At 42.6% G+C, this 57,671-nt stretch carries 53 protein-coding genes, 6 tRNA genes, 3 rRNA genes and 4 pseudogenes (2 of these 66 running past the window's edge); 31 read left to right on the plus strand and 35 right to left on the minus strand.

Annotated elements, in window-relative coordinates; all coding sequences use genetic code 11:
* Positions 1-518 carry the 3' portion of a tRNA dihydrouridine(20/20a) synthase DusA gene (gene dusA / locus AC4MBN_RS11960; protein WP_419375147.1) on the plus strand. Its footprint begins 505 nt before the window's first position, so 518 of the gene's 1,023 nt are visible here — the last part of the coding sequence; the start codon falls outside the window, past its left edge; the stop codon is at positions 516-518.
* A gap of 49 nt (positions 519-567) precedes the next feature.
* On the opposite strand, the gene AC4MBN_RS11965 is transcribed toward dusA, so the two are convergent.
* Entirely contained in the window at positions 568-1,080 is a 513-nt protein-coding gene (locus AC4MBN_RS11965) for a hypothetical protein (protein WP_004783647.1), read from the minus strand.
* Between the two features lie 223 nt (positions 1,081-1,303).
* Positions 1,304-2,578 (minus strand): bifunctional phosphopantothenoylcysteine decarboxylase/phosphopantothenate--cysteine ligase CoaBC, encoded by a 1,275-nt coding sequence (coaBC, locus tag AC4MBN_RS11970; RefSeq protein ID WP_180017757.1) that lies wholly within the window; start codon positions 2,576-2,578, stop codon positions 1,304-1,306.
* Positions 2,579-2,691: 113 nt separating this feature from the next.
* Between coaBC and radC the strand changes: the two genes are divergently transcribed.
* The 3 genes from radC (at position 2,692) to AC4MBN_RS11985 (ending at position 5,460) form a co-directional block, all read left to right on the plus strand.
* Positions 2,692-3,387 carry a RadC family protein gene (radC, locus tag AC4MBN_RS11975; protein WP_312331443.1) on the plus strand — a complete coding sequence of 232 codons (696 nt, stop codon included), beginning with the start codon at positions 2,692-2,694 and terminating at the stop codon, positions 3,385-3,387.
* 71 nt (positions 3,388-3,458) lie between these two features.
* A complete protein-coding gene (locus AC4MBN_RS11980) occupies positions 3,459-4,370 on the plus strand; it encodes a bestrophin family protein (protein WP_491880268.1) in 912 nt (303 codons plus the stop codon).
* A gap of 67 nt (positions 4,371-4,437) precedes the next feature.
* Complete coding sequence (locus AC4MBN_RS11985; RefSeq protein WP_159123092.1) at positions 4,438-5,460, plus strand: hypothetical protein; 1,023 nt, start codon at positions 4,438-4,440, stop codon at positions 5,458-5,460.
* A gap of 2 nt (positions 5,461-5,462) precedes the next feature.
* Here AC4MBN_RS11985 and AC4MBN_RS11990 read toward each other — a convergent pair whose 3' ends face one another.
* Positions 5,463-6,314 carry a PHP domain-containing protein gene (locus AC4MBN_RS11990; protein ID WP_419365683.1) on the minus strand — a complete coding sequence of 284 codons (852 nt, stop codon included), beginning with the start codon at positions 6,312-6,314 and terminating at the stop codon, positions 5,463-5,465.
* Between the two features lie 44 nt (positions 6,315-6,358).
* Here AC4MBN_RS11990 and AC4MBN_RS11995 point away from each other — a divergent pair, with 44 nt between their 5' ends.
* Genes AC4MBN_RS11995 through mnmC form a run of 4 tightly spaced genes read left to right on the plus strand, consistent with a single transcriptional unit; the run spans position 6,359 to position 9,763 of the window.
* Positions 6,359-6,970 (plus strand): septation protein IspZ, encoded by a 612-nt coding sequence (locus AC4MBN_RS11995; RefSeq protein WP_005233839.1) that lies wholly within the window; start codon positions 6,359-6,361, stop codon positions 6,968-6,970.
* 28 nt (positions 6,971-6,998) lie between these two features.
* Positions 6,999-7,301 carry a YciI family protein gene (locus AC4MBN_RS12000; RefSeq protein WP_419365682.1) on the plus strand — a complete coding sequence of 101 codons (303 nt, stop codon included), beginning with the start codon at positions 6,999-7,001 and terminating at the stop codon, positions 7,299-7,301.
* A gap of 5 nt (positions 7,302-7,306) precedes the next feature.
* Positions 7,307-7,816, plus strand: coding sequence for an SH3 domain-containing protein (locus AC4MBN_RS12005; protein WP_419365681.1), 510 nt, complete (start codon positions 7,307-7,309; stop codon positions 7,814-7,816).
* A 39-nt stretch (positions 7,817-7,855) separates the two neighbouring features.
* Positions 7,856-9,763, plus strand: a complete 1,908-nt coding sequence (mnmC, locus tag AC4MBN_RS12010; RefSeq protein WP_491880269.1) for a bifunctional tRNA (5-methylaminomethyl-2-thiouridine)(34)-methyltransferase MnmC2/FAD-dependent 5-carboxymethylaminomethyl-2-thiouridine(34) oxidoreductase MnmC1 — start codon at positions 7,856-7,858, stop codon at positions 9,761-9,763.
* A 150-nt stretch (positions 9,764-9,913) separates the two neighbouring features.
* Here the strand turns inward: mnmC and AC4MBN_RS12015 are convergent, their stop codons facing one another.
* Positions 9,914-10,228, minus strand: coding sequence for a rhodanese-like domain-containing protein (locus AC4MBN_RS12015; RefSeq protein ID WP_179993326.1), 315 nt, complete (start codon positions 10,226-10,228; stop codon positions 9,914-9,916).
* 91 nt (positions 10,229-10,319) lie between these two features.
* Here AC4MBN_RS12015 and AC4MBN_RS12020 point away from each other — a divergent pair, with 91 nt between their 5' ends.
* Together AC4MBN_RS12020 and AC4MBN_RS12025 are read left to right on the plus strand one after the other, a co-directional pair.
* Positions 10,320-10,808, plus strand: a complete 489-nt coding sequence (locus AC4MBN_RS12020) for a YajQ family cyclic di-GMP-binding protein (RefSeq protein ID WP_004783667.1) — start codon at positions 10,320-10,322, stop codon at positions 10,806-10,808.
* Positions 10,809-10,833: 25 nt separating this feature from the next.
* Positions 10,834-11,337: a DUF4442 domain-containing protein gene (locus AC4MBN_RS12025; RefSeq protein WP_491880270.1), complete on the plus strand. Its 504-nt coding sequence runs from the start codon at positions 10,834-10,836 to the stop codon at positions 11,335-11,337.
* A 58-nt stretch (positions 11,338-11,395) separates the two neighbouring features.
* Here AC4MBN_RS12025 and AC4MBN_RS12030 read toward each other — a convergent pair whose 3' ends face one another.
* The 3 genes from AC4MBN_RS12030 to AC4MBN_RS12040 form a co-directional block, all read right to left on the minus strand.
* Entirely contained in the window at positions 11,396-11,767 is a 372-nt protein-coding gene (locus AC4MBN_RS12030; RefSeq protein ID WP_171523022.1) for an acyl-CoA thioesterase, read from the minus strand.
* A 75-nt stretch (positions 11,768-11,842) separates the two neighbouring features.
* Positions 11,843-12,277, minus strand: a complete 435-nt coding sequence (gene trxC / locus AC4MBN_RS12035; RefSeq protein ID WP_004783672.1) for a thioredoxin TrxC — start codon at positions 12,275-12,277, stop codon at positions 11,843-11,845.
* Positions 12,278-13,174, minus strand: a complete 897-nt coding sequence (locus tag AC4MBN_RS12040) for an alpha/beta hydrolase (protein ID WP_034170861.1) — start codon at positions 13,172-13,174, stop codon at positions 12,278-12,280. It lies immediately after the preceding gene.
* A 125-nt stretch (positions 13,175-13,299) separates the two neighbouring features.
* On the opposite strand from AC4MBN_RS12040, the gene AC4MBN_RS12045 reads away from it, so the two are divergent.
* On the plus strand, positions 13,300-13,635 hold the full coding sequence (locus tag AC4MBN_RS12045; protein ID WP_004783676.1) for a protein tyrosine phosphatase family protein: 336 nt from the start codon (positions 13,300-13,302) through the stop codon (positions 13,633-13,635).
* A 221-nt stretch (positions 13,636-13,856) separates the two neighbouring features.
* Here the strand turns inward: AC4MBN_RS12045 and AC4MBN_RS12050 are convergent, their stop codons facing one another.
* Positions 13,857-15,740: an Ig-like domain-containing protein gene (locus tag AC4MBN_RS12050; protein ID WP_491880271.1), complete on the minus strand. Its 1,884-nt coding sequence runs from the start codon at positions 15,738-15,740 to the stop codon at positions 13,857-13,859.
* A 156-nt stretch (positions 15,741-15,896) separates the two neighbouring features.
* On the opposite strand from AC4MBN_RS12050, the gene AC4MBN_RS12055 reads away from it, so the two are divergent.
* A complete protein-coding gene (locus tag AC4MBN_RS12055) occupies positions 15,897-17,294 on the plus strand; it encodes a dihydrolipoyl dehydrogenase (protein ID WP_491880272.1) in 1,398 nt (465 codons plus the stop codon).
* Between the two features lie 205 nt (positions 17,295-17,499).
* Here AC4MBN_RS12055 and rrf read toward each other — a convergent pair.
* The 8 genes from rrf to AC4MBN_RS12095 all read right to left on the minus strand — a co-directional run bounded on the left by rrf (position 17,500) and on the right by AC4MBN_RS12095 (position 26,135).
* Positions 17,500-17,614, minus strand: a 5S ribosomal RNA gene (rrf, locus tag AC4MBN_RS12060).
* A 202-nt stretch (positions 17,615-17,816) separates the two neighbouring features.
* Positions 17,817-20,708, minus strand: a 23S ribosomal RNA gene (locus AC4MBN_RS12065).
* A 373-nt stretch (positions 20,709-21,081) separates the two neighbouring features.
* Positions 21,082-21,157 (minus strand) — tRNA-Ala (locus AC4MBN_RS12070).
* Between the two features lie 45 nt (positions 21,158-21,202).
* Positions 21,203-21,279, minus strand: a tRNA-Ile gene (locus AC4MBN_RS12075).
* Positions 21,280-21,340: 61 nt separating this feature from the next.
* Positions 21,341-22,878 (minus strand): 16S ribosomal RNA (locus AC4MBN_RS12080).
* The 16S, 23S and 5S rRNA genes sit together here with 2 tRNA genes alongside, the layout of an rRNA operon.
* Before the next feature lie 436 nt (positions 22,879-23,314).
* Entirely contained in the window at positions 23,315-24,394 is a 1,080-nt protein-coding gene (locus tag AC4MBN_RS12085) for a DUF6670 family protein (protein ID WP_491880273.1), read from the minus strand.
* Positions 24,395-24,418: 24 nt separating this feature from the next.
* Entirely contained in the window at positions 24,419-25,240 is an 822-nt protein-coding gene (gene pssA, locus AC4MBN_RS12090; RefSeq protein ID WP_005233819.1) for a CDP-diacylglycerol--serine O-phosphatidyltransferase, read from the minus strand.
* Between the two features lie 37 nt (positions 25,241-25,277).
* Positions 25,278-26,135 carry a 23S rRNA (adenine(2030)-N(6))-methyltransferase RlmJ gene (locus tag AC4MBN_RS12095; RefSeq protein WP_491880274.1) on the minus strand — a complete coding sequence of 286 codons (858 nt, stop codon included), beginning with the start codon at positions 26,133-26,135 and terminating at the stop codon, positions 25,278-25,280.
* Positions 26,136-26,252: 117 nt separating this feature from the next.
* Here AC4MBN_RS12095 and AC4MBN_RS12100 point away from each other — a divergent pair, with 117 nt between their 5' ends.
* Both AC4MBN_RS12100 and AC4MBN_RS12105 read left to right on the plus strand, forming a co-directional pair.
* On the plus strand, positions 26,253-26,855 hold the full coding sequence (locus tag AC4MBN_RS12100) for a 2OG-Fe(II) oxygenase (RefSeq protein ID WP_419364210.1): 603 nt from the start codon (positions 26,253-26,255) through the stop codon (positions 26,853-26,855).
* Between the two features lie 60 nt (positions 26,856-26,915).
* Positions 26,916-27,443: a hypothetical protein gene (locus AC4MBN_RS12105; RefSeq protein WP_419364209.1), complete on the plus strand. Its 528-nt coding sequence runs from the start codon at positions 26,916-26,918 to the stop codon at positions 27,441-27,443.
* 60 nt (positions 27,444-27,503) lie between these two features.
* Here the strand turns inward: AC4MBN_RS12105 and AC4MBN_RS12110 are convergent, their stop codons facing one another.
* The 6 genes from AC4MBN_RS12110 to AC4MBN_RS12135 form a co-directional block, all read right to left on the minus strand.
* Complete coding sequence (locus tag AC4MBN_RS12110) at positions 27,504-27,770, minus strand: DUF2789 family protein (protein ID WP_491880275.1); 267 nt, start codon at positions 27,768-27,770, stop codon at positions 27,504-27,506.
* 116 nt (positions 27,771-27,886) lie between these two features.
* A complete protein-coding gene (locus tag AC4MBN_RS12115; RefSeq protein WP_491880276.1) occupies positions 27,887-28,150 on the minus strand; it encodes a DUF2789 family protein in 264 nt (87 codons plus the stop codon).
* A gap of 63 nt (positions 28,151-28,213) precedes the next feature.
* Positions 28,214-28,492 carry a DUF2789 family protein gene (locus AC4MBN_RS12120; RefSeq protein ID WP_419374469.1) on the minus strand — a complete coding sequence of 93 codons (279 nt, stop codon included), beginning with the start codon at positions 28,490-28,492 and terminating at the stop codon, positions 28,214-28,216.
* A gap of 159 nt (positions 28,493-28,651) precedes the next feature.
* Positions 28,652-29,638, minus strand: a complete 987-nt coding sequence (locus tag AC4MBN_RS12125) for a malate dehydrogenase (RefSeq protein WP_491880277.1) — start codon at positions 29,636-29,638, stop codon at positions 28,652-28,654.
* 172 nt (positions 29,639-29,810) lie between these two features.
* On the minus strand, positions 29,811-30,449 hold the full coding sequence (locus tag AC4MBN_RS12130; RefSeq protein ID WP_491880960.1) for a ribonuclease T2 family protein: 639 nt from the start codon (positions 30,447-30,449) through the stop codon (positions 29,811-29,813).
* A gap of 34 nt (positions 30,450-30,483) precedes the next feature.
* A complete protein-coding gene (locus AC4MBN_RS12135) occupies positions 30,484-32,418 on the minus strand; it encodes a lytic transglycosylase domain-containing protein (RefSeq protein WP_419374577.1) in 1,935 nt (644 codons plus the stop codon).
* Positions 32,419-32,752: 334 nt separating this feature from the next.
* Here AC4MBN_RS12135 and miaB point away from each other — a divergent pair, with 334 nt between their 5' ends.
* From miaB to AC4MBN_RS12160, 5 genes and pseudogenes are all read left to right on the plus strand, one after another.
* A complete protein-coding gene (gene miaB / locus AC4MBN_RS12140; protein WP_419364202.1) occupies positions 32,753-34,210 on the plus strand; it encodes a tRNA (N6-isopentenyl adenosine(37)-C2)-methylthiotransferase MiaB in 1,458 nt (485 codons plus the stop codon).
* Between the two features lie 38 nt (positions 34,211-34,248).
* Entirely contained in the window at positions 34,249-35,325 is a 1,077-nt protein-coding gene (locus AC4MBN_RS12145; protein ID WP_004786823.1) for a PhoH family protein, read from the plus strand.
* Between the two features lie 34 nt (positions 35,326-35,359).
* Positions 35,360-35,842: an rRNA maturation RNase YbeY gene (ybeY, locus tag AC4MBN_RS12150; RefSeq protein WP_419374470.1), complete on the plus strand. Its 483-nt coding sequence runs from the start codon at positions 35,360-35,362 to the stop codon at positions 35,840-35,842.
* 92 nt (positions 35,843-35,934) lie between these two features.
* Positions 35,935-36,232: pseudogene (locus AC4MBN_RS12155) on the plus strand (antibiotic biosynthesis monooxygenase family protein).
* Between the two features lie 158 nt (positions 36,233-36,390).
* The gene (locus AC4MBN_RS12160; protein ID WP_491880278.1) at positions 36,391-36,792 is read left to right on the plus strand and encodes a hypothetical protein; all 402 of its coding nucleotides are present in this window, start codon (positions 36,391-36,393) and stop codon (positions 36,790-36,792) included.
* Here AC4MBN_RS12160 and AC4MBN_RS12165 read toward each other — a convergent pair.
* The gene (locus AC4MBN_RS12165; protein ID WP_171065445.1) at positions 36,789-37,646 is read right to left on the minus strand and encodes an energy transducer TonB; all 858 of its coding nucleotides are present in this window, start codon (positions 37,644-37,646) and stop codon (positions 36,789-36,791) included. The genes AC4MBN_RS12160 and AC4MBN_RS12165 overlap by 4 nt on opposite strands.
* Before the next feature lie 262 nt (positions 37,647-37,908).
* Here AC4MBN_RS12165 and AC4MBN_RS12170 point away from each other — a divergent pair, with 262 nt between their 5' ends.
* From AC4MBN_RS12170 to AC4MBN_RS12180, 3 genes are all read left to right on the plus strand, one after another.
* A complete protein-coding gene (locus AC4MBN_RS12170; RefSeq protein WP_312210164.1) occupies positions 37,909-38,595 on the plus strand; it encodes a hypothetical protein in 687 nt (228 codons plus the stop codon).
* A gap of 207 nt (positions 38,596-38,802) precedes the next feature.
* Entirely contained in the window at positions 38,803-39,462 is a 660-nt protein-coding gene (locus tag AC4MBN_RS12175; RefSeq protein ID WP_373686180.1) for a DUF3108 domain-containing protein, read from the plus strand.
* A 90-nt stretch (positions 39,463-39,552) separates the two neighbouring features.
* Positions 39,553-40,128 (plus strand): xanthine phosphoribosyltransferase, encoded by a 576-nt coding sequence (locus AC4MBN_RS12180; RefSeq protein WP_005233791.1) that lies wholly within the window; start codon positions 39,553-39,555, stop codon positions 40,126-40,128.
* Positions 40,129-40,410: 282 nt separating this feature from the next.
* On the opposite strand, the pseudogene AC4MBN_RS12185 reads toward AC4MBN_RS12180, so the two are convergent.
* The 3 genes and pseudogenes from AC4MBN_RS12185 to AC4MBN_RS12195 all read right to left on the minus strand — a co-directional run bounded on the left by AC4MBN_RS12185 (position 40,411) and on the right by AC4MBN_RS12195 (position 42,744).
* Positions 40,411-41,084: pseudogene (locus tag AC4MBN_RS12185) on the minus strand (hypothetical protein).
* Between the two features lie 86 nt (positions 41,085-41,170).
* Positions 41,171-42,373, minus strand: a pseudogene (locus AC4MBN_RS12190) (CsgG/HfaB family protein).
* Positions 42,367-42,744 carry a hypothetical protein gene (locus AC4MBN_RS12195; RefSeq protein ID WP_491880279.1) on the minus strand — a complete coding sequence of 126 codons (378 nt, stop codon included), beginning with the start codon at positions 42,742-42,744 and terminating at the stop codon, positions 42,367-42,369. The pseudogene AC4MBN_RS12190 and the gene AC4MBN_RS12195 overlap by 7 nt, the downstream one beginning before the upstream one ends.
* A gap of 838 nt (positions 42,745-43,582) precedes the next feature.
* Between AC4MBN_RS12195 and AC4MBN_RS12200 the strand changes: the two genes are divergently transcribed.
* The gene (locus AC4MBN_RS12200; RefSeq protein ID WP_179992782.1) at positions 43,583-44,026 is read left to right on the plus strand and encodes a hypothetical protein; all 444 of its coding nucleotides are present in this window, start codon (positions 43,583-43,585) and stop codon (positions 44,024-44,026) included.
* A gap of 50 nt (positions 44,027-44,076) precedes the next feature.
* On the opposite strand, the gene wrbA is transcribed toward AC4MBN_RS12200, so the two are convergent.
* Positions 44,077-44,673: an NAD(P)H:quinone oxidoreductase gene (gene wrbA, locus AC4MBN_RS12205; protein ID WP_419364190.1), complete on the minus strand. Its 597-nt coding sequence runs from the start codon at positions 44,671-44,673 to the stop codon at positions 44,077-44,079.
* 113 nt (positions 44,674-44,786) lie between these two features.
* Here wrbA and AC4MBN_RS12210 point away from each other — a divergent pair, with 113 nt between their 5' ends.
* Positions 44,787-46,034 (plus strand): YihY family inner membrane protein, encoded by a 1,248-nt coding sequence (locus AC4MBN_RS12210; RefSeq protein ID WP_180104114.1) that lies wholly within the window; start codon positions 44,787-44,789, stop codon positions 46,032-46,034.
* A gap of 131 nt (positions 46,035-46,165) precedes the next feature.
* On the opposite strand, the pseudogene AC4MBN_RS12215 reads toward AC4MBN_RS12210, so the two are convergent.
* From AC4MBN_RS12215 to AC4MBN_RS12225, 3 genes and pseudogenes are all read right to left on the minus strand, one after another.
* A pseudogene (locus AC4MBN_RS12215) lies at positions 46,166-47,103 on the minus strand (DMT family transporter).
* 258 nt (positions 47,104-47,361) lie between these two features.
* The gene (locus AC4MBN_RS12220) at positions 47,362-48,003 is read right to left on the minus strand and encodes a fumarylacetoacetate hydrolase family protein (RefSeq protein WP_491880280.1); all 642 of its coding nucleotides are present in this window, start codon (positions 48,001-48,003) and stop codon (positions 47,362-47,364) included.
* 26 nt (positions 48,004-48,029) lie between these two features.
* Positions 48,030-48,527, minus strand: coding sequence for a YcxB family protein (locus AC4MBN_RS12225; RefSeq protein WP_419364187.1), 498 nt, complete (start codon positions 48,525-48,527; stop codon positions 48,030-48,032).
* Between the two features lie 160 nt (positions 48,528-48,687).
* Between AC4MBN_RS12225 and AC4MBN_RS12230 the strand changes: the two genes are divergently transcribed.
* Positions 48,688-49,989: an SRPBCC family protein gene (locus AC4MBN_RS12230; protein ID WP_491880281.1), complete on the plus strand. Its 1,302-nt coding sequence runs from the start codon at positions 48,688-48,690 to the stop codon at positions 49,987-49,989.
* 100 nt (positions 49,990-50,089) lie between these two features.
* Here AC4MBN_RS12230 and AC4MBN_RS12235 read toward each other — a convergent pair.
* From AC4MBN_RS12235 to AC4MBN_RS12255, 5 genes are all read right to left on the minus strand, one after another.
* Positions 50,090-50,166, minus strand: a tRNA-Arg gene (locus AC4MBN_RS12235).
* A gap of 232 nt (positions 50,167-50,398) precedes the next feature.
* Positions 50,399-51,004, minus strand: coding sequence for a dihydrofolate reductase family protein (locus AC4MBN_RS12240; RefSeq protein ID WP_491880282.1), 606 nt, complete (start codon positions 51,002-51,004; stop codon positions 50,399-50,401).
* Positions 51,005-51,120: 116 nt separating this feature from the next.
* Positions 51,121-51,197, minus strand: a tRNA-Arg gene (locus tag AC4MBN_RS12245).
* Between the two features lie 48 nt (positions 51,198-51,245).
* Positions 51,246-51,322: transfer RNA gene (locus tag AC4MBN_RS12250), tRNA-Arg, on the minus strand.
* 13 nt (positions 51,323-51,335) lie between these two features.
* A tRNA-Ser gene (locus tag AC4MBN_RS12255) sits at positions 51,336-51,425 on the minus strand.
* Positions 51,426-51,685: 260 nt separating this feature from the next.
* On the opposite strand from AC4MBN_RS12255, the gene rnr reads away from it, so the two are divergent.
* From rnr to AC4MBN_RS12285, 6 genes are all read left to right on the plus strand, one after another.
* Complete coding sequence (gene rnr / locus AC4MBN_RS12260) at positions 51,686-54,133, plus strand: ribonuclease R (protein WP_491880283.1); 2,448 nt, start codon at positions 51,686-51,688, stop codon at positions 54,131-54,133.
* Between the two features lie 80 nt (positions 54,134-54,213).
* Positions 54,214-54,801 (plus strand): hypothetical protein, encoded by a 588-nt coding sequence (locus AC4MBN_RS12265; RefSeq protein WP_004896106.1) that lies wholly within the window; start codon positions 54,214-54,216, stop codon positions 54,799-54,801.
* Between the two features lie 74 nt (positions 54,802-54,875).
* Positions 54,876-56,915 carry a M3 family metallopeptidase gene (locus tag AC4MBN_RS12270; protein ID WP_491880284.1) on the plus strand — a complete coding sequence of 680 codons (2,040 nt, stop codon included), beginning with the start codon at positions 54,876-54,878 and terminating at the stop codon, positions 56,913-56,915.
* 40 nt (positions 56,916-56,955) lie between these two features.
* On the plus strand, positions 56,956-57,168 hold the full coding sequence (locus AC4MBN_RS12275) for a YheV family putative zinc ribbon protein (protein ID WP_171064841.1): 213 nt from the start codon (positions 56,956-56,958) through the stop codon (positions 57,166-57,168).
* Positions 57,169-57,182: 14 nt separating this feature from the next.
* Positions 57,183-57,602, plus strand: a complete 420-nt coding sequence (locus AC4MBN_RS12280; protein WP_491880285.1) for a hypothetical protein — start codon at positions 57,183-57,185, stop codon at positions 57,600-57,602.
* Between the two features lie 60 nt (positions 57,603-57,662).
* Positions 57,663-57,671 carry the beginning of a DMT family transporter gene (locus AC4MBN_RS12285; protein ID WP_341120256.1) on the plus strand. 867 nt of this gene lie beyond the right edge of the window, so 9 of the gene's 876 nt are visible here — the first part of the coding sequence; its start codon is at positions 57,663-57,665; the stop codon falls past the right edge of the window.

Here is a 57,671-nt window from a genome sequence, read left to right on the forward strand (position 1 = left end):
ACTTTATTGTGCATGCCCGAATTGCTTTACTCCAAGGTCTTTCACCTAAAGAAAACCGTGAAATTCCGCCACTACGCTATGAAGATGTTTACCGTCTGAAGCAGGACCGTCCGGAACTGACCATTGAAATTAATGGTGGAATTAAAACTTATGCAGAAACGCTTGAACATCTCAAGCATGTCGATGGCGTGATGATTGGCCGCGAAGCCTATCACAACCCGTACCTTTTAGCTGAGCTGGGTCAACTATGGAATCTCGAAGCACCAGACCGTTTTGAGATCATGCAACAAATGCTGCCTTATATTGCCCAACGTATGGCTGAAGGTGCACCATTGTCGATTATTACCCGTCATATTTTAGGTTTATTTCAGAACTTGCCAGGTGCACGTAAATGGCGCCAGGCTTTAAGTGGCGGCAATGCCAAAACGCTAAAAGATGTAGAAACAGCATTATTGAATATTCAGGAAGCCATGCAGCGCACTGAAGATTATCTGCGTGAACATCAAGTTCAGCCTTAAAATCAAAAAGCACCGAGATCCGGTGCTTTTTAATGACCTAAAATAAAAATTAGTGGGTATAGGCTGTAATATTTCCCACCGGAATCGGTTCTTCATCATAGGAAGCCGCTTGCAGGACAGGTTCTGTAACTGGACGGACATCTGGCCCTAACTCAATACTGGTAGGCTCATTCACAGGTTCCAGATCATCAAGTGATGAGGCCAACTGTTCCAGTTCACGATCCAGTTGCTGACGATATTTTTCAATCTCGATTTCATCGATAAAGGCAAAAGCATCGTCTTCAATAGCCCAGCTATAACCACCATTCACCTTTGAAATTTTGACGTTAATGGGATATTCATTGCCCTGATAATTCAGATGTGAAACCGCTTCAAACTCATTGCCTTTGCGATGGCGGATTTTTACATTTACCACAGTCAGACGATAATGCTGATAATTCGGATTGGCATTAAATTCTTGCTGCATTTGTCCTTGAATATTTCTGGCCAGTTCATCAATTGATACAAAATAGCTGCATCCAGCCAGACAGGCGATCATCAATATCATTATGATTTTTTTCATCCCGCCCCCTTGTGTTCTCTCACTGCTTTACAGATGTGTAAAACTTTTCATCTTTGGATTATTCTGTGATCCATTTTATACTTTTTTTAAATAAATGAATAAATAAATCCTTAGTCTATAAAGTCGTTTTTATTTTTATGTCATACCGATTTTTTAACTTAATAGTAAAAAACTGGTAATAAAAAGCCCTGAACCAGTCAGGGCTTTAATCGTCATTTAAAACTTAAAAATCATCTTCTGCAGCAGGATCATGGTGCAAGGCATCATGGATCGCTTCAACCAACTGCTGGGCAATTTCCTGTTTAGAGGCCTTGTCCAGATCACGCTTATCCAGATGATAGTGTTCGGCAAAGAATACCGTCATGGCATTTTCATCGGATGCAAAGCCAATATCCGCACGCGAAACATCATTGCAGGCAATCATATCCAGTTTTTTAGCCACCAGTTTGCCCGCTGCATATTCTTCAATATTACGGGTTTCTGCAGCAAAGCCTACCATAAATGGACGTTTTTCCTGCTGTGCAATGGTTGCCACAATATCCGGATTTTTTATTAAAGCGACATTCAGCTCATCGCCTGCTTTCTTGATTTTATGCTCGGCTACCTGTGCGACACGATAATCAGCTACTGCAGCGGTCGCAATGAAGATGTCACAGCCCTGCTCCAGCATCTGCATACTTTCATTCAGCATTTGCACTGCCGAAGAAACATTTTTACGTTTAACGCCATTTGGTGTATCTAGGCTCACTGGACCAGCAATCAGGGTGACATTCGCTCCAGCCGCATAACAGGCTGCTGCCAATGCAAAACCCATTTTCCCGGTACTGTGGTTGGAAATATAACGTACCGGGTCAATCGCTTCACGAGTCGGACCAGCTGTAATCGTGACTTGCTTGCCCGCCAGCATGCCAAATTTTTCTGCAATCGCGCGCTGAGCTTTATGGAAATACTCTGTGACCTGACGTGCCAGATCTTCCGGTTCCGGCATACGGCCCAAGCCTACATCACCACAAGCTTGTGAACCGGCATCCGGCATAATCACATGCACGCCATCATCAATCAAAGTCGCAAGATTACGCTGTGTCGCTTTGGCAGCCCACATCTGCTGGTTCATAGCTGGTGCTACCCAGACCGGTGCATTGGTTGCCAGATACAAAGTGCTGAGCAAATCATCTGCAAGACCTGCAGCAAATTTTGCCAGCGTGTCGCAACTGGCTGGCGCTACCAATAACAGATCAGCCCAACGTGCCAGCTCGATATGCCCCATGCCTGCTTCTGCTTCAGGATCCAGCAACTCGGTATGTACCGGATTGCCTGACAAAGCTTGAAAGGTCAAAGGAGTAATGAAAGCCTGTGCGCCTTGAGTCATGACAACCCGCACATTAAACCCGGCATCTTTCAGACGACGAACCAGAATGGCACTTTTATAGGCAGCAATACCGCCAGTGACTGCTAAAATGATATTTTTATGAGGAATTACACTTAGATCAAAGCTCACGAACAGCTTACCTTTCTGTTGCAGTGGGGCTCACAATAGCATTAAATAATTGCATTCCCAAGAGATCAGCTTCAGGGAAAACTCATAATTCATAATAAATAAGTCTAATAACTATGCAATTTTCAATCAAAAACTGGCCTGAGCTGGAACGGCCGCGGGAACGTTTAATTCAATATGGAGCAGAAAGTTTATCTGATGCAGAACTACTCGCCATTTTTCTCCGATCAGGTTCACAACAGCACTCGGCCGTAGAATTAGCCCGGCTACTGATTCAACATTTTGGCCATTTAACTGCTTTACTCGATGCACCTTTACAGGAAGTCAGCCAGTTTCATGGCATGGGTATTAGCAAATATACCCAACTGATGGCGGTTAAAGAATTAGGACGGCGTTATATTGCCGAGCATCTTAAGCAGGATGCCTTAGAATTAAGTAATTCAAAACGGCTGCGAGATTATTTACGTTTCGAATTACTGGGTGAAAATCAGGAAGTGTTCGCGGTCCTGTGTCTGGATGCCAGTTTAAGGAAAATTGCATTTAAAAAGCTGTTTTATGGCTCTGTGAATGCATGTGATATTTCAATTAATCAGTTGCTCAGATATGCCATTACCCAACAGGCAACTTCAATTGTGATTGCGCATAATCACCCCTTGGGCCAAGCCACTCCTTCTAAAGCTGACCTGTATCTGACCCGCCAGATTCAGCAGGCATGTCGACTGGTCGATATCCGTTTAATTGATCATTGCATCATTGCTCTGGAAGGCAGTTTTTCCTTTGCTGAGCAGCAACTCATCAAACCTGAAGTCTAAGGGGGAATAGCACTTGACAAAGCAGCTACAACTCAAGAAGATCATGAAAAAAATTGTGATGATTCCAATAAATGATCGTACGTGACCAGCTGAACGTTTTTAAATTATTATTTTCCTGGCGAGGAACGATTTTACCTAAGGTTTTACCTCCTTTAGGCGTGGTCATGCTGATTTCAGCCATTATTGGTGGTTTTTCACGTGTAGGTTACTTTCATTTTCCAGAACTCCCTCTCGTTGGCTTTACCCTCATCGGCGTAGTACTGTCTATCTTTCTCGGATTTAAAAATACTGCCTGTTACGACCGTTGGTGGGAAGCACGTAAACTCTGGGGTATTCTGATTGCCAATGCACGTCATTTTGACCGGGACTGCCGGATGTTGTCTCAAGGCCGTCGTGAACGTGTGATTCAGCACGTCATCGTTTTCGCAAATGTCCTGCGTGACCGTCTACGCCATCAGACAGCCAATCCAACTGAACTGGTGGAAACCAGTGGGATGAGCCAGCAGGCAATTACCCAGCTCTATCAACAGGCCAATGCACCGCAATATACCTTGAGCCTGATTCAATGGGAGCTGATGCAGGCTCTCAAAGAAGGTGAAATCTCTGACATCATTTATATGCAGATGAATAATCATGTCGCAGAACTCAGTATTGTGCAGACAGGTTGTGACCGGATTGCGACAACTCCCTTACCTTTTGCTTATTCGGTTCTGCTGAACCGTACTGTTTATTTCTTCTGTTTTATTCTGCCGTTTAGCCTTGGTGCCACATTAGGTTTATTCACTCCTTTTCTGGTCGGCATTCTCGCTTATACCTTCCTAGGACTGGACGCTTTAAGTTCAGAAATCGAAGAGCCTTTTGGCACCCAAAGCAATGACTTACCACTTGATTCTATGGTGCGTACCATTGAAATCGAACTGTTAGGCACTCTGGGCAAACCGACACCGCCACCGATTCAGGCACAAGATAATAATTTGCTATAATTTATAAATAAATGCCTCAGAATTAGCATTTTGAGGTTCTAATTTTTATCTAAAAATTCAAAAAAATATGAAATTAAAACAAAAAATTCAACAAGCGGTGCCTCAACCCATTGTTCGACCATGGTTGGCTTTAGCACTATTTTTACTTTGTGCCATCTTGGCTTTTATAGTGAGTTCATTAGTCCAATCAGAACTTTTTCTCGATCTTCAACGTAGGCCTGTTTTCCATATTTTATTTAGTCTATGTGTTCCCCTCTTTCTGTTTCAGGATCGAGGAATAAATTTAAAGTTTCCTTTTTTTATACAAAAATATTTGATCGATCCTCAACTCAAAAAAGATATGACTGAGCAAGCAGTCCAACATTCACAAGCAATTATTCTGGCTCAACGTACTATTCGTGCAAAATGGTGGCAGGTGAAACAGCCACAGTTATTATTACAACTGCCCAATCATGATCAAGGCATCTGGTTTAATGTAGATTTAAAACAGGTTTTTAATCTTTCGCCTTTTTTTACACTTCAAGTCAAATTAAGTGATGCGATGATTGGGCAACTGATCGATATACATTTTTTGACACGCTCTCATGTAATCATCCAGTTATTTGAAATTTCCCAAAATAATGATTTTTCAATATTCATTGGCACAGAAGTTGGAGCACAAAGAGGACTAGGGAGATTAGAAAAAATCCCATCGGCGCTTATGCTCGACTTATCCCGAATTACACACATAGAAGCCTTGAGAACCTGTCCAGAAAGTCATGACTTACAGTTAACCACAGGTTATGGTAAAACTTATCTCATTCATTCTCATGCAAAATACTTTAAACAATTGGAACTCGCCTTATCCTCACGCATTGATGTGATTGCCTATCGTAAGTTCAAACTTGATCTCAAGATTGATCATCTGTTCATTTCAAAAAAACATCCAAACTTTTATCGAAATTTAGTCCTGACTTCCATCATGCTGTATATCGTCATCATGACTTTAATCACTTCTGAATGGGCCTTATTACTTGTTAATGTCCTCATTCTGCATTTGATGTATAAATTCGCCCAAGATCTTAAAACTGATCCATTCATCAAGATTTAGAATTAACAAAAACTCTCCCAAATCCCGACCTGCCCTGGTTTTAAGCTCGGCACATTCCCCAGTTTAATCCAGGGCATATGGTCACCATGAAAATCACTGCCAATTGAAACTTTAAGTCCTTGCTCTGCAATCATCCGGTCAACCATCTGACGGGTTGAACTTGGATCAATAGCGGGTGGCAACTCAACTGCATCTCCACCAAACTTGGCGAAGATCTCGATCAAATAACGAATATTAGTCGCGGATAAATCATAACGGGTCGGATGCGCCAACACGGCAAAGCCACCGCTGTCATGAATCACCTGAATGGTTTCTTCCAGACCCAGACCATCAAATTTGACATAGGCCTTTTTACCTTCCTTGATGTATTTATCAAAGGCCTGTTGGGGACGGGTCACAATGCCTTTTTCTACCAGCGTTTTGGCAATATGGGTTCGGGTAACCCGATCAGGAATATTGTCAACTTTGGCAATCACGTCAGCATAAATATCCTGACCAATTAAAGGAACCAGAAGATCACATATCTGCTTAGAGCGTTCAGCACGAATAATTTTCTGCTGATTGAGGGCTTTTTGTAACGGCTCAGGATTCTGAACATTGAGTGCCACAATATGCACACCATAATTTTTCTTGGTCGCTGGACGTGACCACTGGCTGGAAATCTCGACTCCAGAAATTATCTTAATCTCATGATTTTTGGCAGCTTCTTCAGCCAGCTCCAAACCGTCCATGGTGTCATGATCAGTTAGGGCCAAAGTATGGATGAATTTGCCCGCAGCCGCTTCGACCAATTGCTGAGGACTCAAAGTTCCATCAGAAATATTACTATGTGTATGTAAATCTACGCCGTGCATCTCTATACTATGACATTTATTTGATCAGATTTAGATACTCTAACATGAAAGCACTTTTAGACTTTGTGCCACTCATTATTTTCTTTTATTTATATAAAACTGTAGATCCAAAAGACACTGACCATCAACTTTTACAATTGATCGGTTCTGCGGGGGGTGTCGACAATAACAATATTCTCGTTGCAACTACGGGTCTGATCATTTCCATGCTGGTGGTCTATGGTGCGTTATTTGTCATGCAAAAATTCCGTCTGGACAAACAGCAATGGATCGTTCTGTTTATGACGGTGATCTTCGGTGGTATTACCTTGATGCTCAGCGACGATTTCTATATCCGTCTTAAAGCTGTATTACTGAATCTGGTTTTCGCTGGTGTCTTCCTGTTATCGCCATGGTTTAGCAAAGATAAGAAGCCACTCATCCAGCGTCTGTTTGGACCGGTATTCAATTTGAGTGCCAAAGGCTGGCTCAAATTAAACTATGCCTGGGTCGGTATGTTTACTCTCATGTCATTTCTGCATACTTTCTTCGCCTATTTATGGATGGATGGAAAATATTGGGGCGAATTTACTGCATTCGGTGACATGATTGTGATGTTTTCCTTTATCATTATTCAGTTTATTGTATTGCGCAAATACTTTAGAACAGCTGAATAAGTCCAACTACAAACGATAGAGAGTCATCATGCCATTATTTGTCGTTAGCTGTACCGACCGGGAAGGTACAGTTGAAAAACGCCTTGCGATTCGTCCACAACATCTTGCACGTCTGGAACAGTTAGATGCTGAAGGACGTCTGATTGTTGCAGGTGCCATGCCTAAAGATCCAGCCAATCCTCAAGCCGGTTTCTATGGCAGTACCATCATCGTTGATTTTGACAGTCGTGAAACACTGGATGCATGGTTACAGGATGAGCCATTCCTGAAAGAAGGCGTATACGCGCATATTGATGTGAAGCCATTTAACAAAGCATTTCCTAAAGGATAAGGTTCATGCGCGCTGTTACCGCCAGTTTCATTGGCTTTTGTTTCATGATTCCTTCTGCCTGGGCTGTTGAAGTTGCTGCCCCGGCTACACAGCCAGCAGCTACTCCTGTTCAAGCTGTTACCACACAAGCACCTGCTCAGGGTGCTTCTGCACAGCAGGCTGGAATTATTCCAGCAGTTGCGACAACAGCTCAGACAGTTCAGCCAACTGAAAAAAAACCGCTCACTGCAGAAGAAATTGCCAAGCAGAAAGCCCAGCAAGATGCCAAAGTCAAAGCTTTAGTCAAAGATCAGGCAACGCGTCTACAGCAACTGGAAAAAGCCAATCTGGAAGCCCTGTCACAAAATCAGGAATTGCAGCTCAAGAATGACAATCTCGGGGTTCAGGTACAGGTCTTGCAAAGTGAACGTAGTGCCCAGATGTTTCTCTACGGCGCGGCAACTTTGGCAGTCGGTGTATTACTTGGCTTTCTGATTGCAAGCTATGTTTATACCAAACGTCGCCGTCAGTGGTAATCTATAAGCCTTCCAAATATCTTTAAGGTTGTACCCGTTTTGTCGCATGCAATTCAAACTGCCGATCTGGATTGGCAATTGGTGGATGGCATTGATGTGCCTGTGTCCAAGCAATTTGGTGATGTATATTTTTCCAAAGACAATGGATTGCTGGAAACCCGGCATGTCTTTTTAAATGGTAATGACCTTAGTACCCGCCTTGCCGAATTAAAACCTTTTGAATATTTTTGTGTAGGTGAAACGGGCTTCGGTACAGGTCTGAATATTTTGGCTTTATGGCAGCTCTGGCAACAGGTTCGTCCGGATAATCAAAGTCATCTGCATGCGATTTCAGTAGAAAAATTTCCACTTTCTAAAGCAGATTTAATCCGCGCCTTAAATGCCTGGCCAGAATTGAAACCACTCGCAGATCAACTCATCTCCCAGTATCCAATGCCGATTGCTGGTTGTCATCGTCTTAACTTTCCTGAAGAGCGTTTCAGTCTAGATCTGTGGCTGGGAGATGCACATGATGTCTTTCCTGTCATTGAAAAAACTGCACCAGTTAATGCCTGGTTTCTGGATGGCTTCGCGCCTTCGTGCAATCCGGACATGTGGGAAGAAAATGTTTTAAATAATATCGTGCGCTTATCCGAGACCGGAACGACTTTTGCTTCTTTCAGTGTTGCGGGTGTCTTAAAGCGTGGTTTAAAACGACATGGAATCTCTATTTCCCGTCCACGTGGATTTGGCCATAAACGTGAAATGCTGAAAGCGATCTGGAATTCTGTTGAAGAAAATAAAGACAGTGAAACGGCTTTAGAACAAGAAATTACTCAAAAAAAAACTAAATCAGACCTAGAGAGTCCTACCAGACCTCGTCAAATCGCTGTGATTGGCGCTGGAATCGCAGGTTTAAGTGCAGCATGGGCATTCGCTCAGCGTGGTCATCAAGTCACGATTTACGACCAGTCAGCGCCTCTTTCAGGTGGTTCCGGCAATCCCCTTGCCCTGCTCAATCCTAAACTGTGTCCAGTTGAGCAAAGTGCTGAACATCTGATGACGGTGGCTTGGCAGCATGCCTTAAATCATTATCAGAAATTTAAAGCTTTTCGCTCAATTCAGGTCAATCAGCTTGCCTTAAAAAATCCTGAACAGCTTTTAGGATTGGCAGATGAATATCCCGCAGAAATTCTTGCTGCTCAAAGTGCCGCAGACCAAGAGATTCAAACTGAATTTCCAGCGTTAAAACTATTAGCAGCGGGCGCAGTTTCACCTCATCAACTGCGTGATGAAATTTTGCAGCATCCTCTTATTCAATATGTACAGGCTAAAATTAACCGTATTGAAACTACTACTCAACCTGAGTTATTTGCAGAGCAGCAATTCTTAGGCAAGTTTGATCACATCGTTGTATGTACTGCACGTGATACCCAGCAATTCTTTGAAAATTATCCAGTCTTGAAACCGATTCGCGGACAGGTCAGCTGGGTCAATAATCAAGATCAGCCTTTAAATCAGGATACAGCCTATAGTTACGGCGGTTACTGTATGCAGCTCAATCCCGAACAACTGATTTTGGGTGCTTCATTCTATCCAAGCCGGGATGATGCAGAAGTCTTAGTAGAAGATCATGTGCATAATTATGAACTTATCCACAGTGTCTTTCCTGAATATGCACAATTATTACCATCTACCGAAACTTGGCAAGGTCGAGCAGCGGTACGCGCACAGAGTCAGGATTATTTTCCCTTGCTCGGTAAGATGAATGTGGATCAAGAAGTTTACAGTTTTGCGGGTCTCGGCTCTAAAGGTTTTCTGTTCGCACCACTGTGTAGTGAAATTCTGGCAGCCCAGATTTTAGGGGAAGCCTGCCCCGCACCTTCAAACTTGATAAAAAAACTCGACGTGACACGTTTTCAAAAGAAGGTAAAAGCCAAGAAGCCTTATTTTAAGCCTCAAGATTAAAGAGCTCCTCCCTTTAATAAAGGGTGAGGAACACTGTTCCGCAAGGGAGAGATTTTTAGAAAGAGTTTAACCCCCTCTTTAAAAAAAGGGGCTTTGAAGAAATCTAGACAACAAAAAAGCGCCTGACGGCGCTTTTTTTCACAAGGTCAATTATGCACCTTGTTCCAGTGGCATACCTGCATCACGAGCAGCACGAGTACCACCCATCAGAATGACATATTCACGTGTGCTGTCAAAACCCTCTAACTTTTCAGCTGCACGTGGAGCTTTACTCCCACCACCACATAAAATGTAAATCGGTTGATCCGCTGACACCTGAGTCAGGCTATCTGCTGAAAGATCGTTAATGGGCTGATTGACCGCCCCTTTCACGTGTGCTTCAGCATAAGCACTTGCATCTCGTACATCCCAGATTACAGCATTTTCTGGGAACTCAAATGTTGTAATTTCTTGTTTACGGATCATTGCGCACTCCTTTGATGTAAACAACACTTGGCAAATGAAGAAAACATCCCTAGCATCTCAGATATTCTTTCCCTTTGTAAAGGTCTAAACTATGCCTTCTTTCGATATTGTTTCTGAATTAGAAATTTTTGAAGTAAATCATGCAGTTCAAAATACCCAAAAAGAGATTGCAACCCGCTTCGATTTCCGTGGACAGGATGTTTCTATTGAACTGAATGAAAAAAACAAGGAAATCAAAATTAGCACAGAAAGTGATTTCCAATGTGAGCAAGTGTATACCATGCTGGAAAACCATTTCTTCAAGCGTAAAGTGGATATTCAGGCACTAGATCCACAAAAAATGACCGCTTCAGGCAAAAATGTAGTTCAAGTGATCAAGCTTAAAGATGGCCTTGACTCAGATACGGCGAAAAAAATTAATAAGGCCATTAAAGAAAGCGGCATTAAAGTGCAATCTTCAATTCAGGGTGACAAGATTCGTGTGACTGATAAAAAACGCGATACCTTGCAACAAGTCATGGCATTCCTGAAAGAACAACAATTCGGTCTGCCTTTACAGTTCAATAACTTTAAAGACTAAGGCAGCAACGTCTGTAAATGGAATTATGGCAAAGAGCAACCGACTGACCAAACTGGTCAATGTGACATCAAGATTACCGCAAGGTATACGTACTGCTTTATTGAGTAAGACCTTTGGCCGAGTGGTTCCGATGGTCGGTTCTGCCAAGATTCGCTATCAGGAAGTCAGTGCATCCAAAGTTGTGGTGAGTATGGCCAATCATAAGGCCATGCAGAACCATATCGGTCAGATTCATGCCTGTGCGATGGCACTGCTGGCAGAAACAGCAACCGGCTTTGTGACTGCGATGAATGTACCTGATAGCGCAGTGGTTCTAATTAAAAGCCTAAAAGTGGACTTTAAGCGTCCAACCAAAGGTGCCATGACTGCGGTGGCTACGTTGACTCCTGAACAGCAGCAATTGATGCAAAGTTCAGAAAAAGGTGAAACACTGGTACAAGTAATCGTAACTGATGAATCTGGTGAAGCACCAATTCAATGCGAGATGCTCTGGGCTTGGATTGCCAAGAATCAGTTGAAGCCAGGCTAATTTCAATACAGACAAAAAAAATCCCAGATCATTGATCTGGGATTTTTTATTTAAAGAATTATGAGTTCTGCTGAGATTCTGCAAATTTCTGTTTTGCTTCATCCGGAATTGGACGTTTATTGCCTTTGACATCCACTGCGACAAAGGTAAATACCCCTTCAGTCACGCGTACAGGTGCACGTGAGTTATCATGACTGTCCCATACTTCGATTTGCATCTGGATTGAAGTATTACCGACTTTTAGAATTTTGGTATAGCAGCTAATGACATCGCCGACTTTCACAGGAACCAGGAAGGTCATCTGGTTAATCGAAATCGTTGCACAGCGTCCTTTACTAAAGCGCTCTGCATGAATTGCTCCCGCCAAGTCCATTTGTGAAACAATCCAGCCACCAAATACATCTCCACTCCAGTTGGTATCCGCAGGCATTGCAATCGTCTGCAGGGAAAGTACTCCCTCTGGTTTAATATGAGAATCTGTCACTTGAACTCCAGGCTTTTTAAATTAGGATTGAGCATTATTTAACTGCTGATCAAGCCACTTTTGTAGTTCGCTTGAACGTAATGCACCGCTTATTCTAGCAATTTCATTGGTTTTATTCATCAAAACCAGCGTCGGAATACTACGTACATTAAATGCTGAGCTTAATCGCGGATTGGCTTCGGTATCAATTTTAGCAAATACCACTTGTGGATTTTCTTTTGCTACAGCAGCAAAATGCGGTGCCATCATTTTACATGGACCACACCAGTCTGCCCATAGATCAATCAGGATGGGAAGATCACTATGGGTGACAAACTGACTAAAGTTCTGTTCATTTAGCTCAATCGGCGCTAATGGAACTAAAGCTTGATGACACTGACCACATGCTGGATCGGCCGTTAATTTTTCTTCAGGCACACGATTTTTAGCCTGGCAATTCGGGCATACAATGATCATCTAGCGCACTCCAATATGTTGATGTAAGAATTCTAATTGGGTCGAGACTGCTTTTTCAAACCATTCACCATGATAAATATCAAAATGCCGCATATTCCACTCATGATATTGTACAAATGGTGCAATATTGGTTGCGGTTTCCCGACTGGCTTCAATGGGAATCAGGCTGTCTTGTTGTGCTGCAATAAATAGGACAGGAATAGTGATTTTTCGGACTTCCTGAATAGGACGGTAACGCATCAGTTTAAAGAATACCCGTGCCGGGATATGACCACTCCAGTAATAATCTGGATTCACAATGGATAGATACCCTTCATAACTGTCTTGTGTCGGCATAAAACAGAGTTCGTGACGATCAACCACCGGTAAAGTCTTGGGAGCCATTCCGACCTTTGCTCCCATATAATCCTGACTGGAAATCTTCAGGGCTTTAGGCAATTGCTGCAAAGGATAAAGCTTGGCACTTTCTGCACCATCAACGAAGGGCACCTGTACCATTACTGCCTGAATATTTTTTAGTTCTGCAGCGAGTGTCAGTACATGCCCCCCACTCAATGCTGTTCCCCATAACACAATCCGTTTAGCATCAATGGATTTACGTGCCTGCAAATGCTGGATCATTGTACGCCAGTCTTCAAGTTGAGCACCGATCGATACCAGTTCACGCGGACGCCCGGTACTGCCTCCCCAATAGCGATAATCAAACAGAACCACCGCATAACCTGCACTGGCAAAACGCTGAGCATATTGCACCAGTTTAAAATGACGTAAAGCCGCTAGGCCATGAGCCATCAGGATCACAGCTGGTTTGTCAATCTGTTGAGGACGATAGAAATCCGCAGCAATCACTTCCTGACCGCTTTTGACATACAGTGGTTCGACTGTATAGGCGTACATACGCGCTCCATTGCGTTATTTTATAGTTGTAATCGTTTATAAATTTTTCAGAACTAGGCCATCATGTTTTCAGCTTAATGCTATCATAAAGCATATCAAGATAAATAACATAATGGAGTGACATCATGAGCGAAAATGTAGGCTTTGCTGGCCAAATTGGTCCTGAACATATCTCTCAAGTAGTTGAAAAAGGTTTTAAATCAATTATCAATAACCGTCCAGATATGGAAGGTGGCCCTGAACAGCCAACCAGCGTACAAATTGAGGAAGCTGCTCGTAGTGCAGGTCTGGATTATGTTTTCCAGCCAGTAGTTGCTGGCCAGATTACCGAGCTTGATGTGCGCACCTTTGCTAACCATTATAACGAATTACCAAAGCCGATCTTGATGTTCTGCCGTACAGGAAATCGCTCCAATAATTTATATCAGTTGGCGAAACAGATGGATCTGCTGGATGACTAAGGTATTTAGGGGAAATGTACTTTTAGTCAACATCTCCTTCCTTTTAATGTCAGAGCTTGATCTATGAATAAATTCTTACTGGTTATATGTTGCAGTCTTGCATTGATAGGTTGTAGTTCAATGAATTTTAAGCCTACTGTGGGTGTCAGTATGGGAACTTCTATTTAACTTTTAAAAAGAAGTTCTCAAAAAAAACAGCGCTGAAGCGCTGTTTTTTTATTTTATAAGAGTCCAGTAAAAGGATCTGTAGAATTACAAGTAGGGGGTCCATAAGGACTATCATCAAATGGCTGACTAGCTTCAGATTCAAAATCAGCTTTTAATAATCCCAATGTATATACTAAGCTAGAATTTAAATCTTTAGTGCTTACATTTGTCTTAGCTTTGAATTCGACAGTTTGCCAACCTGCGTATTGACGTAAATACTGCACACTAAAATTGAATTTACCGGTAGCATCAGTTGTATACGTAAATGTTGAACTAATATTTCCATTTGGATCCACAAATCCTGTTGCTAACTGAATATTAGACTTATTAGTAATTTCACAATATGACTGGAAACGTGCAGGTAATTTTAAACTTTCAACAGCATTGATTTTATCAGTGGTTTCCTGTGCAGTATTTTTTAATTGTGCTACAACGCTGGATTGTTGATTAATTTGCTGCTGTTTTTGAGCAGTTGCGACTTCCATTGCCGCTGTTAAATCAGCATTAAGACTTGCAATATCTAAATTTAATTGATTAATAGTGCCATTAATCATAATAATTTGTTTTTGATATTGCTTAGCACTAGCTTCATCTTCATCAGCTTGAGCAAGTTGTAAATTTGTTTGTGCAGTAGCTAATCGTGAATTTTGTGTCCTAATTTCACTTTGTTTAGCTGAAATTTGAGAACGTAAACTTGTAATTTCACTTGATTGAACAGGAGCACTTTGTAAGCTAGCTAAAGTAGCTTCAGCTTGACGTACCTGATTATTTTGATTTACTAAAGTCTGTTTAACAGGAGCTAAACGTTCAACTTTAATATTTTCTAATTGAGCTTTGGTCATAAAGAAACCTTGACCTGCACGTAACAAATCAATATTCATTGTGACACGATAATTAGGAAGTGGCACACCATAAATATCTACCACATGGGCTGAAAGGGCCTCTCTATAATATAAAGCATCTGCAGTTTTTTGTAATTCACCAGATTTACCAAAGGTAATATTACCTATTGGCTGCTCTATTTGTCCTTTAGACACATTGAGTTTAAGTGTTTGTTCACTTAATTTTTCATTTGCATTGGTTATAGTAGCATTTAAAATAATGCCCGATTTAACAAGTGTGTCAGCGAGTGGACTTTCTGTCCTTGGTAGAGTAATACTGAATTGTGCATTTCCATCAGCGTCAGTTTGCTTAACTGAGCTTCCAGTAATAGTAACTTTATTAGTTTTTGTATCAACTACGGATAATGTAACATTTTGATTAGCAACTCCCCCCCCATTACCGTCAATTGCTTTGACTGTAATAGTTGCATTATCACCGGTAATAACTAAAGTAGGCTTATTAGAAGTCACTTCCAAATGATACTGAGCAACCTCAGAGGTAGGAATAGATTCAATCACCTCTAGTTTTCTAGCTTGAGATGTAATTTTTCCAGTTCCGTCTTTAAAAGTAGCATTCAAATTAACGCCATTAGCGATAAGATTGCGAGAATTTAAAATATTTGATGGATCTAATGATAAATTAAAAATAGCATTACCATTCGAATCTGTGGTTACTGTTGAACTACCATCAATCGTTATTCCATTTGATTGAGTATTTTCAATTGCAAGAGTTACTGGCTGATCAGATACACCACCACCATTTACATCGACCAGTTTAACAGTCACGACTACTGTATCACCCGTCACTAATAACTTAGGTTTATCACTGCTCATCAAAATATGATAATTAGTCGGCACTGCATCAGGATTTGTTACTGTTCCTCCATCGGTCGAGCCGTCACCTGTCGAAGAGCTTCCATTGGCATTATTATAATATCCGTCACTACCACCACAGCCGGCCAACATTAATGACAAAGTAAGAGCAGATAACTTCATACTTAATTGTTTACTAATCATTTAAATCCCCAAGTCCCTCTATCTTCAGAGTTTGTTATCAATCTTTATTTAATTATGCGTTATGTAACCACAGTTGAGCTTTTATGTAAATAAAGGTAAGCCAAATGTTTTGTATGCTAGCTTATAATAATCAAATAAATTTGATAAGAGCAATAAATGTACGATTTAATCATTATCGGTGCAGGCACAGCAGGAATTAGTGCTTATAAAGAAGCTATTAAATATACCCAAAATATTTTAATTATTAATGCCGGTTCATGGGATACAACATGTGCTCGTGTAGGCTGTATGCCGAGCAAGCTTCTGATTTCTTCTGCTAACCGTATGCATGATATTAAAACTGCAGAAAATCTCGGATTACAGCATGATGCCGTAATAAATACCTCCACCGTTATGGATCGCCTGCATAAGCTTCGTGATCATTATATTCGGGCCACTTTAAAAGAAGTAGAACAATGGGATTCAACTCATAAGGTATCAGGGCACGCAAAATTTACCAATGCTCAAACAGTCCAAGTAAAAGGAAAATCTTATCAAGCTAAAAGTTTTATTATTGCAGTAGGCTCTCGACCAAATTTTGATGCTACCTTAAAAGATGAACTAGGCGATAAACTCCTGACATCTGATGAAATCTTTGAACTTACACAGCTACCTAAATCCTTAGCAGTGATTGGTAGTGGCGTTATTGCAATTGAATTGGCTCAAGCCATGCAACGTTTAGGGGTACGTACTACTATGTTTGCTCGTAGTCAGAAAATAGGTGCACTCACCAGTCCAACTCTACAAGCTTTGGTTAGAGAGCAATTAAATAACGAGCTGGATATCAAATTTAAAACTTTACCTAATCAAGTCAAACTCCTTACTGATCAGGTAAAAATTGACTATATAGAGAATGATCAAAAACAAAGTCTTGAAGTAGATTATGTACTCTCAGCTACTGGACGTAGTTCTAATTTAGATCGATTAGGTTTGGAAAAAATTAATCCTGAATTCCAAGATGTTAAAAAGCTACCTATTAATAAAAAAACCAAGCAATTAGAAAACTTGCCTATTTTTATTGTTGGCGATGCAGCCCCTGATGTCCCAATTCAACATGAAGCTGCCCATAATGGTAAAGAAGTGGTCCAGAACTGCTTAAATTTTCCAGATGTTCAGCCTATTTCTGCCCTAACTCCTTTGGCAATCGTATTTAGCCAACCAGAAATGGCGATTATTGGACAAAGTTTCAAACAGCTAGAAGAGAAAAATACGGAATATATTAGAGGCTTTGTATCTTATGAAAGACAGGGACGCGCGTTAATTCTTTCAGAAAATAAAGGTGGGGCTGAAGTATATATAGATAAAATGTCAGGAAAATTATTAGGTGCTGAATTATTCTGCCCTCAAGCCGAACATCTAGCACACATACTAGCCTGGATGATTGATGCAGAGCAGGATATTCATCAGATTCTGGCAAAGCCTTACTATCATCCGACTTTAGAAGAAGGGCTAAGAACAGCATTTAAACATGCTCGTCGTCAGTTTGATCAGCAGGACATAACTGACGCTCTTTAAATATATTTAAGAAGTATTGATAGATAAAATTTAATTACTTCAAACAATATGGTGCAGCTAATAGCTCTGAAGTTTTGGCTGCACCTTGTTACTCTTTAACTCATTTTTTAGATCAGAAAATATCAATAGAAAAAGCTCTAACCATTTTATTTCTTCCATAAAAAAACACCCTCAAGCCTTGGCTTGAGGGTGTTTAGGAATAATGAGCTGGCGATGACTTACTCTCACATGGGAGACCCCACACTACCATCAGCGCTAAGAGGTTTCACTTCTGAGTTCGGGAAGGGATCAGGTGGTTCACTCTTGCTATGGTCGCCAGCACAACTGGTATGCTTACTCGCTATGGTCTTATTTACGTTGCTTGCGCTTCGTTTGCCTAGCTTTCTTCAAATAGAATGCATTAACAGATGTATCTGAGTCGCAGTAGTTTGTTCGATTAGCTTAACTAAATCAAGGCTTCGTCTGATCGTTAGATCAATATGAAATCAATTGATGCTTTATATACAACTGCTTGGGTGTTGTATAGTCAAGCCTCACGAGCAATTAGTATTGGTCAGCTTCATGCATCACTGCACTTCCACATCCAACCTATCAACGTCGTAGTCTTCAACGGCTCTTTAGGAGACATAAAGTCTCGGGGAAATCTTATCTTGAGGTAGGCTTCCCGCTTAGATGCTTTCAGCGGTTATCCCTTCCGAACATAGCTACCCGGCGATGCGACTGGCGTCACAACCGGTACACCAGAGGTTCGTCCACTCTGGTCCTCTCGTACTAGGAGCAGATCCTCTCAAATTTCCAGCGCCCACGGTAGATAGGGACCGAACTGTCTCACGACGTTCTAAACCCAGCTCGCGTACCTCTTTAAATGGCGAACAGCCATACCCTTGGGACCTGCTTCAGCCCCAGGATGAGATGAGCCGACATCGAGGTGCCAAACACCGCCGTCGATATGAACTCTTGGGCGGTATCAGCCTGTTATCCCCAGAGTACCTTTTATCCGTTGAGCGATGGCCCTTCCATACAGAACCACCGGATCACTAAGACCTACTTTCGTACCTGCTCGACTTGTGGGTCTCGCAGTTAAGCGCGCTTTTGCCTTTATACTCTACGCGTGATTTCCGACCACGCTGAGCGCACCTTCGTACTCCTCCGTTACTCTTTAGGAGGAGACCGCCCCAGTCAAACTACCCACCAGACATGGTCCTCGCTCCCGATCAGGGAGCAGAGTTAGAACCTCAATATTACCAGGGTGGTATTTCAAGGACGGCTCCATGGCAACTAGCGTCACCACTTCAAAGCCTCCCACCTATCCTACACAAGTAAGATCAAAGTTCAATGTCAAGCTGCAGTAAAGGTTCACGGGGTCTTTCCGTCTAGCCGCGGGTACACCGCATCTTCACGGCGAATTCGATTTCACTGAGCCTCTGCTGGAGACAGCGCCGCCATCATTATGCCATTCGTGCAGGTCGGAACTTACCCGACAAGGAATTTCGCTACCTTAGGACCGTTATAGTTACGGCCGCCGTTTACTGGGGCTTCGATCAATAGCTTCGCTTGCGCTAACCACATCAATTAACCTTCCAGCACCGGGCAGGCATCACACCCTATACGTCCACTTTCGTGTTTGCAGAGTGCTATGTTTTTAATAAACAGTTGCAGCGGCCTGGTTTCTGAGGCTGTCAACAGCTCAAGGAGCAAGTCCCATCACCATCAACAGCGTACCTTCTCCCGAAGTTACGGTACCATTTTGCCTAGTTCCTTCAGCAGAGTTCTCTCAAGCGCTTTGGTCTACTCGACCTGACCACCTGTGTCGGTTTCGGGTACGATTCCAGTGTAACTGAAGCTTAGAGACTTTTCCTGGAAGTATGGTATCAGCCACTTCACCAGTAAACTGGCTTGCTATCAACTCTCAGCATAGAGCACCCCGGATTTGCCTAAGATGCATGCCTACTGTCTTCCACCTGGACAACCAACGCCAGGCTGACTTAACCTTCTCCGTCCTCTCATCGCATTACACTGAAGTATTGGAATATTAACCAATTTCCCATCGACTACGCCTCTCGGCCTCGCCTTAGGGGTCGACTCACCCAGCCCCGATTAACGTTGGACTGGAACCCTTGGTCTTTCAGCGAACGGGTTTTTCACCCGTTTTGTCGTTACTCACGTCAGCATTCGCACTTCTGATACCTCCAGCATGCTTCTCAACACACCTTCATCGGCTTACAGAACGCTCCCCTACCACTTGCAATAAATTGCAAATCCGCAGCTTCGGTACATAGTTTTAGCCCCGTTACATCTTCCGCGCAGGCCGACTCGACTAGTGAGCTATTACGCTTTCTTTAAAGGGTGGCTGCTTCTAAGCCAACCTCCTAGCTGTCTATGCCTTCCCACATCGTTTCCCACTTAACTATGATTTAGGGACCTTAGCTGGCGGTCTGGATTGTTTTCCTCTTGACTACGGACGTTAGCACCCGCAGTCTGTCTCCCGGATAGTACTCATTGGTATTCGGAGTTTGCATCGGTTTGGTAAGTCGGGATGACCCCCTAGCCGAAACAGTGCTCTACCCCCAATGGTATTCGTCCGAGGCGCTACCTAAATAGCTTTCGGGGAGAACCAGCTATCACCGAGTTTGATTAGCCTTTCACCCCTATCCACAAGTCATCCCCTGGCTTTTCAACGACAGTGGGTTCGGTCCTCCAGTTAGTGTTACCCAACCTTCAACCTGCTCATGGATAGATCACCCGGTTTCGGGTCTATACCCAGCAACTAAACGCCCTATTAAGACTCGATTTCTCTACGGCTCCCCTATTCGGTTAACCTCGCTACTGAATATAAGTCGCTGACCCATTATACAAAAGGTACGCAGTCACCACACAAAGTGGCTCCCACTGCTTGTATGCATGCGGTTTCAGGATCTATTTCACTCCCCTCACAGGGGTTCTTTTCGCCTTTCCCTCACGGTACTGGTTCACTATCGGTCAGTCAGGAGTATTTAGCCTTAGAGGATGGTCCCCCTATATTCAGACAAGGTTTCACGTGCCTCGCCCTACTCGACATCATCATATCAGCCCTTTCGTGTACAGGACTATCACCCACTATGGTTGCACTTCCCAGAGCATTCCACTAAAACTGATATGACTTAATGGGCTGTTCCCCTTTCGCTCGCCGCTACTGAGGGAATCTCAATTGATTTCTTTTCCTACGGATACTGAGATGTTTCACTTCTCCGCGTTCGCCTCATAAACCTATGTATTCAGTTTATGATACCGACCTTATAGCCGGTGGGTTTCCCCATTCAGACATCTCCGGATCACAGGATATTTGCCGCCTCCCCGGAGCTTTTCGCAGGCTATCACGTCTTTCTTCGCCTCTGACTGCCAAGGCATCCACCACATGCACTTAATTACTTGACTATACAACCCCAAACAGTCGTTACACCTACAAGTCAGTGTAGCAACATAGTTGTTTGCGATCTCGTGAACTTAATCACTGTACAGCTTCAATTAGATTCATATACCAAAACGCTTGATTCAGTTAATTTCGCTAGTTCTCATTCAATCACTTCAACAATCAATCTCGCGATCTCCTGTTTCCGCTCTTGTATGAGTATGAACAAATTATTTCAACTCAAATATATTCTGTTAATGATTTAATGCATCCTCGTCGGACTGCATTACTGTGATAAATCACAGAGATTAATAACAATGCCGCGCATTATACGCCGCTTTCTTACTAAGCTCTATAAGCTATCAAACCGTTTGCTTATTACGTATTCGAACGAATACGTGGTGGAGACTAGGAGAGTCGAACTCCTGACCTCCTGCGTGCAAAGCAGGCGCTCTACCAACTAAGCTAAGTCCCCAGCTTATCAATAAGTCAATGTTCTGATTTTCTGTTTTCTGGCAGATGGTGGGTCTGACAAGACTTGAACTTGTGACCCCACGCTTATCAAGCGTGTGCTCTAACCAACTGAGCTACAGACCCTCAGATACATCGTCATGAAGAACAACTTGTTGTGGATTCTTACCAATCGTCAATCTTTCGTTAAGGAGGTGATCCAGCCGCAGGTTCCCCTACGGCTACCTTGTTACGACTTCACCCCAGTCATCGGCCACACCGTGGTAAGCGTCCTCCCTAAGGTTAGACTACCTACTTCTGGTGCAACAAACTCCCATGGTGTGACGGGCGGTGTGTACAAGGCCCGGGAACGTATTCACCGCGGCATTCTGATCCGCGATTACTAGCGATTCCGACTTCACGCAGTCGAGTTGCAGACTGCGATCCGGACTACGATCGGCTTTTTGAGATTAGCATCTGCTCGCGCAGTAGCAACCCTTTGTACCGACCATTGTAGCACGTGTGTAGCCCTGGCCGTAAGGGCCATGATGACTTGACGTCGTCCCCGCCTTCCTCCAGTTTGTCACTGGCAGTATCCTTAAAGTTCCCACCCGAAGTGCTGGCAAATAAGGAAAAGGGTTGCGCTCGTTGCGGGACTTAACCCAACATCTCACGACACGAGCTGACGACAGCCATGCAGCACCTGTATCAGAGTTCCCGAAGGCACCAATCCATCTCTGGAAAGTTCTCTGTATGTCAAGGCCAGGTAAGGTTCTTCGCGTTGCATCGAATTAAACCACATGCTCCACCGCTTGTGCGGGCCCCCGTCAATTCATTTGAGTTTTAGTCTTGCGACCGTACTCCCCAGGCGGTCTACTTATCGCGTTAGCTGCGCCACTAAAGCCTCAAGGGCCCCAACGGCTAGTAGACATCGTTTACGGCATGGACTACCAGGGTATCTAATCCTGTTTGCTCCCCATGCTTTCGCACCTCAGTGTCAGTATTAGGCCAGATGGCTGCCTTCGCCATCGGTATTCCTCCAGATCTCTACGCATTTCACCGCTACACCTGGAATTCTACCATCCTCTCCCATACTCTAGCTAACCAGTATCGAATGCAATTCCCAAGTTAAGCTCGGGGATTTCACATTTGACTTAATTAGCCACCTACGCGCGCTTTACGCCCAGTAAATCCGATTAACGCTTGCACCCTCTGTATTACCGCGGCTGCTGGCACAGAGTTAGCCGGTGCTTATTCTGCGAGTAACGTCCACTTATCCCAGGTATTAACCAGGTAAGCCTCCTCCTCGCTTAAAGTGCTTTACAACCAAAAGGCCTTCTTCACACACGCGGCATGGCTGGATCAGGGTTGCCCCCATTGTCCAATATTCCCCACTGCTGCCTCCCGTAGGAGTCTGGGCCGTGTCTCAGTCCCAGTGTGGCGGATCATCCTCTCAGACCCGCTACAGATCGTCGCCTTGGTAGGCCTTTACCCCACCAACTAGCTAATCCGACTTAGGCTCATCTATTAGCGCAAGGTCCGAAGATCCCCTGCTTTCTCCCGTAGGACGTATGCGGTATTAGCGTCCCTTTCGGAACGTTGTCCCCCACTAATAGGCAGATTCCTAAGCATTACTCACCCGTCCGCCGCTAGGAATCAGGTGCAAGCACCCTATCCCCGCTCGACTTGCATGTGTTAAGCCTGCCGCCAGCGTTCAATCTGAGCCATGATCAAACTCTTCAGTTAAAATCATTTCGAACTTTATAAGTAAAGTTCTTAAACTTGGCTCATCAATTTTCTGACAAATATTTCTCAAATAAACTTCGAGTAATTTCTACCATTCAATCAATGAAAATAATTTCGATCAATCAACCAGTAAAAATCCACACAAGTTGTTCTTCATAATCTCTTAATGATCTTCTTGCTACTTCGTCAGTAGCAAGCTAGGTCGGCTATATTACTCTCTATCTCTAGAAAGTCAACCAGTAATGAAAATTATTTTTAAACTTTCTTTCTAAAACCTAACTCAACCATTTCATGCTAAGTTACTGTTTTATCAGAAGTTTTAATCTTCATCACCGCCAATGGATGTGCATTATAGACCAATCCCAAACAAGCGCAACCCCTATTTTTAAGAAAATACTTCAGTTGATTATTATTTCTACAAAAATGCCGATTTTCCCTATTTTTTGAGCATTAAAGGTACAGGATTGGCCAATGTACTTAATAATTTCTCTTTTTTATTGTGTTCCTGAAAGCGCAAGGAGCGGCAATCTATATATTCACAGTAGCCCCCTTCCCCATGCTCAGTCTCGCCATTAATTCTGACTTCGTAATTAAAACTTCCGACATAACCCGCAGCCAGGCCAAATTTAAAATCTCCCCGGCTTTGTCCCTGCAGCCAGATCTGCATTCCTTTGCCATCTTCATAGCACCATTCAAACTCACGTGGCAGATACATCTTTTGCCCATTAGGGGTAGTCACACTCGGATAAACCCGATGCACCTTGAAATAGACCTTTTGGTCGAACATCTGACTGGTCATATTTTTCAGGTCACGTAAATAGATGCGTGACTGCACAATGCTGTTCAGACTATCCCGAATTTGTGCCAGCAATAATTGCCGTCCTTCACTCAGGTTAATAATCTGATAGGTCAGAAAGGCTAAAGGCAAATAGGGAAAATTAAAGCTTCGTGCAAATTCAAAACTACCTAAGCTCTCGATAAGGTATTTCTGATCTTTATAATGTAAGGTACCCTGACAATAACAGAGCAAAGACCAATGATCAGCCAGTGCAAAGCGCATTTGGGTGAAGTGTGAAATCAGATTGGTCGTATGGATGCTGAGATCAAAGCTCAGTTCAGAATCAAAACGCTGTAAACGAAAATGCGGAAAGTCGCCCGTCAGTTTTTCACGATCCAGAAACTGAAACAGGCCATACTGAAATTTGCAATCCTTTTTGACTGAATAGCAATTTAATTGTCCTGCCATATGCGGGCTGGTGCTACAGATTACTGTGGCTGTATCCAATGCATTGGTTTGAATGGCACTCGGGTTTGCCAACATAGGAGCATTAGGCTGACCAATAATACTTAGAAAATTAAGATAATGGAGTGGCGCAGGTAGATCAGGAAGTGTCAGGCCCTGATGAATAATTTTATATTTCTGGTTTGGCCCATGATAGGCAAGATTATGCTGGGAAACAGCAGGAGTCTGATTCAGCTGTTTCGAACGATCTAGAAAATCTTGAAGAAACTGCATCTCAAACTCCTTATTTTTATATTGTTATAAGGTACTCTGTCTTTTTGCCATAAAGGTCGTAAGGAAACCAGACAAGGCATAGATGACAGAGATCACGAGAATCCCTACCGGAATATTATAAGTCATCGCTGCAAAGATAAACACCGCGATCGGCAACACGAAAAACGGTACCCGTCTACGCTCTACGGTTTTAAATGAATAGTATTTGATATTAGAAATCATCAATAAGCCAACGATTACAATAATTGCAGCATTAATGATTTGTACAGTAAAATCACGAATATCAAACACAGCCGGGAAGTCCAATCCTACCCAGACCAGTGAAATAATAATGACGGCTGCTAATGGACTCGCAACGCCAATAAAGTAGCGTTTGTCCACCACTCCAATCTGAACGTTAAAGCGGGCTAGACGGAAAGCTGCACAAGCCGTATAGACAAAACAAGCCGCCAGCCCGATACGGCCTAAATCACTTAATCCCCAGCTATACATCAAAATAGCCGGTGCCACCCCAAATGCCAGCATATCGGATAGTGAGTCGAACTGTTCACCGAATGGACTTTGTGCCCCAATCGCACGTGCCACACGACCATCGAGACCATCAAATAAAGCTGCCAAGAAAATGGCATAAATAGCTTGCTGAAATTCGCCATTCATACTGGCAATAATCGAGTAAAAGCCTGATAACAACGCAGCGGTTGTAATCAGGTTAGGCCACAGATAGATACCTCGACGCTTAACTCTTTGCCCTTCCTGGGTATGCTCTACCTCTTCCACCTCGAAGGTGATGCCATCAAATGGCAAATCTTTCGAAGATTCGTGTTCCGGCTTATTTGTACTTGTCATTCTTGTCGATCCTAACTATGACCCGATCTTTAAAATATTATTCGCCTACTAACCAACGAACTGCAGCATGACCGCCATTTTCCTGCATACGTAAATGCGGAAATAACCATTGCAGCGCTTCGTCTGCATCTTCAGAGAACTTCCAAGGTGGGTTAATCACCAGTAAACCACAACCATTTAAACCCACTGGTGTATCATCTGGCCATACACAGATTTCACATACCAACTGACGGCGAATCCCGGTCTTGAACATTTTCTTCTCGAAACGTTCAATCATGGCACGGTCTTTAATTGGGTACCAAACTGCAAATACGCCTGTTGGCCATTTTTTATAAGCAGCAACCAATAATTCAACCAGTTGTGGGAAGTCTTTACGCTCCAGCTCATACGGCGGATCGATCATCACCAAACCACGTTTTTCTTTCGGTGGAATGACTGCGAGTAAGCCTTCATACGCATCACGCTCATGCAGACCGGCGCGTTTGTCAAAAATGTTATGACGTAGCTGCTGGAACACATCTCGCTGCATTTCAAAAATAGTGGCCTTGTCAATTTCACGCATGCCTTCCAGCGCAAACCATGGTGAACCCGGATATGCACCTTTACCAAAGTTTTCACGTATTTTCTCAACAATTTTTAAATATTGTTGTACGCCTTCAGGTGCATTACGCTTGATCGAATCATCCAGCTTAACAAGACGATGAATACCGTTTAAAAACTCACCTGATTTTTGCGCTTCGGCAGTCGACAAATCATATTTACCTGCACCACCATGTGTATCTACATAGCGATAAGGTTTGTTTTTTGCATTCAGTCGAGTCAACAACTGAAGCAATAAAACGTGCTTCATGACATCGGCAAAGTTGCCTGCGTGGTAAGAGTGACGGTAATTCATGTTTCAATTATTCCTAAGATCAATTGCTATTTTAACATGAAAAACTATTTCGTTCAGAAACGATTATTGCACTAAAATAGCGGACCTTTTTTTACCACACTATCGAGAATTGAAAAAATGGAAGCAGTTATCATCCCAGGGGATTGGAATGTTGATCAAATCTTAGATGATTTAGATCAACATGGCTTTAGTATTGTTGACGATGCTTACTCTAGCGAATATCAACATGCAGTGAGTCAAGAATGCTTAAGCCACTTAAACGAATTTCGTAATGCAGCCATTCAAAATGGTGTCGTTAACAACATCCGTAGTGATCATATTCTTTGGTTACAACCTGAATTTCAAATTTCCCACCGACACATTCAAACCCTTCAACAATTTTCTCAAATTTTAAACCGCGCGTTTTATTTAGGCATTAAAGATGTGGAAGCCCATTTTGCCTGCTATAACGCGGGTGAGTTCTATGCCCTGCATCGCGATAATCCTCAAGGCAAAAATGGCCGAATGATTTCTGCGGTTTATTATCTGCATGATGATTGGCAAGATAACTGGGGCGGCGAATTACATCTGCAGGATAAAAATGATCAATGGCATATTATCCAGCCTAAACCGAACCGCATCGCCATCTTTCAAAGTGATCTGTTACATGAGGTTCTGCTGTCCAAACAGCAGCGTCTTTCGATTACTGCGTGGCTGCGTTCAGACAATCAGCTGATTTAAAACTTTAAATTTCTATTTTTAGCCTCATATAGCCCTTATTGAGACTAGAGGACGGCGTTCATGCGACCAAACACCCAACAGATCATTGCCCGTATCGGTGAAACTGATCAGCTGTTTTTAAACGGCAATACTCCTGAATTGGCTCTTGAGCGCGCCGATCTTCGCTTGCAACTGGTGACCATTAGCCAGATACGCCAGGAACAGCTGCATTTCCTGCAAGAAGCAATTGTCTTGCTCGAACAGGGCCGGGTAGATTTTGAGGAAATTCCGTTAGATCTTTATATTAATCTGTCTTTGCATCTGGCCAAGGCGTATATGATTTATTTTGAGCTGACCCAGGAAAAGCATTTCGCCCTGATCACCCAACAGATTCTCAAACCGATGACCCATTATGAGCATGCGGAGATTTATTTCTTCCTGGCCTATGCGTCTGCCAGCAAGAAAGAACCTGCCATGACCCGTCATTGGCTGAACAAATACAGCAAGATGCCTGTGTTTGACTTTGATCTGTTACAGCAACATCCTGCTTTTGATGAATACCGCCAATTGGACTGGTTTATTCAGTTATTGCGTCGCCGGATGCATTAATTACCTCCAGGACCTTCATCAAAAAAGCCTCATAAATATGAGGCTTTTTTGATATCAAGTTTAAGCGGACTTTAGAATCTTAGGATGTTGCGCATCCATATGCAGTTGCTGATTAAGTTCATCTACCCAAATCGCCCAGTCATCATCTTGCACCAGATGACTGATTAATAATGAGCGCTGCGCTTTATTCCAAAACGGCGCATCATGCAGAAAAACATGAGCCGGTAACTGGTGAGTACGTATATACAGTTCAATGGCAGCTGGGCTATTAGCCAGGCCGAGTTGAGAAAATAACATTTCTAAGGATGGTTGGTTCTTCCCGAGCATATGCCCTCCTTATATCAGATATATTGTAGTTATTTATAGGACTAACTTATAAGATAAGACAAAAAAAACCTAGTCAAAGGACTAGGTTTTGTTGTGTCTTTTTGTATAAAGAAACTTTAATTGCTTTCAGGGCCTTCTTTATCACTTTCGACATGTAAAAGCTGGTTCAGTTTATCAATAATTACGATCCATTCATCATCCTGATGCCAGTGTTCACGTAAAAAGGCACTCTGTCCTTCACTCCAGAATTCGGCATCTGGCAGAGCTACTTTGGCATCGAGCTGATGATCTTTAGCAAATTGCTCGATCGAAGCCTCATCTGACGGCAAACCAAGTTGTTCAAAAAGTAGTTCCAGAGTGACCTGTTGTTCCATAAGCATAAGCAGACTCCATTATTCGATTTATCAGTTGGTTAAATGATCAAGGTGTTCAGATTGAAAACTTTAGTTTGAATTACCACTGGGCAAGCTACAGGAGCCTGAGCCCACGGCTTCAGTATGTAACTGCTCATTTAGCACATCTACCCATATGGCCCAGTCATCATCTTTCTTCCAGTGACTGATCAAAAAGTCATGTTGTGCCTTACTCCAAAATGGTGCTTTGTGTAGCGGTACATCCATGCCAATTTGATGGGTATTAATAAATTCGTCGATTGCTTCAGGACTGGAGTCCAGGCCTAATTGTTCAAAAAAAAGTTCGAAGGTTGGGCGTTGTTCTAACATCTGAATGACCTCCCCCTTTTGAATTATGAGCTTGTATCTACCTTAGCCTGCCTATATAACAAACTCAGTTGTCTCTCCTTCACAGGATGTTATTTTTTGTTCAATAAAAAAGGCACCCTAACTAGAGTGCCTTCTTTTTAATTTAATTAAAAAATTAAATTATTTAAGCATGTCAGCAACTGCTGCGCGCTCTTCTTCAAGCTCGTTCAGTGTAACGTTGATACGTTCACGGCTGAATTCGTCGATTTCAAGACCTTGAACGATTTTGTATTCACCGTTTTCAGTAGTTACAGGGAAACCGAACATTACGCCTTCAGGAATACCATAAGAACCGTCAGAAGGAATACCCATAGTTACCCATTTGCCGTTTGTGCCAAGAGCCCAATCGCGCATATGGTCGATTGCAGCGTTCGCAGCAGAAGCAGCAGAAGACAGACCACGTGCTTCGATGATCGCAGCACCACGTTTACCAACAGTTGGAAGGAATACGTCTTTGTTCCAAGCTGCATCGTTGATTTTGTCTTTCAAGCTTTCGCCGTTTACGTTAGCAAAACGGTAGTCAGCATACATTGTTGGAGAGTGGTTGCCCCAAACAGTCATGTTTTCGATGTCAGAAACTGCAACACCCGCTTTTTGAGCAAGTTGAGTTAACGCACGGTTGTGGTCAAGACGCAACATTGCTGTGAAGTTTTTCGCTGGAAGATCTGGAGCAGATTTCATTGCGATGTAAGCGTTAGTGTTCGCAGGGTTACCTACAACAAGAACTTTAACGTCACGGCTAGCAACTTCGTTCAGTGCTTGGCCTTGACCAATGAAGATTTCGCCGTTTACTTTAAGCAGGTCAGCACGTTCCATACCAGGACCACGTGGACGTGAACCAACTAATAGAGCATAGTCTGCATCTTTGAAAGCTACTTTAGGATCATCAGTACCGATCATGCCCGCCAATAATGGGAAAGCACAGTCGTCTAGTTCCATCATTACGCCTTTAAGCGCTTGCTGAGCTTTCTCAACAGGAATTTCTAATAATTGAAGAATAACTGGTTGGTCTTTACCAAGCATTTCACCGCTTGCGATACGGAATAATAGGCTGTAACCAATTTGACCAGCAGCGCCAGTAACGGCAACGCGAACAGGTTGCTTCATGTAATTATCTCCAATTGAGAGGATCGTCATAATGATTAAATAGCTGTTCTATCTAATCTTAATAATCATAAACGGCAAAGATTGTACTCCAATCCTCTTCGAGATGCATGTAAAAGAGAATGGATTTCAACAAAAGTATGATAGGAAATATAAATTAATTTGACTAAAAAGCTTAGTATGTCCCTTTTATTGTGACAGTTTTTGGGCATGTATTAATAATGTTTGCAGGACAGCCTTTATAGCCACCATTGGCGTTGTAACAGACCTGGATGGAGGTCAGCAGGCTGGATGCGCGGGTCTGATGGCAGTTAAAGCGCAATGCTGTTGAAGGCAGTTGCGGATTGATTTTCAGAAATTTGGAACGCAGCATATCAATGGAAACGGTATGACTTTCCTGCTCGGTGAGTTCTTCAGGAACTTTCAGACGATCAGCATGATTGATCACGGTACGAAAATACTGCGTGGCATTCATCGGAATACAGCCGCCAATATTATGCCAGAGTAATGCGCGGGTGTTTTCATCCGGCATGATACGGGCCACCACTTTAGCCTGCAAAGGCGGTAACTTCGCAGAACTGGTAGTAGTGCAATGTGTTGATGTGGTTTGAGGATAGAGACCAGAAATATTTAGGGAATAACCTTCAAGACATTTTCTTTTTTTACTGTAGGCCGGATCCAGACTGCAAAGTGCCGGTACCATCTGGATGTCCATGACATAACCCGTTGGTAGTGCAAAGGCAGCTGGACTTGCTACTAAAAATAAAAGCACAGCCCATCCAGCAGAAATTTGAGCACCCCTTATTCCCTTGATCAACAAACTATCCTTCCCTTAGATTTCTTGAATGCTATGGTGTATTACGTAACGGAATGGCTTGCATACGCTTACCGACCGATTGTGCGCCCTGTCCCAATAAAATACCGTAATATGTCGCGTTCGTCATGACATGTTTCACATAATCTCGCGTTTCCAATAAAGGAATAGTCTCGGTATATTGATCCGCAGCAATACTTTGGAATTCGGGTTGCCAACGGCGGGCACGGTTCGGGCCGGCATTATAACCTGCTGTAGCCAGTACTGGACTATTGCTCAATTGACGCTGAATTGTTGATAAATAGTAAGTTCCGTAACGGATATTGGTGTTCATATCGGTTAAGGCTGCCGGATTATAGGTCTCACCCATTTGACGAGCGACCAATTTGGCGGTGTCCGGCATGATCTGCATCAAACCACCAGCCCCTACATGAGAGCGTGCACCGGTATTAAACCGACTTTCTTGACGCATCAAACCATAAGCCCAGGCAGCATCAATGCCAGCATTACGGCTATGACTCACGACATAATTCTGATGTGGCATCGGATAACGATAATTGTAATTATGCTTGTCCGCCGTACGATCCGCTGCATAAATGGCACGGTCATACCAGCCCATATCCGTCGCGCGTTTAGCTGCTGCCAACAGTAAATCGTCATCTTTTCTTAAATAAGCCTGACGAACTGCCCAGTTCCATTCACGGTTAATATAATTCTCTGGCGCATTAATATTACGCAAGACAAAGGCACGGCGGAAATGAATATCTTGGTTCAGGCGTTGCATGGCCTGGCTGGATGGCTGTGCTGAGTTTGGGGTAGAAGCCGTTAACTGACCTAACCTATCCCGCGCTAGCAGGTTATGATAATCCTCGCCGACTGCCAATTTTTTATAGATACTTTCTGCTGCCTGTTTTGAAGCGCGATCTGTGCGCTGTTCACTGGCACGTGCCAGCCAGTATTGCCAGCGGTCTTCCTGTTTCTGGTTCACACTCATGGCATCAATGGCACGAATCAGACTTTCCCAGGCACTAAAACGAATCGCCTGACGGGCATAAATTTCGGCTTCTTCCGGACTAAATGGCAAACCATAACTGGCATCCAGATAGTTCAGCACTTCACGGTTGAAGTTATTTTTCATTACCGTAGTGCCGCCAATGTAGCCCACTGTTCTGAATAGGGTTTTCTGCACTTGTACCGGCGTACCCTCAGCAGTGCGTTTCACGATGGACATTGCTGAATCGAGATCACTGTCTGCCAAACGTCCTAAAGCATAAATCAGATAGGCATGATCAGCCGCAGTACTTTTAGGGGCTGACCATAAATAATTGGTTGGATTGGCCTGAATCGTATTGAGCTGAGCCAGAGACAGGTTAAGCCCTAAACCTTGTGCAGTGGCAATCGCCTGTCCAGACTGTCCAGCACGCAATTGCACCCACAAACGCTGCTGGCGGTCTTCATTGGTCATAAGCGGACTGGATAACATCATACGCCCCAAGCCCGTACATGACTCAGGTTGAGAATTGGTGGTCAGCCAGACATCTTTAAATTCAGCATAGACCAGCTGATCGCCACTTTTAGCACGGACTTGTGCAACTGCACAGGCTTCAGCCGGATCGGCATTGGTGACATATTGCAGAACGGGTTGCGCAGTAGCAAAGTCAGCCATTTTGACTTTTTCTTCGACATAATCGGCTGCGAGTTTTTCTGCCATAGCCGACTGAGGATAACGTTGGGCGAAACTGATAATTTGACTGGCAGGTTGTGAGCCAAGATTCTGGTTCAGAATCCAGTATTCAGGATAATAGCCCAAGACATCATTTTGCATGGCAGACTGATATTGTTGTAATTGTCCGATATTTCCAGCATTTGCCGCTCGTAAGGCATCATTAAATTGTTCTTCTGCTGCCTGCGCACTCATTGAACAGAGACACGCCACACTCAAGCTTAGTAATTTATAATATTTCTTCATATTTTTAGTGTGTTTAAACATCAATTTGCCTTCTATCATCGATTTTTCGCCCAGCCCCTGTTGCCTATCATAAGAGTTAGCCGGAAAATTATAACCCACTGTATTGTTCACTTATGTAACCTCATGATTAGACAATATTAATTTTCAGACACTTTTTGTCCATAAATCAATATTTTCCCAGCCGCATTTTAGGCTATAAGTTTAAGCGACTTTCCTGCTAAAATATGCGCCTTTTAAAGATTTCAGAACGTGAATTGAATTTTTATTTAGCCGTTTGTTTATGCAAATGGATTATTCGTTCACTCTTTCGACGTATTACCTTGTAGGAGCCTACATGACGGTTCAAACCTTCATTCCGAATGGTGCCCCAGCTGCCTCAGAAAACACTGTTACCCAGCCAGCGCACACCCCAGCCATCGATGGTTCAGTTAAAAAACTGTATATCGAAACGCAAGGGTGTCAGATGAATGAGTATGACAGTCACCGTATGGCAGATCTGCTGGGCGATTCCCACGGCTATGTGCTGACCACCGATCCTAAAGAAGCCGATATTCTGCTGATGAATACCTGTTCGATCCGTGAAAAGGCACAAGAAAAAGTATTCTCAGAATTGGGCCGCTGGCGCAAGCTGAAAGAAAAAAATCCTGACCTGATTATTGGTGTCGGTGGATGTGTGGCTTCTCAGGAGGGTGACAATATCCAGAAACGTGCCAATTATGTGGACATGATTTTTGGGCCGCAAACCCTGCACCGTTTACCGCAAATGCTGGACCAGCATTTCGAGCAGGTCGAAAAACCGAAAAAAGAAAAAATTAAACTGGTGGATATTTCATTCCCGGATATCGAGAAATTTGACTTCCTGCCTGAACCGCGTGTTGAAGGTTATAAGGCCTTTGTTTCGATCATGGAAGGCTGTTCAAAATACTGTTCTTTCTGTGTAGTTCCATATACACGTGGCGAAGAAGTATCGCGCCCACTAGATGACGTTTTGGCTGAAATCGCAGGTCTAGCAGAAAAAGGTGTGCGTGAAATTTCCCTGCTCGGTCAGAACGTGAATGGTTATCGCGGTGAGACCTTCGATGGAAAAATCTGTACTTTTGCCGATCTGTTACGTTTGGTTGCAGAAATTCCAGGTATTGGTCGTATTCGTTATACCACTTCGCATCCACTGGAATTCAATGATGATCTGATCCAGTGCTATCGTGACCTGCCACAGATGGTGTCGCATCTGCATCTGCCGGTACAAAGCGGTTCCAATGATGTATTGCAGGCGATGAAGCGTAACCACACCATTGATGTGTATATCGAGAAAATCGAAAAGTTACGTAAAGTTCGCCCAGACATGCATTTATCTTCAGACTTTATTATCGGCTTCCCAGGCGAAACCGATGAAAACTTTGAAGAAACCTATCAGTTTATTCAGGATCTAGATTTCGACCACTCTTATAGTTTTGTTTATTCAAAACGTCCGGGCACCCCTGCCGCAGAGCTGGAAGATACCACCCCTGAACAGGTGAAAAAAGAACGTCTGGCCAAAGTACAGGACTGGATTAAACAGTCGAGTATCCGTAAAACAGATGCCATGCTCGGTACAGTTCAACGTGTACTGGTTGAGAAAGTTTCTGATAAAGATCCGAACGTTCTGGTCGGTACAGCAGACAATACCCGTTATGTCACCTTTATTGGCGATGCAGCGTGGGTAGGACGCTTTGCAGAGATCGAGATTACCGAAATTAAAACTTTAAATTTAGTTTACGGTGAGCTCTTGAATCTTGAGCCTGACGTGGCGTAATGTAGAGCATATAACGTACACTTCTAAAAGGAACACTCTTGACTGCAACGATTCGACGTACAGTAGCTTTTCCTGGAATTTCGATGGACCGTTTACAAGCCGTCTTAGGTGCCTATAACGGTCATTTGAAACAAATTGAACAACGTTTAGACGTCAAAATTTCCCACCGAGGTGAAAGTTTCTTTATCGATGGTGGAATCGATGCCGTTGAGAGAGCCGAAATGCTCTTGCAACGTCTTCATGAAGAATCTGAACACAGCCAGCAGATCAGTGCAGATACCTTGCATATGATGATTCAAGGTAGCCAGACCGATCGTGAACTCCAGGAGAACCTGGAAGAACAGGAACATACCGGTCTGGACAATGTCTGGCTGCAGACGCGCAAAGGTCGGATCAACCCGCGCGGTGCTAACCAGAAACGTTATGTACAGCGTATTCTGCAAAGTGATATTTCCTTTGGTATTGGCCCTGCGGGCACCGGTAAAACCTATCTCGCCGTTGCAGCCGCTGTAGATATGCTGGAGCGTAATGAAATCCAGCGTATCCTACTGGTTCGTCCTGCAGTTGAAGCGGGTGAAAAACTTGGCTTCCTGCCGGGGGATTTAACCCAGAAGATCGATCCGTATTTGCGTCCTCTTTATGATGCCCTGTATGAAATGCTCGGCTTCGAAAAAGTGGCCAAGCTGATCGAACGTCAGATTATTGAAGTTGCACCCCTCGCCTATATGCGTGGTCGTACCCTGAATCATTCTTTTGTGATTCTGGATGAAGCCCAGAACACCACACCTGAACAGATGAAGATGTTCCTGACCCGTTTAGGTTTCGGTTCACGTGCAGTGATTACCGGTGACGTGACTCAGGTGGATTTACCACGTGGTCAGCAGTCTGGTCTGGCACATGCCTTGCGTGTGATTGATAAAATCCCTGAAATTCATATTACCCGTTTCCATTCTCGTGACGTCGTGCGCCACCAGCTGGTTCAAAAAATTGTTGAAGCCTACGAGGGCTGGGACAGTGAACAGCAGCGTTTAAGCGCCGAGGCTCGTGCCGAGCGCAAAGCCCGTCAGGAAGCCTTGATAGCCGAGAATGATGCTGCGGCTGATGCACAGCATTAACGCTGCATTGTTATTTAATTTTTAAGGATTCACGTTGAAACTTAGTCTCTCCCTGCAACAGGACTTTCAGTCACCAGAACTGGTGCTGAAACGTGCCTATATTAAAAAAGTTGTAGAAACCACTTTGCGCCATATCGGTACTCAAAGTGATTGTGAAATTGGCATTGCCTGTGTCGATAATGACGAAAGTCATAAACTCAATCTGGAATATCGCGGCAAGGACAAACCCACCAATGTCTTGTCTTTTCCAAGTGAACTTCCAGATGAAATGGCACAGGTTCTGGATGCTTTCCCGATCGGTGATCTGGTGATTTGTATTCCAGTCGTATTGCGTGAAGCTGCTGAACAGGACAAAGCTGCACTGCTCCATTTCACCCATATGCTGGTACATGGTACTTTGCATCTGATGGGTTATGACCATGAAACTTCAGAGGAAGATGCTGAAGAAATGGAAGGTATTGAGATCGAGATTCTGGACAAACTGGGTATTGCCAATCCTTATCTGGAAAGAGATTAAAAATCAATGATTAAAAAGTGGGCCAAGGCTCGCTTTTTTCATTTTATTCACTCCATAATAAGCTCAATTAAAGAAATAAAATAAAAACTACTATGCAATATGTCGTGATTTTCAAAGCGCAAATTAAAGAATTAGATCAGTGTTATTTTGAAACAGCCCAGCGAATGAGAGAAAGAACCCTTTCACAATTTCAGTGCCAGTATTTTGAAGCTTTAACCGAAGATACTCAGGAAATTGCGCTTTCTTACTGGAACAGTCTTCATGATATTCGCGCCTGGCGCAGATGCTGAACATCAGGCTGCTCAAGAGCTAGGGAAAAATAGCTGGTATACATATTTCAGCGTGGAAGTCTGTGAAGTTTTACGGCGCTATGATGTACATTTAAATTAAATACTCATCGATCCTTATTTATCTTTTTCTTGATCTGTTCTTAGATACAGAGTTTTAAAAAAATATCTGCTTACGCATTCATGATTTCTTCCAGAAATACATAAGCACATAATGAACTTTAACGAAGAACTGTGCTTCAAAAATTTTAGGAGAACGTAATGAAAAGATTGTTCTCGACTGCATTACTTATTTTCTCTCCCTGGCTGTGTTCATCACTTTATGCCCACTCAATTCCCATGTGCCCAAAACTCAAATTTCAACAGAACCAAAGCTCATGGGCAGGCCATTATTATTTAAACGGAGTTATGGAATTAGGTTCGGAGTTGCTTCTGCAAGCAGATGGTACCTTTAAATGGTATCTGGCCTATGGTGCTCTGGATCAATTTGCCGAAGGAACATGGTGGCAAAATAAAGAGTGTATTGGCTTAAAAGCAGATCCAAAGTACCAGGACTTAATGATATTTCCCAAATATCTAGCCATAGATGAAAACCATTTAAATGTGGTCTGGGACGATGGAACTCAGCAAGGTAATTATATACAGGCGAAGCGTCCAGATTAACGCACCTCAAATTCTGCTTCAGCCGGATCAAAGCGCCAGGTTCGAATAATTCGTAACTCGGAAATATCCGACATCTTGGCATCAAATGCTCCGAACGGTGCTGCCTTGCGTACTGAAGATTTTGCAGCTTCATCTAGCAAGCTATGCCCTGAACTGTCAATTAAGCGAATTGCACGGATTCCGCCGTTCTGGTTTAAGATCACCATCAAACGTACCTCTCCTGCCAGATTCTGCTGTTTAGCTGCATCCGGATAATAGCGGTTACCATAGAACTCTACTTTTTGACGGAATTTTTCCAGATAAGCCGCAGAGACATCCTGTTTGGACTGGATACCATCTACGGTTTTAATTTTTTGCTGACGACTGAAGTTTTGTTGTCGTTGCAGATATTGGGCTTCCAGACTGGCTACCATGGCGGCTTTGGCCTGGAACTGACTTTGTAACTGTTCCTGCATTTTTTTGCGCTGATTTTCTTCCGCCTGTTTTTGCCAGCTTAAAGTCGTCATCAGCACTTTTTCTTCAAAGCTTAATTCACGCTGCTGTTGCAACATGTCCGGACTTTCTTGCTGCTCTTCTCCGGTCTTTTGTTCCATCAACGGTGCAGGCATATCGCTCGACATACGATGTGCTTCACGAAATTTACCTGAACCTTGCTGGTCAGTTTGAGCCAGAAAATCTGCATGCTCAATTTTTTCATCAGTTTGACGAATACTGACTGCAATCTCTTTAGTCATGCTCTCCTGATCTTGTGGCATACCAAATTCCAGCGTGAGAAAAATCACGTGCAAAATAACAGCTGCAAATACGGCGCTATTAAAAATTGGATCTTTCCACCAGGCTTTGACCAGAGGCATTAATATCATGGTTGATCTCATCGCTACGAACCCAGACTTGAGTTCATCCCCCAAACAGCATTTTTAAAAATTAAAAAATAAACGGCTTTGCATTTTTCTTTTAAAAATGCCAAACCCATCAAATCTTCAACGTTACATAACTAAAACCCTAAAAATGGTGCTATTTATTTTGCTAAACTGCAAGCTGAAACTCTTGTATTTTTTATACAATTCGACAAGATACACTTCGAATTAAAACATATAGTTGCCAGGATGCTTAAAGATGCAAACGCTAATTTCCAATATTTCTAATAAAATTCGCCAGGCATATCAAAAGGCGGAAGGATTTATTGAGGATGAACGCGAATTCCCTTTGTCTCAAGTTTTCCTGAATGCGACATTTCAACGTTTTGTCACTGACAATGTTTCCATGCTGAAAGATCTGCATGCCGATTTGCATGATGACTGGTTACGACTCTATGCCACGCTGGACTATAAAGGCCTGAACGTGACCTTATCGGTTGATTTAAAACTGGTGCAAATGGAGCTGAATAAGAATACGCAGCTCATTGTATTTGAACAGATCAGTGATACCCAGTTGATCGAAGCTAAATACCCAAATGTCTTTTATAAACTGGGTGTGCGCTTTGCCCTGTTTTTCTATCAGCGCGTACTGCACAAGGATCCTCTTGGCATGATTCTGGAAAAACTCGGCGTCATTAAAGTAAAAGATGATTTATTGCATCTGGATCTGAATCGCTGGTTAGGTAAAAACCGCTCGGTGATTGAGACGCTAGGTAAGGTTCATGTGAACCATGCAGTACTTCGTGAAGCTGAACTGGTGGTAATCGGTAATGTGAATCTTGCAGCCCTGTTCAGAAAGCTTTCTCAGGAAAAAGAAGAGAAATGGGACGAAGACGACATGGATGACAATAAAGTCACACCGATCAAACAGAAAGAACCGACTTAAACTGTGTGTAATTCAACATCTAAACAAACACACCAGTAAATACATGAAATATACATTTTTATTGAAAATCTCCCTTCATTTTCCATATTTTGACCAAATAATAAAAAGTGGAAAGTGATCAATTTTATCTGAAATTACACAGGACAATTTTTTATGGCGAAAACTGTATTCAAAACTTTAGGTGTGACTGCAGGCTTGACTACCGCAATGGTACTTACTGGTTTATCCACCCAGACCTTCGCCATGGCGCCCTTCCAGGCCAATTATCAGTTTAGCTATAATGGAAAAAATATGGGTTCTGCTACCCGTACCTTGAGCAAATCTGGTAATAACTGGACCTATGTTTTTGCAGCTAAAGCAGGTGGCGTTGCTTCAGCAACTGAAACCAGCCGTTTCACTTTTAATAATGGCAAGATTGGTTCAAGCAGTTTCAGCCGTACCAGTAAGATTCTGGTGCATAGCAATACCATGAGTATCAACTTTAATCCGTCTAGCAAAACAATCAGTACCAAGAAGGATGATGAAAAACGTTCTTTTGCCTGGAGAGCAGATGTACTGGATGAGCTAAATGCTGAATTGCAGATTCGTGAAGACCTGAAAAATGGTGGTTTAAAATCGAATTACTACATTGCTGATGCCAAAGAGGTAGAAGGCCGTAAATTCGTCAAACAAGGTACAGAAACGGTGAGCACCAAATATGGTTCATTTAGTACCATTAAAGTAGTGATTAAACACAACAAACCAGGCCGTGAAACTACTTTCTGGTTAGCACCGAAACTGGACTACTTACCAGTCAAAGTATCGCATGTTGACAAAAAAACCTCTTACGGTTTACTGCTGACCGGCTATAACGGTAAAACGAACTAAGGTTTTTTGATGAATTTCGCTTGATTTTTTTTGGGTGCTTTTTACAATACGCTTTTGCTTTAAAAAGCACCTGCTCTTGAGGATTCTCCCGTGCACGCACTAGAACAGAAAATCTTAGCCGAAGGTATCGTTCTATCTGAAGAAGTTTTGAAAGTTGACTCTTTCTTAAATCACCAAATTGATCCAATCATGATGCAGCAAATTGGTCAGGAATTTGCGCGTCTGTTTAAAGATGCTGGTATTACCAAAATTATTACCATTGAAGCATCGGGTATTGCACCTGCAGTCATGGCAGGCTTAGAGCTTGGTGTTCCAGTGATTTTTGCACGTAAATACCAGTCTCTCACTTTAAAAGATGATTTATACCGTTCTAAAGTATTTTCATTTACCAAACAGACTGAAAGCACGATTGCCATTTCAAATAAACACATCAGCTCAACTGATAAAGTTTTAGTGATCGATGACTTCCTGGCAAATGGTCAGGCAGCACTTGGTCTTGCTGACTTGATTCATCAGGCGAATGCTGAAGTGGTAGGAATCGGGATTGTGATTGAAAAATCATTCCAACCAGGCCGTGACCTGTTACTTGAAAAAGGTTACCGCGTTGAATCATTAGCGCGTGTGAAATCTTTAGCGAATGGTACTGTCGAATTTGTTCGAGATTAAATTTACAAATGAATATCTTAAAGGGTGCTTCGGCACTCTTTTTTATTGGATTTTTTTAATTTCGGTTAGTTAGGAATAACTAAAACATAGCTATAAAACTATCTATTTTCGACTGCATATAAATAGTTGTACTTCGACTTTTTCTTATGAAATTTCAATACAGCTCAAGCCTTAAGAATTTATTATCCGACAAATAACAACAATTTAAACTGATATTATTATAAAATAAGAGGCCTAACTATCTGCCAATAGTTAGGCCCTTGGTTTATTTTCAACAATAAACTATTTGACAGTCACAGTAATACTACCGCTGTTAACAGCACCAATGGCGGTAGTTGTGATGCTGTTGTTAACAGCAATTTGAGTTCCTTCTGCAATTGCACTTACAGATGCATCAATGGTACCTGCATTGTAAGCAATATTTGCTGCACTATAATTACTTAAAGTTTCATTGATTTGCTCACTATAGTTGGTCGCCAGTGTAGTACTCACCACTTCTGAGATGTCTGAACTATCAGCAACCTCTGAGAGCTCTTCTACAGTTTCTGAGTTATTAGTTGCACTGGTAACTTCACTGTAGTCATAGTTATATGTCTCATCTGATACATCTGATATCACGCGATTAAAGCTACCTTGCTCTAGTGTAATACTACCTGTATTCGCGGCACCAATTGCTGTAGTTTCAATCGTACCCTCAATTGAACTAATTGCATCCTGTGCTTCTCTTGATACCTCTCTAATGCTTGTAAATCGACGCTGGCATCAACATCACCTGTATTTACTGCAAGATTCAAGGCAGAACCATTTTCCACCTGCTGAGAGATCGACTCCAAGGTCGCTTGTAAACCAGTATCTACGGTTACTTCAGTTGGTGTTTCATCATCTTGAGCATATGCCATACCTGCACCAGACAGGAAAGCGACGGATAAAGCGATTGTTTTGATCGTGTTTTTCATCGTTGTTTTTCCTTTTTTAGCTTTGAAATACTTTTCGCTCAGTATTTCTTTCTCATAATGGGAGCGAGCCCGTATTTACTGGTCAATCAATCACGCTGAGAACTTGACCAGTAATTTTCTATAACTTCAGGATTGGCATCCCACAACATGGATACCTTCTCCTCTTCTTTTTCTTTAGAATTCATTTCTTGCGAATCTTTTTCGTTCTTTACTACACCTGAAGAAGACGAAGCTTTTTTCTTACTGATATATTTAATTAAATCTTGTTTACTCATTTCAGGATCTGCTTCAGGATTCTGAATCACCTCGGATTCTTTGTTTTTAGGTGGCTTCGTATCTTTACTCGGTGAATTGGTCGATTTATTTTTTTCATTGGATGAAGAAGATTCTGTTACAGCTGATTCTTGAACAGCAGTGCTGGACGCTATACTGTTTTGCTCCTGACTTTTTTTGTACTTATGCAGAGCCACAGAACTTCGTGTCAGATTGAGCTGACCATATTCAGGTGGTATTTGTGCACGGCAACCAGCAAAGACAGGAGGTGGAACAACCTGACTGAGTAATTCAAAAGTGGCCAGATTCAACATTTGGCGTAAAGCAAAATTAGTCGCCTCACGTTCTCCTTTACCGATTTGAACATTTAACAAGGTACGTCCAGTAAACCGCCCTGCACTAACGCCATAATCCTGTGCAGCAATCTGCTTTTGCAGCGATACATTCGCAACGACTTTACTCGTACGTGTATCGGTAAGAGATAAATCCAGACCGACCATAATACGGGTTTGACTATAGTTCGGCCCAACACCAGCAATCTGCATATCAAACCCACCCCCCGGAATAAAATCCAGACTGTTAATACTGCCAGTCACATAATAATCAGAGGCCTGAATCTGTCTTGGATCCCGAATCCCCCACTTGGCTTCACTTTCAATAATTCGGGGATCACGTCGGTTCATTAAGTTGACTCCCGCCTGAAATAAAGCAGACTGCACCATATCTCCAGCGCCTTGAGTGACCATTTTCCCACTACCTCCATTGGTCACCACATCTTTACCGGTTTGATCCAGAATCGCCCCCACAGAGAAGCTGACATCATTACGTAATTACCCTTTTAAACAGGATAAAGCCATATCAAAAGGAGTAAAAATATCGGTAATAGGAGGTCCTTGTACCAGTTTCACCGGCTTCTTATTGGAGGGTGCCAAACCAGTACACCCAGTTAGAAAATAGCTCAAAAGCACCGGTAAGCTCACAAAAGAAATCTTTCTTCTGGATGGAAAATTCAGCATGCTGATTCTCCCTGTCTGGTACTTAAGTTAGGACACTGTTTGGTATTTTGATTGGTATTCGAATTTACAAGAGCTCCATTTAGAAGCTCGCTTGCAATATCTATATTGTTATCCGAACCCTCTATGTTGATATTATTAGTCGGCGTATTTACTGTACCGATAGAGGTAGTTGAGGTGCTATACACCGTGGTTTTTCCTAATCCAGAATAATAATCCGACTCTCTAAGTTCGATCAGGTTTGCTTGAACCAAATTTTCACTAGAATGTGCTGCTGATGCTTTCCAACGCTGACTCCACTCATCTGAGGTTGCATAAGCGTTACTCAAAAAACATAAACAAATTAAACCCATATTGATCGCCAATATTCTCATAATATTAATATCCTCTGATTCAAAATGTTTATTTAGTTTTTTACTTTAAATAAGATCTAATTTATCTAAAAAATATTTAATCAGATAAAAAAATAAAATAAAGAAATTATGCGTATTCACATATTTTTTATTTTCTAATAAAAAATTAAGATTATGTTTTTATTAAATTTAAATAAATTTGTTTATAATTTGTGATTTGTAATAAATCATTATTAAGAAAAATAAAGAATATAAAATTCATTTAATAAACTTGATTTAAATAATATATTTTAAATATTTAAATTAATAAAAAATTAATCTTAAAATAATTAATGTTTCCTTTCATTTTATTTTTATAAAGTCGTAAATTTTTATTTTATTAGCATTTCTAGAAATAATAATAAATATCACATATTAAATAAAATATAATTAATCAATTACCCTCAAACGCATTTATAAAGAAATTCTGTTCTATAGATATTTTTTCGTATCAATATACCAATTGTCTTTATCAGCTCGCATGACCACGGACTTCTTCTTACATTTAGCCCCGGCTCAAAACTATCCAAACAAAGAAATGCTCGACTAAAACCCATAAAAAAAGTGCATTGATACTTTAGCCCCGCATAAGTTACTCGGCCCATCCAGCTAAAAATTATAAAAAGTGGAAAATGCATGTATTTACAACTCAGCTAAACTTCTCTGAATAAAATTCCACTAGAATCAAATTGGTATGAAATGCTCCTGATTTCAATATTCAGAACCTACATACTGTTGAGCCGGATGTGTTGGATAGCTGCTGGTCTAAGTAAGATCCCATGTCACACATTTGCTTAAAATGAATAAATACTAATCGCTGATGGAAAATCCTATGCAATGTCCTAAATGTGGTTCAACGGAAATTGAGCTACGCGATCACGAAAAGAATCTGAAAAAAATTGGTGGTATTTTAATGACCTCAGCTGGTGCCACTGCGGGCACAGTGGGTGGCGCAGCCTCTGGTGCTTCAATTGGCGCTGCCATTGGAACGGTCGCAGGTCCTTTAGGGGTAATTGTAGGCGGCACGGTGGGAACCTTCGTAGGCGCAATCAGTGTAGGCATTACTGGGGGCGTGGTCGGAAACTTCTTAGGTAAAAAAGCAGGCGTTTCTGTAGATCGCAATCTGTTTCTGGATTATCAGTGTCTGAATTGCAAACATAGATTCAGTCAAAAAGATCAAAAAGATCAAAAAGATCAAAAAGATCAAAAAGATCAAAAAGATCAAAAAGATCAAAAAGATCAAAAAGATCAAAAAGAAGATTAATAAAATCAAGGAAATGAAGCTGATTCTCCATTTCCTTTTTAATTAAAGCCTTAAGCCTGATGGAGTTTTAAAGCAACTTCGGCCAGACGTTTGCCCTGTACTTCACATAAAATTTTCTCATCCTGGCTTAATCCTTGGTCATGACGCGGGCCACTCACATGACTAGCACCATAAGGTGTACCACCACTTTTAGTATTGGACAGCGCTGGCGTTGCATTGCTTAATCCCATGATCATCATACCGTGATGAAACAATGGCGGTAGCATCGTCAGTAAAGTACTTTCCTGTCCGCCATGCATTGAGCCTGACGCGGTAAAAACACAGGCTGGCTTACCATGCAAAGCGCCATTCAGCCATAAACTGGTGGTCTGATCCCAGAAGTATTTCATTTCTGAAGCCATATTCCCAAAGCGGGTGGGTGAACCTAATGCCAAAGCAGCACACTGGGCAAGATCATCTAAAGTACAGTAGATATCGCCTTCTGCCGGAATACTCGGCTCTGCTTCTTTCACCACCGTCGCAATATTTGGAACAGTGCGAATTTTTACAGCCATCCCTGCTGCTTCAACACCATTCGCAATCAGATGTGCCATTTCTTTGGTTGAGCCATATTTGCTGTAATATAAAACAAGGACATAAGGTTGCATAAAGTTCTTATTCATTACTTAAAAAAATAAAACTATACGGTATTTCGCAACTTTTTTGGGTAAGCTGAAGAATGAAAATTCATGATGAATAAAAAAATTGAGATTGAAAGCGCATGATCGTTGAATATTTAAAGAAGTTACCTTTTTATGAAAAACACTGGTTTCAATTTATTTTATTTGTACTACGGCGGTTTGAGGCTGACCGATGTCGTGAGCAGGCCGGTTCACTGACCTATACCACCCTGTTTGCTGTAGTTCCAATGCTGACCGTGTTTCTGGTCATTATCTCTTCAATCAGGGCATTGGAACCGGCACGACAACAGCTCCAACAGCTGATTTATAGTAACTTTTTACCTAAAACAACGATTGCTTTCGATAAAGCGCTCAATGCCTTCACGGAGAAGTCCAGCAATTTAACTATTATCGGTATTCTTTTCTTATTCATCACCACAGTACTGATGCTCAGTAGCATCGAAACGGTCTTTAACCGGATCTGGCGTGTGACTGAAACCCGCGGTGGCATTATCGGTTTTATGCGTTACTGGACTATTATTTCACTCGGTCCAATTCTGCTGGGCAGCGCCTTTGTGATTTCTTCTACTTTAGCCTCCATGAATATTCTCAGTAATAACTTTGCCGGTTATGAACTGGATGGCGCCTTTATTCTCTGGGTAATATCTTTTTCTCTGACCGTGCTTGGCTTTTTTATTCTGAACTGGACTATTCCCAATCGGAGTGTACCGCTCAAATCTGCTTTTATTGCCGGCCTGTTTAGTGCCATCGTATTTGAGCTGCTGAAAAACCTGTTCGGCTTTTTGATGTCAAACTTTACCAGTTATGAAATTGTTTACGGCGCTTTCGCAGCTGTCCCTATTTTCCTGCTCTGGATTTACCTGTCCTGGATTATTGTATTGTTGGGCGTGGAAATCAGCTATGCCCTGACTGCATTCGAATCTGGACAGGACAATAAGCGTCATCCGATCGTCATGTTACTGGATCTATTAGAACTGTTTTATAAAAAGCAGAAAACTGGTGAAAGTGTCAGTGAAGCACAGGCACTGGAAGTTTTAGGACGGGATGAAATTGGACGCTGGCCAAGCTATGTCAGCATGTTTGAAAAACAGAATCTGATTAAACGCACGGATGATAATGAATATGTGCTGGTACGCGATCTGGATCAGGTCAGCTTCTGGAATTTTTATCTACAGCTTCCTTATCCTTTACCGCGCAAACAGCATCTGACTGATGTGCATACTGATGATCTTTGGATGCAAAAATTCTCACCTAAATTGAATGAAACTGATCAGTTTCTGGAAGAAAAACTCAATTTTCCATTATCAGAACTGTTCCGCAGTAAATAAATTTAATCCTCTCTTTTGAGAGGATTAAATTTAAGTAGATTGATTTGATTTTCAGCAAATAATCGTCCTTGCTTTCATTAAAGCTATACTTATCCAAAAACTAAGTGTCGTCATTTTCATTGACCGGTTTTTTATATAGATGTCTGAGTCTTGATCTGAGGCTCAGGTTTCTTTAACCATCCCTGTAAACTCACCAGAATCACGCCCAGCATCACCATACAGGTCCCGACAATAAAATTGATCTCGATATGTTCATTTAGAATCAATACGCCAAACAGCATGCCAAATACTGGGGTTAAAAAGGAAAACACCCCAAGACGTGAAGCCAGATAATGTTTTAGCATCCAGAACCAGATCAGATAACTGGCAAAGGAAATCACCACCGTATGAAAAATCAGGCTGGAAATCGACAAAGTTGTCCATTGAATACTGGCTTGCCCAGTCAAAAAGGACAAAGGCAACAACACCATGCCAGCGATCAGCAATTGATAGAATAAGGTCTGGGTTGCAGGTGCTTCAGCCAGCGAGCTCAGACGTACACTCACGGTCGTGGCTGCCCAGAATACACCAGCCAGTAATGCCAGAAAATCTCCCCATAAGGCATGAGGTTGTAGAGCAGATCCTGTCTGTGGACGCAGCACGAAACTCACTACAATACCGCTAAAAGCAAGGAAAATTCCGCTCCATTGTACATGAGACAAACGTTCCGCTGGCAGTTTCCAGTGCAAGCCTAAAGCCACAAAAATCGGTGCGGTATAGAGCAAGACAATGGTATGCGAAGCTGAGGTATAACGCAGCGCCTCACCCACCAGATAAAATTCAGCGGCAAACAGCACACCCACCAGTAAACCCGCAGACAAGTATCGTGCACTCCAAAGCTGACGGCGTACACTCTGCTGAATTAAAGGATAAACCATAAGTGCAGATAAGGCTGAACGTAATGCAATTTGCATCAGGGCAGAAATATCACTGGCCGCCCATTTCAGTACGACCTGCTGCAAACCCACAACATACATAGTACAAACATAATGGCAGATGCTTTAACATCTAGTACCTGACGATGATTCAAATATATTCCTGTTCTTGATTGGAGCCGCTACACAATAAAATTTTCAGAAGTAGAAGATATACTTCAAAATAGACACACGATGGGGTGATTCAGGCAAAAAGAGTGATGCATAAAAAACGATTTAGATGCTACCCAATCTATATCTAGAAACTGAATGACAACCGCGCCTGATCAGTTTAATAAATTATCCCTTGCTCATTACACTTTTCTAAACAAAATAAAGGAGCCCTTCGGCTCCTTGATCTTAAAAATCCAGTCTTACTTTACAAATGTCGTCCAGACATAATCCTGATTTTGGCCTTTTAGGTTCATTTTCAATTGATCACCCGATTGTAAGGCTGCCACTCCTGCTGGTGTACCGGTCATGACCACATCACCTGCTTCCAGTGTGAACACTTGACTGATGTCGGCCAATAAAGTCGCAATATCAAAAATCAATAAAGCTGTATCGCCTTTTTGACGCAGCTCATCATTGATCTCCAGCGTATAGTGCACATCTTTCCAGTCAGCAATCACATCACCTACTGGCACCCAGTCTGCGAGTACACAAGAACCATCAAAAGCTTTGGCCCGTTCCCAAGGTTGACCTTTTTTCTTCAGATCATCCTGCAGATCACGTAAGGTCAGATCCAGACCTAAAGTCACAGCACCAATTGCCTGCAAAACTTTGGCAGGATCATTTTCCTTGCTTAAGGTACGGTCAATACGCAAACTTAGTTCACACTCATAATGACAGTTGCCCCAGTCTGGATTCCATTCAATACCAGCATCCAGTGATGTCAAAGCACTCGGTGGCTTGATAAACAGCACAGGACGATCAGGTACCGCATTTCCAAGCTCTTTGGCATGGTCAGCATAACTGCGACCGACACAAACAATTTTTGATGGACGTGTACTCATGATCTCTTTCCTGTTCTTGATCTGTCTTATTTCTTAAAGGTATTTTCGAAAATGCTTTGCTCGGCACCATCTTTAAAGGCACGTTTTGGCACAATCACCACTGTACGGTTTTTCAGTTCCAGCATATAGGTCAGCTTGCCGACAGCAAAACTTTGTACTTCATTATAATGCACGACCTTGCTACGTCCGTTATTGAAAATTTCTGCATAGTCCTGAAACAGGTCAATGCCCTGTTCACTTTTTCCAAACTGATATTTTACAAACTGGCGCTTAAACATCATCGGCAGGAACCAGTAGCGCATGATGCCCTGTAAAATCAGGAAGAAGGCACCCAATGCCACATAATAACGGCCAACCCCATTCAGTCCCATTGAAAAGCCCCAGATAATAATCCCGATACTGACCAAAGGCGTCAGAAAGCGTGAAATCTGTTTTTTGCCAAAAGTGGCCAGAGCAAATCCATCCTGAGATTCTTCTAAAGTGAGATAATAACGGGTGGATAAAGTTGGTGCTGACTCAGTCATAGCATCACATCAAAAATATAAAATCCTGATCCATACTATATCAAAATATGCTTGAAACTCATGGCTTATGCTATCAATTACATAACTTTGCTTTGGAAATAACTAAATTTAGTTTTAAATAAATCATCATTAAAACAAAAAATACACAATAGGATATTGGATGAAAGGATTGATCCCCTATTTGCTGATGAGTAGTACCTTATGTGCAATCTCACCGGCTTTCGCAAAAATAACGCCATGGACCCCTAATCTGCCAAGCAGTCTTGATGTATTTCAGGGCAATTCTCAACAACTGGCTGAACTCACTGGCGAGCGTATCCTGATTTATGCACATCCTGCCAGCAAAACCCATTTACCGACTTTTAAAACGGCTTCTAGCAGCAAATCCCAGTTTTATAGTGCGGCTGTGGTCTTGCCTGCATCCGAAGCACAAGTCGAAAAATTACTGCAACATTATCCGAATTATGTTGGCCTGTTTCCGACCCTGAAATCCGCCAAAGTGATTGAACAGCAAGGGAGCATTCAGCAAGTCAAATATCAAGTACATATTCCTACCCCAATTCCAGTCTTAAACTTTAAAGAAACTGTGGTAATACAGCATCATCTGGAAAATAACAGTATCAGCACACTAATTCTGGATGCGCCAATTCCCTATGGGGCCGGAAAGCTAGAATGGTTTGCACTGGGTCCCAATAAAACCTTAGTGACGGTGACGCAATGGGGCGATCTAAACCAGCCGCAAGGTTTTCTATTTAGCAAGATCCTGAATGCCCTGCCGGAAGCCAAACTCGGCATTCCTGCTGGCACTAATGCCTTTCTGCTTGAAGCTTTACAGCAGCGTTTTAGATATCCTGCTGCTATAACTTTAAATACGGCAGTGCCCCGGGTTCAGCTCAGTAATCAGCAAACCCAGAAAATTGCCCAGCTCAGTCAAAAATCAGGACAGCCTGTCAGCTTTATTTTGCCCAATTATCAGGTCAAGGCCGGTAAAAGTTCAGAAAATCTAAGATTCAGTACCACCTATCAATATTTCTCGCATCCGACTGAGAAGCTGCAGCCCTGGTTATCGGCTCAGGCCAGCCAGAAACTCTTTCCACGACAAATCAAAAAAGTGGAACTGAACCCAGTCAACCTGCAAAGTATTGATGCCAACTACAAGGTATCAGTCGGCTTGGGCGTCATTCAGATTCCCTTTAATTTTAAAATGCGTTTTGAACAGCCAAATACCTTACAAAACCAGTTCTATGCCAATGGCGGAGATTTAAAATTTGTACGGGGTGGAATGAAGCTTTTGCCGCAATCTCAGGGAACGCTATTCCAGATCACCAGTTCCATGAAAATTCATGATCAGGCACCGTTCTTACTGAAAGCCATGCGCAGCCTTCCCTATCATGACATGTTGCCGGCTGTTGGTGGCAATACCGTCTACGCCTTAAAAGTACAGCAGAAATTAAAATATTAAGTTCATTTCTAATTATTGGTTTTTTATATGAAAAATTAAAAACTAAAGACGTAAAAAAACCGCATCAATGTGCGGTTTTTTCAGAATTCTTTATCAAGATTGGTGCGCTCAGAGAGATTCGAACTCCCGACCCCTTAGTTCGTAGCCAAGTGCTCTATCCAGCTGAGCTATGAGCGCGACGTCTTGATGGGGTGCATTATATAGAGTTTTCAGCACTTGTTAAGTGTTTTTTAATAAAATTACAACCGAACGTACAGTAATTAAACGATAGTGCAATATTTCAGTTTTTTTGATGAAAATTCCTGCGAATTTAGAGTTAAAAACAATAACCCAGACTTGGCAAGATTTCAGGATTAGCTAAATTAATCTTTCAATTACCTCATATTCATTTGCTCACAGCCTAATGGAGCTATTCCCCAACCAGGCCAGTTTTAACCTCGCCTACCCGCTGATAACAGCTCAATACCACGCCATTTGAAGTAACTTGATGATCTGTCACTGCAAATGCTGCTGGCATAGAGTCTTCAGCAAATAGACGTTTTCCTCTGCCCAATATTATAGGAAAGATCATTAGATAGAGTTCATCCACAAGATTATGCTTAAAAAGTGCCTGTGCCACTGCGGCACTGCCATACACCCGAAGATCCTCCTTCCCTGAAACCTTCAGATTGATAACCTCATCAATACTTCTTACAAAGACCGTATTTTGCCAGTCCGAGCGCTCTAGACTGGTGGACAGCACATATTTATTCACTTCATTAATTCCTAGCCAGTCTTCAGCATGCTTCGGCCAGTAAGGTTCAAAAATCTGAAAGGTATTCTTACCAATCAGAATATCGGTGGACTGCATCCATTTTTGCATGATGCGATCAAATACTGGATCGGGTTCAGCACTAAAATACGGTGCCACCCAGCCACCATATTGAAAGCCTCCAGATGTGTCCTCTTCCGGGCCGCCGGGTGCCTGCATTACACCATCTAGAGTCAGAAATTCCTGGACAATAATTTTTCTCATCACGCTGCCTTATTTTTATTGAGTCATCTAGGATTTATTTTTAGCATGTGATTCAGGCGGATTCTGTAAATTTTAGGCACAAAAAAACCGCAACATGTGCGGTTCATTGTTCAAGTTGGTGCGCTCAGAGAGATTCGAACTCCCGACCCCTTAGTTCGTAGCCAAGTGCTCTATCCAGCTGAGCTATGAGCGCGTAACTTGTGTCGTCTTTATAGACTGCGTTATTTTCCGGTTTACTTATTGGTGCGCTCAGAGAGATTCGAACTCCCGACCCCTTAGTTCGTAGCCAAGTGCTCTATCCAGCTGAGCTATGAGCGCGACATAAGTAAAGTGGCGGTGAGAGAGGGATTCGAACCCTCGATACAGTTACCCGTATGCGTCCTTAGCAGGGACGTGGTTTCAGCCACTCACCCATCTCACCGTAACGTGCCGCCATAATACAAATTTCGGCATAGCACTGCAAGCACAGCTTGAAAAAAAACTGCATATTTTTGCTCGTTTAAATACTTTTTAAACAATTTCCCTATTTTTAGTCATTTAAGTCCTGAAAAACCCGATAAATTTCCAGTTATCTAAAATTAGCCAAAAATCGAAAACTTAAACAGATTATTGCAATCATTTACGTGCAGTCTGCACTGACATGACTTATGCTAAACCTATCTCCAAGGACACTTTAAAGATATGATGAAAAATTGGGTCGATCCTGAAGCAAAAGCTGAAGCCGAACGTTATGACAACCCTATTCCAAGCCGTACCCTGATTCTCGAAACTATAGAAGAAAAAACTGCCCTGTCCCATGCTGACCTGGTGGAATATTTTGAAATTGCCGATCAAAAAAGTATTGATGCCCTGAGCCATCGTCTGATTGCGATGGTACGTGACGGGCAATTGATGAAAGACGGTTACAAGTTCCAGATCGCGGCGGAACAGCCTGAGCATGAAGCAACGGTATATATCAACTCCAAGGGAAGCGGCACAGCCAATATTTCAGGTGAAGATGACCTGCTCTTACCTGAGCGTGAATTGCGTCAGGTCTTTAATGGTGACCGTATTAAAGTCCGTCAGACCTCAGTAGATCGCAAAGGTAAAGCCTGGGGCTTTATTACTGAAGTCTTGCAGCATCGTGTCAAACAGATCATTGGTAAAGTGTCTGAATATGAAGGTGAATACTTTGTTCAGCCAGCCAATCCAAATGCACATCAGCCAATTACTCTAGAAAAAGAGCTGATCGAACATGCCAAGGTCAAAGTCGGCGATTCAATCCGCGTGGCGATTGACACCTACCCAACCAAAGAAGAATTTGCGACTGGCCATATTGTGCAGTCGATGGCAGACAAAGCCGATACCGAAATCATCATTCCACAGACGATTCTGGAATATGGCCTGCCGTATGAATTTCCTGAAGAAGTCTTGAAAGAAGCGGAAAGTTTTAAAGAACCTTCTGACAAAGACCGTGAAGGCCGTGTCGATCTACGTGATTTAGCGCTTGTCACCATTGACGGTGAAGATGCACGTGACTTTGATGATGCGGTTTATGCAGAAAAACGTCCAGGCGGTGGCTATCGTGTAGTCGTGGCAATTGCTGATGTGAGTCATTATGTACGTCCGGGCAAACCGCTGGATGATGAAGCGCAAGAACGTGGGACATCCGTGTATTTCCCGCACTTCGTTTTACCAATGTTGCCTGAAGCACTCTCTAATGGCCTGTGTTCATTAAATCCGAATGTCGACCGTCTGTGCATGGTCTGTGACCTGAAACTGTCACGAGCTGGCCGAGTGACCGGGTATGAATTCTACCCTTCAGTGATGCATTCCAAGGCACGTCTGACTTATGACCAGGTCGCGAAGTATTTTGAAGGTGATAGCACAGCAATCACTGAAGATCGTAGTGTACGTAAATCACTGAACACCCTGTTCCAGTTGTATCAGATTCTAAAAGGCTTACGTGCTGAACGTAATGCAATGGAATTCGAAACCATTGAAACCTATATGACCTTCGATGAGCTGGGCGGTATTAATGAAATTCTGCCACGTACCCGCAATGATGCGCACAAGCTGATTGAAGAATGTATGTTGCTGGCCAACGTTGCAGCAGCCGAATATGCATTAAAAAATGAAATACCGATGCTGTACCGGGTGCATCAACCACCTGAGTTCTCACGTATCCAGAAAGTTCGTGATTTCGTGAAACTGCTGGGTCTGCCATTTCCGGAACAGCCAACTCAAGCCGATTATCAAGCAGTGATTGAAGCGACCAAAGACCGGATTGATGCACCAAGCATTCATGCCGTGTTATTGCGTTCCATGATGCAGGCGTACTACGGTGCCGACAATGCCGGTCACTTTGGTCTGGCTTATGAAGCATATACGCACTTCACCTCTCCAATTCGCCGTTACCCCGATCTGTTATTACATCGTGCTATCAAAGCCCATCTGAATAAAAAGCCATATCCAATTTCAGGTGCCTCTTTAGATGATGCCGGTGAGCATTTCTCAGCAACAGAACGCCGTGCCGATGAAGCATCTCGTTCTGTAACGACCTGGCTGAAATGTCACTATATGCGGCAGCATCTTGGTGAAGAGTTTGTCGGAATTATCAGTGCTACGGCTGAATTTGGTTTGTTTGTCACACTGAAAGACCTCTATGTCGATGGTATGGTGCATGTGAGCCAGTTGGGCGATGACTTCTTTGTCTTTGATCAAAGCAGCCAGAGTCTGGTCGGCCAGAACCGCGGTCAAATCTTCGGTCTGGGTGATGAAGTCAAGATCAAGGTTGCAGGAGTCAATCTGGAAGAACGCAAAATTGATTTTGAACTGATCCAGCAACTGACTCATGCGGGTCGTCCAATTCGCGCCCGTGCTCCACGTGTCGCAGAAAAAAAACCTGCACCACGTCCGGAAGCAAAAGAGGAAGTCTTCAATAATCATGAGCGTGCGCAAAAAGCCCAGCCCAGTGATGATGGAGAACAGCCCATACGACGCAAAAAAGACAAATCCAAGCCCAGTTCCTACAGTAAAAAGCCTGCTAAAAAATCTACAGGAAAGTCTGAAGCAAAGGCTAAAGATAAAGTAAAGAAAAAAGCCAAGATCAAAAAGAAAAAGTCGAATGCAAAAGCCAAGACTGAATAATTTCTGATGATCATAAAAAGGGCGCTACGGCGCTCTTTTTGTTTTAATATATCCATATAAAAATAAGCTACTTAAAAACAATGAATCCGCAAAAGATCTCGAAATATGATTATCACAACTATGTCTTGTTCGCATTTTTCTTGCTGACGATCTCAGCGCTTTTTGCCATCTTTAGCTTAGATTTCACCCCAACGGATCACGTCAAAATATGTGCTTTCATTTTAGCAATCGTTATGTATTTGGTGATTTTGATCTACTTTTATATGCTCCATCGACAGGGTGAATGGGTCATTCCCCGCACATGGAAAAATGCAAAGAAAAAACCGAAATTCTATTTCTTACTGCTACTGCCTCTTTTTGCAATTTTGATTTGTTATTTGAATCTGGTGTTTTATCCCCCTCTACTGCATACCCTTGTTTTTGGTACACCTAGTGTCGTGACCGTTGAGACAAGTGCAGTGAAAGAGCAGACATATAAACATGGCGTCAGCTATTTTTTGGATACAGCGTATGATGGATCTGGTATTTTTCGACTCAGTTCAAATGAATATGAACACTATAAAAATCAGGTTTTACAGATAAAGCTGTCCGTCATCCAAGGGCAATTTGGGACTTACATCAAAAAGATCGAATCCATCCAAATTGTCAAAGCAACACAGAATAAATAGCACCCAAGGCTTGATTTATCCTTCTAGAAGCCTTACTTCTAGAATTAACACAGGAAATAAATCAGTAGATCGATATGACTTTAGAAAAGGCAACTTTACCCGTTCCACAATTTGATCAGATTACCCTGGCAGATCTTAAACAAAAAATTGAAAACTGCATTCAGCAAGGTTTGCAATTTCTAAATGAACTGACCCAGACACCTGATACTGTCCAAGAGCAACTTGCGGTCCTGAAACAAGTCGACACATTAGAAAATAATATGAGCGAGTCCTGGGGTGTTTTGTCGCATCTCAACGCAGTCATGAATAACAATGAGACCCGTGATGTCTATCAGGCATTATTACCGGGCCTAAGTGATTACTATACCCAGCTAGGCCAGCACATAGCGCTCTATCAAACCTATCAACATGTACAGGATGCACCGGTCTTCAATGAACTGCCGGAAGCTCAGCAAAGTGCAATTAAACTGGCGCTACGTGACTTTAAATTGTCAGGCGTAGCTCTAGAGGGTGAAGCAAAAAAACGCTATGCGGAAATTTCTGCACGTTTGTCACAACTTTCCTCAGATTTCTCCAATCATGTACTGGATGCAACTCAAGTTTATTTCAGACCGCTTAAGGAAGAAGAATTAGCGGGGCTGTCTGAAAGTAATATTGAACTGTTAAAACAATATGGCCAGCAACGTGAACTGGATCAGCCGGTTGCTACTTTAGATTTCCCGTCTTATCTGGCAATTATGACTCATGCCGAAGATCGTGGCCTGCGTGAAGAACTCTATAAAGCCTATACCACACGCGCGTCAGATCAGTCCGAACAGACTGAATTTGACAATACAGCCATCATGGAAGAAATCCTGAAATTACGTCAGGAAATGGCAGCACTATTAGGCTTTAATAACTATGCCGAATATTCACTGGCCAGCAAAATGGCGCCAAATGTCGAAGCTGTTGATGAATTCCTACGTGATCTGGCGGAACATGCCCGTGCGCCTGCTAAACATGAAGTGGCTGAACTGAAAGCCATTGCTGCTAAAGATGGCATCACAGAATTAAAGCCTTGGGACAGCAGTTACTATTCTGAAAAGCTGAAAATGCAGCAGTTTAATCTGTCTCAGGAATCGCTAAAACCCTACTTCCCGGCTCCAAAAATTCTGCAAGGCCTGTTCAGTATCCTGAAACGTTTATATGACATTCAGGTGGTTGAACGTGAAGCGCCTGTTTGGCATCCAGATGCGCGTTATTTTGAACTGGAAGACCAAGGCGAAGTGATTGGCGGTTTCTATTTCGATCTCTATGCACGTCAGGGCAAACGTGGCGGTGCCTGGATGAGTGGCTTCCGTTCACGCATGCAAATTGCTGAAGGATTGCAAAAACCGATCTGTTATATGGTGGCAAACTTTACTCCACCTGTGGGTAACCGCCCTGCACTACTGACTCATGATGAAGTGATTACCCTGTTTCATGAATTTGGTCACGGTCTGCATCATATGCTGACAGAGGTGGACAATATTGCCGTGGCTGGTACACATGGTGTGGATTGGGATGCTGTCGAACTACCAAGCCAGTTTATGGAATTCTGGGCCTGGGATCAGGACAGTTTAAACCTGCTCAGCGAACATATCGAAACCAAGGAAGTTTTACCTGCTGACTTGTTAAAAGCCTTGCTGGATGCTCGTTTCTTCCAGTCCGGTATGCAGACTTTGCGTCAGCTGGAATTTGCTTTATTCGACCTGACCATTCACCGTGCCAATCCGGCATTGAATGCTGAACAGATTCAGGCAACCTTGAACGAGATTCGTGAAAAATACGCCGTTTTACCCACTACACCATATAACCGGTTCCAGCACAGCTTCAGTCATATCTTCGCGGGTGGATATGCAGCGGGCTATTATTCTTATAAATGGGCAGAAGTTTTGGCCAGTGATGCCTTCGATCGCTTCGAAGAAGAAGGAATTTTTAACACTGAAACCGGAAAGCAGTTTAGACAAAAAATTCTAGCAGTTGGCGGAAAAGATACAGCACTTGACGCATTTATCAATTTCCGCGGACGCGAGCCAAAAATAGATGCTTTGTTACGTCATCAAGGTTGGACGAACCGCTCTAAAAACGCTTAAACTACGTTTTTAAGTAAATCACAGGGTGAGTATGATGGCTATCAAACGTCGTTTCATTGCAGGCGCAAAATGTCCTAAATGTCAGGCGTTGGATCGGATCGTTATGCTGACCTCTGGTGAAGCTGAATGGATTGAATGTATCGAATGTGGGTATGAAGAAAACCGTCCTACCCATATCGAGGAACCTGAGTCACCAGCCGTTCCGGATGAAATTGGTGTGATTCAGTTTAAACCCCGTCAGCCAAAAGAATAATTTCGGGAACCTAAATGACTCTAGATCATCGACAAAATCCTAAACTTTTATGGAGAATAGTGAGTGGATTAATTGTTGTGATTATTGCTGTTTTAATAATTACACAGTTTTTTCTCACACAAAATGAAACATTACCGGCACATCAGGGTGACTTGATGCATGCACCGGTGACACAAGCCGCACCTAAAGCAGAACCTGAACCAGAAGAAATTGTGCCTACTTCTGAAAATGTTCTGGTCGATGCCTCTATTATGAGAGAAGAAGTCACTGAAAATGCCACTTTGGCGAAAGAAGAAATTGCCAAACTGGAAGATATTCAGCAACAGCTCAATGAGCAGGAAAAAAGCCTGAAACAACAGCATAGTGATGCGGATGAACTAATTAAACTCAAAGAGGAACAAATCAAGTTACTCGAAGCACAACTGGCACAATAGTCGGAATGAGTTAGGGATTTTCAGCTAGAATATCCACAGATTTTCTAGCTAAGTTCCCTCATGAGTGTA

It is taken from the genome of Acinetobacter sp. CAU_H_60, assembly GCF_058599385.1.

Coding starts and splice junctions, on each gene's coding strand:
- AC4MBN_RS12085 (WP_491880273.1), bottom strand. CDS start 24,394: ATGCAGTTTCTTCAAGATTTTCTAGATCGTTCGAAACAGCTGAATCAG.
- AC4MBN_RS12200 (WP_179992782.1), top strand. CDS start 43,583: ATGGAAAATCCTATGCAATGTCCTAAATGTGGTTCAACGGAAATTGAG.
- AC4MBN_RS12095 (WP_491880274.1), bottom strand. CDS start 26,135: ATGAATTACCGTCACTCTTACCACGCAGGCAACTTTGCCGATGTCATG.
- AC4MBN_RS12170 (WP_312210164.1), top strand. CDS start 37,909: ATGCAAACGCTAATTTCCAATATTTCTAATAAAATTCGCCAGGCATAT.
- AC4MBN_RS12100 (WP_419364210.1), top strand. CDS start 26,253: ATGGAAGCAGTTATCATCCCAGGGGATTGGAATGTTGATCAAATCTTA.
- AC4MBN_RS12120 (WP_419374469.1), bottom strand. CDS start 28,492: ATGTTAGAACAACGCCCAACCTTCGAACTTTTTTTTGAACAATTAGGC.
- AC4MBN_RS12040 (WP_034170861.1), bottom strand. CDS start 13,174: ATGTACGCCTATACAGTCGAACCACTGTATGTCAAAAGCGGTCAGGAA.
- AC4MBN_RS12105 (WP_419364209.1), top strand. CDS start 26,916: ATGCGACCAAACACCCAACAGATCATTGCCCGTATCGGTGAAACTGAT.
- AC4MBN_RS12050 (WP_491880271.1), bottom strand. CDS start 15,740: ATGATTAGTAAACAATTAAGTATGAAGTTATCTGCTCTTACTTTGTCA.
- AC4MBN_RS11995 (WP_005233839.1), top strand. CDS start 6,359: ATGAAAGCACTTTTAGACTTTGTGCCACTCATTATTTTCTTTTATTTA.
- rnr (WP_491880283.1), top strand. CDS start 51,686: ATGATGAAAAATTGGGTCGATCCTGAAGCAAAAGCTGAAGCCGAACGT.
- AC4MBN_RS12240 (WP_491880282.1), bottom strand. CDS start 51,004: ATGAGAAAAATTATTGTCCAGGAATTTCTGACTCTAGATGGTGTAATG.
- AC4MBN_RS12110 (WP_491880275.1), bottom strand. CDS start 27,770: ATGCTCGGGAAGAACCAACCATCCTTAGAAATGTTATTTTCTCAACTC.
- AC4MBN_RS12220 (WP_491880280.1), bottom strand. CDS start 48,003: ATGAGTACACGTCCATCAAAAATTGTTTGTGTCGGTCGCAGTTATGCT.
- wrbA (WP_419364190.1), bottom strand. CDS start 44,673: ATGCAACCTTATGTCCTTGTTTTATATTACAGCAAATATGGCTCAACC.
- AC4MBN_RS12115 (WP_491880276.1), bottom strand. CDS start 28,150: ATGCTTATGGAACAACAGGTCACTCTGGAACTACTTTTTGAACAACTT.
- AC4MBN_RS12210 (WP_180104114.1), top strand. CDS start 44,787: ATGATCGTTGAATATTTAAAGAAGTTACCTTTTTATGAAAAACACTGG.
- AC4MBN_RS12125 (WP_491880277.1), bottom strand. CDS start 29,638: ATGAAGCAACCTGTTCGCGTTGCCGTTACTGGCGCTGCTGGTCAAATT.
- AC4MBN_RS12160 (WP_491880278.1), top strand. CDS start 36,391: ATGAAAAGATTGTTCTCGACTGCATTACTTATTTTCTCTCCCTGGCTG.
- AC4MBN_RS12005 (WP_419365681.1), top strand. CDS start 7,307: ATGCGCGCTGTTACCGCCAGTTTCATTGGCTTTTGTTTCATGATTCCT.
- AC4MBN_RS12055 (WP_491880272.1), top strand. CDS start 15,897: ATGTACGATTTAATCATTATCGGTGCAGGCACAGCAGGAATTAGTGCT.
- trxC (WP_004783672.1), bottom strand. CDS start 12,277: ATGATCATTGTATGCCCGAATTGCCAGGCTAAAAATCGTGTGCCTGAA.
- AC4MBN_RS12165 (WP_171065445.1), bottom strand. CDS start 37,646: ATGCCTCTGGTCAAAGCCTGGTGGAAAGATCCAATTTTTAATAGCGCC.
- AC4MBN_RS12000 (WP_419365682.1), top strand. CDS start 6,999: ATGCCATTATTTGTCGTTAGCTGTACCGACCGGGAAGGTACAGTTGAA.
- AC4MBN_RS12175 (WP_373686180.1), top strand. CDS start 38,803: ATGGTACTTACTGGTTTATCCACCCAGACCTTCGCCATGGCGCCCTTC.
- miaB (WP_419364202.1), top strand. CDS start 32,753: ATGACGGTTCAAACCTTCATTCCGAATGGTGCCCCAGCTGCCTCAGAA.
- radC (WP_312331443.1), top strand. CDS start 2,692: ATGCAATTTTCAATCAAAAACTGGCCTGAGCTGGAACGGCCGCGGGAA.
- AC4MBN_RS12195 (WP_491880279.1), bottom strand. CDS start 42,744: ATGAGAATATTGGCGATCAATATGGGTTTAATTTGTTTATGTTTTTTG.
- AC4MBN_RS12265 (WP_004896106.1), top strand. CDS start 54,214: ATGAATCCGCAAAAGATCTCGAAATATGATTATCACAACTATGTCTTG.
- AC4MBN_RS12280 (WP_491880285.1), top strand. CDS start 57,183: ATGACTCTAGATCATCGACAAAATCCTAAACTTTTATGGAGAATAGTG.
- pssA (WP_005233819.1), bottom strand. CDS start 25,240: ATGACAAGTACAAATAAGCCGGAACACGAATCTTCGAAAGATTTGCCA.
- AC4MBN_RS11990 (WP_419365683.1), bottom strand. CDS start 6,314: ATGCACGGCGTAGATTTACATACACATAGTAATATTTCTGATGGAACT.
- AC4MBN_RS12015 (WP_179993326.1), bottom strand. CDS start 10,228: ATGATCCGTAAACAAGAAATTACAACATTTGAGTTCCCAGAAAATGCT.
- AC4MBN_RS12025 (WP_491880270.1), top strand. CDS start 10,834: ATGGCAAAGAGCAACCGACTGACCAAACTGGTCAATGTGACATCAAGA.
- AC4MBN_RS12020 (WP_004783667.1), top strand. CDS start 10,320: ATGCCTTCTTTCGATATTGTTTCTGAATTAGAAATTTTTGAAGTAAAT.
- AC4MBN_RS12030 (WP_171523022.1), bottom strand. CDS start 11,767: ATGCCTGCGGATACCAACTGGAGTGGAGATGTATTTGGTGGCTGGATT.
- AC4MBN_RS12135 (WP_419374577.1), bottom strand. CDS start 32,418: ATGAAGAAATATTATAAATTACTAAGCTTGAGTGTGGCGTGTCTCTGT.
- AC4MBN_RS11980 (WP_491880268.1), top strand. CDS start 3,459: ATGATCGTACGTGACCAGCTGAACGTTTTTAAATTATTATTTTCCTGG.
- AC4MBN_RS12225 (WP_419364187.1), bottom strand. CDS start 48,527: ATGACTGAGTCAGCACCAACTTTATCCACCCGTTATTATCTCACTTTA.
- AC4MBN_RS12045 (WP_004783676.1), top strand. CDS start 13,300: ATGAGCGAAAATGTAGGCTTTGCTGGCCAAATTGGTCCTGAACATATC.
- AC4MBN_RS11985 (WP_159123092.1), top strand. CDS start 4,438: ATGAAATTAAAACAAAAAATTCAACAAGCGGTGCCTCAACCCATTGTT.
- AC4MBN_RS12270 (WP_491880284.1), top strand. CDS start 54,876: ATGACTTTAGAAAAGGCAACTTTACCCGTTCCACAATTTGATCAGATT.
- AC4MBN_RS11965 (WP_004783647.1), bottom strand. CDS start 1,080: ATGAAAAAAATCATAATGATATTGATGATCGCCTGTCTGGCTGGATGC.
- AC4MBN_RS12230 (WP_491880281.1), top strand. CDS start 48,688: ATGAAAGGATTGATCCCCTATTTGCTGATGAGTAGTACCTTATGTGCA.